55 protein-coding genes and 1 pseudogene (2 of these 56 running past the window's edge) are annotated in these 56,089 nt (G+C 55.5%); 27 read left to right on the top strand and 29 right to left on the bottom strand.

Going from position 1 to position 56,089, the window contains the following annotated elements:
• From ABDX87_RS28690 to ABDX87_RS28740, 11 genes and pseudogenes are all read right to left on the bottom strand, one after another.
• Nucleotides 1–814, bottom strand: partial view of a GIY-YIG nuclease family protein gene (locus tag ABDX87_RS28690; protein ID WP_346830917.1) — the 5' portion only. The gene continues 8 nt to the left of window position 1, outside the view; only the first 814 of its 822 coding nucleotides appear in the window; it begins with the start codon at nt 812–814; the stop codon falls past the left edge of the window.
• A 202-nt stretch (nt 815–1,016) separates the two neighbouring features.
• Nucleotides 1,017–1,382, bottom strand: a complete 366-nt coding sequence (locus tag ABDX87_RS28695) for a histone-like nucleoid-structuring protein, MvaT/MvaU family (protein WP_322438560.1) — start codon at nt 1,380–1,382, stop codon at nt 1,017–1,019.
• Nucleotides 1,383–1,575: 193 nt separating this feature from the next.
• Nucleotides 1,576–1,712 (bottom strand): annotated as a pseudogene (locus ABDX87_RS28700) (DUF4113 domain-containing protein); the annotation flags it as partial.
• A 44-nt stretch (nt 1,713–1,756) separates the two neighbouring features.
• A complete protein-coding gene (locus tag ABDX87_RS28705; RefSeq protein ID WP_346830918.1) occupies nt 1,757–4,555 on the bottom strand; it encodes an SEC-C metal-binding domain-containing protein in 2,799 nt (932 codons plus the stop codon).
• 199 nt (nt 4,556–4,754) lie between these two features.
• Entirely contained in the window at nt 4,755–6,740 is a 1,986-nt protein-coding gene (locus ABDX87_RS28710; RefSeq protein WP_346830919.1) for a UvrD-helicase domain-containing protein, read from the bottom strand.
• Nucleotides 6,737–8,905 carry an ATP-dependent nuclease gene (locus ABDX87_RS28715; protein ID WP_346830920.1) on the bottom strand — a complete coding sequence of 723 codons (2,169 nt, stop codon included), beginning with the start codon at nt 8,903–8,905 and terminating at the stop codon, nt 6,737–6,739. The genes ABDX87_RS28710 and ABDX87_RS28715 overlap by 4 nt, the downstream gene beginning before the upstream one ends.
• Before the next feature lie 126 nt (nt 8,906–9,031).
• A complete protein-coding gene (locus ABDX87_RS28720) occupies nt 9,032–10,165 on the bottom strand; it encodes a hypothetical protein (protein ID WP_346830921.1) in 1,134 nt (377 codons plus the stop codon).
• A gap of 548 nt (nt 10,166–10,713) precedes the next feature.
• Complete coding sequence (locus ABDX87_RS28725) at nt 10,714–11,070, bottom strand: hypothetical protein (protein WP_322438565.1); 357 nt, start codon at nt 11,068–11,070, stop codon at nt 10,714–10,716.
• Nucleotides 11,071–11,119: 49 nt separating this feature from the next.
• On the bottom strand, nt 11,120–11,524 hold the full coding sequence (locus tag ABDX87_RS28730) for a DUF6957 family protein (protein WP_322438566.1): 405 nt from the start codon (nt 11,522–11,524) through the stop codon (nt 11,120–11,122).
• Nucleotides 11,525–11,634: 110 nt separating this feature from the next.
• The gene (locus ABDX87_RS28735) at nt 11,635–12,363 is read right to left on the bottom strand and encodes a metallophosphoesterase family protein (protein WP_346830922.1); all 729 of its coding nucleotides are present in this window, start codon (nt 12,361–12,363) and stop codon (nt 11,635–11,637) included.
• Nucleotides 12,360–12,839, bottom strand: coding sequence for a hypothetical protein (locus ABDX87_RS28740; protein WP_346830923.1), 480 nt, complete (start codon nt 12,837–12,839; stop codon nt 12,360–12,362). Before ABDX87_RS28740 ends, ABDX87_RS28735 begins: the two co-directional genes overlap by 4 nt.
• 303 nt (nt 12,840–13,142) lie before the next feature.
• Here ABDX87_RS28740 and ABDX87_RS28745 point away from each other — a divergent pair, with 303 nt between their 5' ends.
• The gene (locus ABDX87_RS28745; RefSeq protein ID WP_346830924.1) at nt 13,143–13,610 is read left to right on the top strand and encodes a helix-turn-helix domain-containing protein; all 468 of its coding nucleotides are present in this window, start codon (nt 13,143–13,145) and stop codon (nt 13,608–13,610) included.
• A 382-nt stretch (nt 13,611–13,992) separates the two neighbouring features.
• Here ABDX87_RS28745 and ABDX87_RS28750 read toward each other — a convergent pair whose 3' ends face one another.
• The 6 genes from ABDX87_RS28750 to ABDX87_RS28775 all read right to left on the bottom strand — a co-directional run bounded on the left by ABDX87_RS28750 (nt 13,993) and on the right by ABDX87_RS28775 (nt 19,754).
• Nucleotides 13,993–14,262: a hypothetical protein gene (locus ABDX87_RS28750; RefSeq protein WP_346830925.1), complete on the bottom strand. Its 270-nt coding sequence runs from the start codon at nt 14,260–14,262 to the stop codon at nt 13,993–13,995.
• A 39-nt stretch (nt 14,263–14,301) separates the two neighbouring features.
• On the bottom strand, nt 14,302–14,892 hold the full coding sequence (locus tag ABDX87_RS28755; protein WP_346830927.1) for a hypothetical protein: 591 nt from the start codon (nt 14,890–14,892) through the stop codon (nt 14,302–14,304).
• A complete protein-coding gene (locus ABDX87_RS28760) occupies nt 14,886–15,953 on the bottom strand; it encodes a hypothetical protein (RefSeq protein ID WP_346830928.1) in 1,068 nt (355 codons plus the stop codon). The genes ABDX87_RS28755 and ABDX87_RS28760 overlap by 7 nt, the downstream gene beginning before the upstream one ends.
• Complete coding sequence (locus ABDX87_RS28765; protein ID WP_346830929.1) at nt 15,925–16,743, bottom strand: AAA family ATPase; 819 nt, start codon at nt 16,741–16,743, stop codon at nt 15,925–15,927. Before ABDX87_RS28765 ends, ABDX87_RS28760 begins: the two co-directional genes overlap by 29 nt.
• Complete coding sequence (locus tag ABDX87_RS28770; RefSeq protein WP_346830930.1) at nt 16,734–17,690, bottom strand: TniB family NTP-binding protein; 957 nt, start codon at nt 17,688–17,690, stop codon at nt 16,734–16,736. The genes ABDX87_RS28765 and ABDX87_RS28770 overlap by 10 nt, the downstream gene beginning before the upstream one ends.
• A gap of 201 nt (nt 17,691–17,891) precedes the next feature.
• Nucleotides 17,892–19,754 (bottom strand): Mu transposase C-terminal domain-containing protein, encoded by a 1,863-nt coding sequence (locus ABDX87_RS28775; protein WP_346830931.1) that lies wholly within the window; start codon nt 19,752–19,754, stop codon nt 17,892–17,894.
• Between the two features lie 621 nt (nt 19,755–20,375).
• Between ABDX87_RS28775 and ABDX87_RS28780 the strand changes: the two genes are divergently transcribed.
• A complete protein-coding gene (locus ABDX87_RS28780; RefSeq protein WP_346830932.1) occupies nt 20,376–20,780 on the top strand; it encodes a DUF6632 domain-containing protein in 405 nt (134 codons plus the stop codon).
• 221 nt (nt 20,781–21,001) lie between these two features.
• Here ABDX87_RS28780 and ABDX87_RS28785 read toward each other — a convergent pair whose 3' ends face one another.
• Nucleotides 21,002–21,745, bottom strand: a complete 744-nt coding sequence (locus tag ABDX87_RS28785; RefSeq protein ID WP_346830933.1) for an SDR family NAD(P)-dependent oxidoreductase — start codon at nt 21,743–21,745, stop codon at nt 21,002–21,004.
• Nucleotides 21,746–23,903: 2,158 nt separating this feature from the next.
• Between ABDX87_RS28785 and ABDX87_RS28795 the strand changes: the two genes are divergently transcribed.
• The 3 genes from ABDX87_RS28795 (at nt 23,904) to ABDX87_RS28805 (ending at nt 26,474) form a co-directional block, all read left to right on the top strand.
• The gene (locus ABDX87_RS28795; protein WP_346830934.1) at nt 23,904–24,662 is read left to right on the top strand and encodes an alpha/beta fold hydrolase; all 759 of its coding nucleotides are present in this window, start codon (nt 23,904–23,906) and stop codon (nt 24,660–24,662) included.
• Between the two features lie 80 nt (nt 24,663–24,742).
• Nucleotides 24,743–25,540, top strand: coding sequence for an SDR family oxidoreductase (locus ABDX87_RS28800; protein WP_346830935.1), 798 nt, complete (start codon nt 24,743–24,745; stop codon nt 25,538–25,540).
• A 127-nt stretch (nt 25,541–25,667) separates the two neighbouring features.
• On the top strand, nt 25,668–26,474 hold the full coding sequence (locus tag ABDX87_RS28805) for a DUF1206 domain-containing protein (protein ID WP_346830936.1): 807 nt from the start codon (nt 25,668–25,670) through the stop codon (nt 26,472–26,474).
• A 61-nt stretch (nt 26,475–26,535) separates the two neighbouring features.
• Here ABDX87_RS28805 and ABDX87_RS28810 read toward each other — a convergent pair whose 3' ends face one another.
• On the bottom strand, nt 26,536–26,784 hold the full coding sequence (locus tag ABDX87_RS28810) for a hypothetical protein (RefSeq protein WP_346833650.1): 249 nt from the start codon (nt 26,782–26,784) through the stop codon (nt 26,536–26,538).
• A gap of 597 nt (nt 26,785–27,381) precedes the next feature.
• Here ABDX87_RS28810 and ABDX87_RS28815 point away from each other — a divergent pair.
• The 4 genes from ABDX87_RS28815 (at nt 27,382) to ABDX87_RS28830 (ending at nt 29,777) form a co-directional block, all read left to right on the top strand.
• Nucleotides 27,382–27,846 (top strand): thiol-disulfide oxidoreductase DCC family protein, encoded by a 465-nt coding sequence (locus tag ABDX87_RS28815; RefSeq protein ID WP_346830937.1) that lies wholly within the window; start codon nt 27,382–27,384, stop codon nt 27,844–27,846.
• Between the two features lie 143 nt (nt 27,847–27,989).
• Nucleotides 27,990–28,550: a GTP cyclohydrolase I FolE gene (folE, locus tag ABDX87_RS28820; RefSeq protein WP_074750987.1), complete on the top strand. Its 561-nt coding sequence runs from the start codon at nt 27,990–27,992 to the stop codon at nt 28,548–28,550.
• Nucleotides 28,551–28,586: 36 nt separating this feature from the next.
• On the top strand, nt 28,587–29,297 hold the full coding sequence (locus tag ABDX87_RS28825; RefSeq protein WP_346830938.1) for an SDR family NAD(P)-dependent oxidoreductase: 711 nt from the start codon (nt 28,587–28,589) through the stop codon (nt 29,295–29,297).
• A gap of 33 nt (nt 29,298–29,330) precedes the next feature.
• Nucleotides 29,331–29,777 (top strand): PAS domain-containing protein, encoded by a 447-nt coding sequence (locus ABDX87_RS28830; RefSeq protein ID WP_346830939.1) that lies wholly within the window; start codon nt 29,331–29,333, stop codon nt 29,775–29,777.
• A 72-nt stretch (nt 29,778–29,849) separates the two neighbouring features.
• Here the strand turns inward: ABDX87_RS28830 and ABDX87_RS28835 are convergent, their stop codons facing one another.
• On the bottom strand, nt 29,850–30,410 hold the full coding sequence (locus ABDX87_RS28835) for a carboxymuconolactone decarboxylase family protein (RefSeq protein WP_346830940.1): 561 nt from the start codon (nt 30,408–30,410) through the stop codon (nt 29,850–29,852).
• Nucleotides 30,411–30,611: 201 nt separating this feature from the next.
• Here ABDX87_RS28835 and ABDX87_RS28840 point away from each other — a divergent pair, with 201 nt between their 5' ends.
• The 3 genes from ABDX87_RS28840 (at nt 30,612) to ABDX87_RS28850 (ending at nt 33,205) form a co-directional block, all read left to right on the top strand.
• Nucleotides 30,612–31,037: an Rrf2 family transcriptional regulator gene (locus tag ABDX87_RS28840; protein WP_346830941.1), complete on the top strand. Its 426-nt coding sequence runs from the start codon at nt 30,612–30,614 to the stop codon at nt 31,035–31,037.
• Between the two features lie 139 nt (nt 31,038–31,176).
• Nucleotides 31,177–32,391: an MFS transporter gene (locus ABDX87_RS28845; RefSeq protein ID WP_346830942.1), complete on the top strand. Its 1,215-nt coding sequence runs from the start codon at nt 31,177–31,179 to the stop codon at nt 32,389–32,391.
• Between the two features lie 67 nt (nt 32,392–32,458).
• Nucleotides 32,459–33,205, top strand: coding sequence for an SDR family NAD(P)-dependent oxidoreductase (locus ABDX87_RS28850; protein WP_346830943.1), 747 nt, complete (start codon nt 32,459–32,461; stop codon nt 33,203–33,205).
• Nucleotides 33,206–33,329: 124 nt separating this feature from the next.
• Here the strand turns inward: ABDX87_RS28850 and ABDX87_RS28855 are convergent, their stop codons facing one another.
• Genes ABDX87_RS28855 through ABDX87_RS28870 form a run of 4 tightly spaced genes read right to left on the bottom strand, consistent with a single transcriptional unit; the run spans nt 33,330 to nt 36,996 of the window.
• On the bottom strand, nt 33,330–34,091 hold the full coding sequence (locus tag ABDX87_RS28855; protein ID WP_346830944.1) for a 1,6-dihydroxycyclohexa-2,4-diene-1-carboxylate dehydrogenase: 762 nt from the start codon (nt 34,089–34,091) through the stop codon (nt 33,330–33,332).
• Between the two features lie 10 nt (nt 34,092–34,101).
• Nucleotides 34,102–35,124 carry a benzoate 1,2-dioxygenase electron transfer component BenC gene (benC, locus tag ABDX87_RS28860; protein ID WP_346830945.1) on the bottom strand — a complete coding sequence of 341 codons (1,023 nt, stop codon included), beginning with the start codon at nt 35,122–35,124 and terminating at the stop codon, nt 34,102–34,104.
• Between the two features lie 10 nt (nt 35,125–35,134).
• Complete coding sequence (gene benB, locus ABDX87_RS28865) at nt 35,135–35,623, bottom strand: benzoate 1,2-dioxygenase small subunit (RefSeq protein WP_346830946.1); 489 nt, start codon at nt 35,621–35,623, stop codon at nt 35,135–35,137.
• Complete coding sequence (locus tag ABDX87_RS28870; protein ID WP_346830947.1) at nt 35,620–36,996, bottom strand: Rieske 2Fe-2S domain-containing protein; 1,377 nt, start codon at nt 36,994–36,996, stop codon at nt 35,620–35,622. The genes benB and ABDX87_RS28870 overlap by 4 nt, the downstream gene beginning before the upstream one ends.
• Before the next feature lie 283 nt (nt 36,997–37,279).
• Here ABDX87_RS28870 and ABDX87_RS28875 point away from each other — a divergent pair, with 283 nt between their 5' ends.
• Both ABDX87_RS28875 and ABDX87_RS28880 read left to right on the top strand, forming a co-directional pair.
• Nucleotides 37,280–38,590: an MFS transporter gene (locus tag ABDX87_RS28875; protein WP_346830948.1), complete on the top strand. Its 1,311-nt coding sequence runs from the start codon at nt 37,280–37,282 to the stop codon at nt 38,588–38,590.
• A 72-nt stretch (nt 38,591–38,662) separates the two neighbouring features.
• The gene (locus ABDX87_RS28880) at nt 38,663–39,934 is read left to right on the top strand and encodes a gallate dioxygenase (RefSeq protein ID WP_346830949.1); all 1,272 of its coding nucleotides are present in this window, start codon (nt 38,663–38,665) and stop codon (nt 39,932–39,934) included.
• On the opposite strand, the gene ABDX87_RS28885 is transcribed toward ABDX87_RS28880, so the two are convergent.
• Nucleotides 39,895–41,133 carry a LysR family transcriptional regulator gene (locus ABDX87_RS28885; RefSeq protein WP_346830950.1) on the bottom strand — a complete coding sequence of 413 codons (1,239 nt, stop codon included), beginning with the start codon at nt 41,131–41,133 and terminating at the stop codon, nt 39,895–39,897. The two genes, ABDX87_RS28880 and ABDX87_RS28885, sit on opposite strands and share 40 nt — an antisense overlap.
• A 116-nt stretch (nt 41,134–41,249) precedes the next feature.
• On the opposite strand from ABDX87_RS28885, the gene galB reads away from it, so the two are divergent.
• From galB to ABDX87_RS28900, 3 genes are read left to right on the top strand one after another with little or no spacing between them, the layout of a single operon-like run.
• Nucleotides 41,250–41,990 carry a 4-oxalmesaconate hydratase gene (gene galB, locus ABDX87_RS28890; protein WP_346830951.1) on the top strand — a complete coding sequence of 247 codons (741 nt, stop codon included), beginning with the start codon at nt 41,250–41,252 and terminating at the stop codon, nt 41,988–41,990.
• Nucleotides 41,987–42,703, top strand: coding sequence for a 4-carboxy-4-hydroxy-2-oxoadipate aldolase/oxaloacetate decarboxylase (locus tag ABDX87_RS28895; protein ID WP_346830952.1), 717 nt, complete (start codon nt 41,987–41,989; stop codon nt 42,701–42,703). The genes galB and ABDX87_RS28895 overlap by 4 nt, the downstream gene beginning before the upstream one ends.
• A 3-nt stretch (nt 42,704–42,706) precedes the next feature.
• On the top strand, nt 42,707–43,783 hold the full coding sequence (locus tag ABDX87_RS28900) for a 4-oxalomesaconate tautomerase (RefSeq protein WP_346830953.1): 1,077 nt from the start codon (nt 42,707–42,709) through the stop codon (nt 43,781–43,783).
• A gap of 91 nt (nt 43,784–43,874) precedes the next feature.
• Here the strand turns inward: ABDX87_RS28900 and ABDX87_RS28905 are convergent, their stop codons facing one another.
• The gene (locus ABDX87_RS28905) at nt 43,875–44,411 is read right to left on the bottom strand and encodes a cytochrome b (RefSeq protein WP_346830954.1); all 537 of its coding nucleotides are present in this window, start codon (nt 44,409–44,411) and stop codon (nt 43,875–43,877) included.
• A gap of 174 nt (nt 44,412–44,585) precedes the next feature.
• Between ABDX87_RS28905 and ABDX87_RS28910 the strand changes: the two genes are divergently transcribed.
• The 7 genes from ABDX87_RS28910 to ABDX87_RS28940 are packed head-to-tail and all read left to right on the top strand — an operon-like array spanning nt 44,586 to nt 50,927.
• A complete protein-coding gene (locus ABDX87_RS28910; protein WP_346830955.1) occupies nt 44,586–45,263 on the top strand; it encodes a thermostable hemolysin in 678 nt (225 codons plus the stop codon).
• Nucleotides 45,253–46,734, top strand: coding sequence for an AMP-binding protein (locus tag ABDX87_RS28915; protein WP_346830956.1), 1,482 nt, complete (start codon nt 45,253–45,255; stop codon nt 46,732–46,734). The genes ABDX87_RS28910 and ABDX87_RS28915 overlap by 11 nt, the downstream gene beginning before the upstream one ends.
• A complete protein-coding gene (locus ABDX87_RS28920; RefSeq protein WP_346830957.1) occupies nt 46,731–47,420 on the top strand; it encodes a TenA family transcriptional regulator in 690 nt (229 codons plus the stop codon). The genes ABDX87_RS28915 and ABDX87_RS28920 overlap by 4 nt, the downstream gene beginning before the upstream one ends.
• Nucleotides 47,407–48,216 (top strand): SDR family oxidoreductase, encoded by an 810-nt coding sequence (locus ABDX87_RS28925; RefSeq protein WP_346830958.1) that lies wholly within the window; start codon nt 47,407–47,409, stop codon nt 48,214–48,216. Before ABDX87_RS28920 ends, ABDX87_RS28925 begins: the two co-directional genes overlap by 14 nt.
• Entirely contained in the window at nt 48,213–48,854 is a 642-nt protein-coding gene (locus tag ABDX87_RS28930) for a tetratricopeptide repeat protein (RefSeq protein WP_346830959.1), read from the top strand. Before ABDX87_RS28925 ends, ABDX87_RS28930 begins: the two co-directional genes overlap by 4 nt.
• Before the next feature lie 10 nt (nt 48,855–48,864).
• Nucleotides 48,865–49,527 carry a response regulator gene (locus ABDX87_RS28935; protein ID WP_346830960.1) on the top strand — a complete coding sequence of 221 codons (663 nt, stop codon included), beginning with the start codon at nt 48,865–48,867 and terminating at the stop codon, nt 49,525–49,527.
• On the top strand, nt 49,524–50,927 hold the full coding sequence (locus ABDX87_RS28940) for an ATP-binding protein (RefSeq protein WP_346830961.1): 1,404 nt from the start codon (nt 49,524–49,526) through the stop codon (nt 50,925–50,927). Before ABDX87_RS28935 ends, ABDX87_RS28940 begins: the two co-directional genes overlap by 4 nt.
• An 86-nt stretch (nt 50,928–51,013) precedes the next feature.
• On the opposite strand, the gene ABDX87_RS28945 is transcribed toward ABDX87_RS28940, so the two are convergent.
• Nucleotides 51,014–52,057, bottom strand: a complete 1,044-nt coding sequence (locus tag ABDX87_RS28945) for a zinc-dependent alcohol dehydrogenase (RefSeq protein WP_346830962.1) — start codon at nt 52,055–52,057, stop codon at nt 51,014–51,016.
• A gap of 150 nt (nt 52,058–52,207) precedes the next feature.
• Between ABDX87_RS28945 and ABDX87_RS28950 the strand changes: the two genes are divergently transcribed.
• The gene (locus tag ABDX87_RS28950) at nt 52,208–52,777 is read left to right on the top strand and encodes a GNAT family N-acetyltransferase (protein WP_346830963.1); all 570 of its coding nucleotides are present in this window, start codon (nt 52,208–52,210) and stop codon (nt 52,775–52,777) included.
• Nucleotides 52,778–52,822: 45 nt separating this feature from the next.
• On the opposite strand, the gene ABDX87_RS28955 is transcribed toward ABDX87_RS28950, so the two are convergent.
• Nucleotides 52,823–53,734 carry a universal stress protein gene (locus ABDX87_RS28955; protein ID WP_346830964.1) on the bottom strand — a complete coding sequence of 304 codons (912 nt, stop codon included), beginning with the start codon at nt 53,732–53,734 and terminating at the stop codon, nt 52,823–52,825.
• Between the two features lie 444 nt (nt 53,735–54,178).
• On the opposite strand from ABDX87_RS28955, the gene fnr reads away from it, so the two are divergent.
• The gene (gene fnr / locus ABDX87_RS28960; RefSeq protein ID WP_346830965.1) at nt 54,179–54,931 is read left to right on the top strand and encodes a fumarate/nitrate reduction transcriptional regulator Fnr; all 753 of its coding nucleotides are present in this window, start codon (nt 54,179–54,181) and stop codon (nt 54,929–54,931) included.
• Nucleotide 54,932: 1 nt separating this feature from the next.
• Here the strand turns inward: fnr and ABDX87_RS28965 are convergent, their stop codons facing one another.
• Nucleotides 54,933–55,859, bottom strand: coding sequence for a universal stress protein (locus ABDX87_RS28965; RefSeq protein WP_346830966.1), 927 nt, complete (start codon nt 55,857–55,859; stop codon nt 54,933–54,935).
• Between the two features lie 207 nt (nt 55,860–56,066).
• Between ABDX87_RS28965 and ABDX87_RS28970 the strand changes: the two genes are divergently transcribed.
• Nucleotides 56,067–56,089, top strand: partial view of a potassium channel family protein gene (locus ABDX87_RS28970; RefSeq protein WP_346830967.1) — the 5' end (the start) only. 451 nt of this gene lie beyond the right edge of the window; only the first 23 of its 474 coding nucleotides appear in the window; its start codon is at nt 56,067–56,069; the stop codon falls past the right edge of the window.

Below are 56,089 nucleotides of genomic sequence, written 5' to 3' on the forward strand. Positions count from 1 at the left end.
CGTTGAGACCACTGTCTCTAGTAAGAAGTCGACGCTTCCAGTCATTTTCACGTTCCAGCATTTGCTCCTTGCCCGTGTGCTTATCTGCAATTTCCAGAATGGAGAAGTGGAAACCGTCTGTGAATATCGTCCCCTTCTCATCTCTCAATGCCTTGAGCCTCTTGTTGCCGCCATGCCCACCCTTTGCGTACTCGCACCACCGGCCCCAGAGCCCTGATTCGCCCGTAGCGCTGCCTACGTACAGCATCTGATGCTCACGGTCGGATATCAGATAAACGCCAGCCACGCTTGACAGAGCAGCCTCCCATGACTGGATGTTCTCCCTGGCGATGATCTTGAGTTCACGAAAACTAATCTCGACAGATTTGAATCCTGGGAATGGGCCTATGGTCAGCGGTGACGGCAGAATCTGCGAAATAGACATTCTGTCGATGCAATTATGTAGAAGACGATATGAAGGGCGGTCGGTACGATGGAAGTTGATTATCAGGCGCCCCTCAAGCTCCTTGAATTCTTCTAGGCGATTGAACGTGTAGCGAAATTTGCATTTGGTGCTTGGATCACTGATTGGCGTGGCCTTAAATGAGTCATACGCTCCCACGAACAGCCAGTGCTTTGGGTTGGGCATCTGAATAACAGAAATCAGATACTTGCGCTGAAAATTTCGCTGCATCTGCCAAGACTGCCAGTAATCGAATTTCCCATCCAGGTAGACATCCAAAGGATCAACCTTGCCGTTAAAACATGCCAAGTGGATCTTGGTATGTTTGGGGTCAAACTGGGGAAAAACTGACCCGAGTAACTTCTCGAGCATGCGGTGGGCTCCTGGCGGGCGATAACGTCATGTTGTTCATCACGGGCAATATGGTGTCATCCAAGACGAAAATCAATGAGCTTGGTTCGATTGTTTCTGGCGGTTAAGTAGAGCGGTATTCAGCGATAAGCACTTCACCAGCAGTTGCTACTGCCCGATGAAAATAAAGGGCCCTAAGGGGCCCTTTGTACTCAAACCAAGATCACTTGGTCAGCCAGGACTCAACGGTCGCAGCGCCGTGCTGTGCTTTCCACTCCTTCAAAGTCTTGTGATTGCCGCCTTTCGTTTCGACTACTTCGCCAGTGTGTGGGTTTTTATAAACCTTTACCTGGCGCGGCTTGCGGCTGCCGGCTTTGGACTCAACGGCTGGAGCGCGACGGCCCGCCTGCGGATCCAGCAAATTGATCACATCCTTCAAGCTGTAGCCGTACTCAGCCAGCAACGCGCGCAGCTTGGACTCAAATTCAATTTCTTTTTTTAGGCCAGCATCGTCTTTCAAAGCTTCGAGAGCTTGAAGCTGCTCGGCCAGGTGTTTTTCGAGTTGGCGGAATTCTGCAAGTTTGGACATGGCGAGTCTCTTTTAGATAGTTTCCTAACAGTATATTGCAAATCGATCATCGCAATAGGCGCTGCTTGCGATAACTGAGACTGAAACGAAGAATCAGTAATTATGGCTCAGCAATAATTATTGCTGAGCCATAATTCGGAATAATTCAGTTTTGCCGGTGCCTCGAACGACTTTATCGCTGGCGCAGCTCGTATCACTTGCAGTGCACCGTCCATAGCTGATCAACCCGCGTCGTGAAGCTCTGGCTCATCATCTCCCGGCGCATCCCCAAACGGGATTGGTTGGCACACTTGCCGAGCGCAGTGTTCCCCTACCCCTCAAGTTTATCTCGACACTAACGTCCTTACTCTCAAACTCATTGCATGGTGCTCATCTTAAGCGCCATGGCACTTCTTGTATTTCAACCCAGAACCGCAGGGACAGCGCTCATTTCGGCCCACACTCCCTATTGAAACCCTGACTGCCGCACGCCTGGACTCATCAATAATATGAGCAATGTAGTCAGTCTGACGCTCAACCTCCTTCCTTTGATTTTCGCTCACCCCCTCGAGATATGGCCTCAACCGCTGGATCTCAGTAATGGCACCCATATGGTCACCAGCGAGCGCGAGCACCACGGCGTACTGACTTCTGCACTGAACCATTCTCGTGACAAGCTTGGCCTTCGAGACCATAGGCAGCACATGCTGCTCCATAACCTCTCGTGCCCCCTCGTAGTCTTTCAAGCCGACAAACTCATCGGCGAGGTCTTGGCCTACTCGCACGATTGAGTCATATGCACCAATCATTCCATAGAACTTCATGGCGTGAATTCGAGCGAAAGGAGTCGGCAGTCCTTGGGCCTCTCTCGTTATGGCGTACAATTCCAAGGCATCAGCGATATGCTTCAGATCCTCATGAACATCTGGAGGCCGTTTGATGACCCTCCAAAGGACATCGGGATTTTTGCCAATTACGTCCTTTGGACTGAGTCCAAGCAACTCGTAATATTCATCAATTACTTTTCGGCACAGATTTTCGGCTTGCTTATTACGCTTCAGCTTCCAAAGTCCGATCGCATGATTGTACTCAAAGACCCTTTTATTCTTGGCATCGGGTATTTTTGGAGTTGCATACTCGATTGCTTGCCTTACCTCTTCCTCATTCCCCTGCTCCGAGGCAAAAAGAACCTTTTTCATTGCCCAAGCGATCTGCTCGCGGTACTCAAATTCATGCTCGGCAAGTAGTGCCTCCATTTCGGATAGACGATCTGCTACCTCCTCAAAGCGACCTGATCGCATGTGAGAGAAGACGATTCCGTCAATAGCCCAGAAAGCCTGATGAGGGCTCAAGCTTCCCGAATCGACCGCCTGCTCAAGCCTAGAGAGAATATCTACTGCTATGCCCATCTCATAGAACACCTCCTCACCAGAGAGTCCAATGAGGGTCATAACGTCATCGAGTTCGATGAACACTTGTGTCAGGAGTGAAAATCTCGACGTATCCCGATCTTTCTCCAGCCCCGCGACCAAAATTTCTTTCAAGGTCAGTAGAGCTGTATTGACCAGGGATGCCCCCATGAGCTCTAGGTGCCGAAGGCCTATCGCCCGGACGGCATCATGGACTTTGAGACTTTTGGCGCCAAAGACCTCAACCGTACCCGTGGCCTGGATCTTTTTGATCGCAACGGCTGCACCAATCTTCGTTAGGTCAAGCGTGGCTGTCAGCAGGCGAATAACCTCCTCCTGCGTAAGCCCCACGTCGGCAAGACTGATGACAGCCAATGCATTTCGAGTGACCTCGTCATACCCTTCAAAGACACGCGTGAGGATGACCTCTTGGGCTGTCTCCACAACGTTGAGTTGCTGTTCGAGATCAGCACAGAGCGCATCAATACTCCCTCCGTATTCGGAGACAGCAATTTTTACTGCGCTATCTACATACAGAGGTAGCCCACCCGAGTATGCCCGCAGCCGATCAAGTGCTTGTGGAGTACCCGAGCCCCTCGCATCACTGACCGCACGAGCCACGGTATCGAGATCCCAACCGAGCAGATTCTCTCGACTCAGCCCCATGACAGCTTCGAGCTCACGGACATTTTCATGAGGCTGACACAAGAGAACGAAGCGAATTTGCCGAGTCGCATTCAACAAGTCACGCATATTGGCGACAGGGACACGATGGGCATTGTCTACGACAACGATCAGGTTGCCCCCTTTCTGTTCGAGGAAACGGTCGAAGACTCGCATTGCCTCGTAGCCGCTAGCCCCTGGCATGAGTATCTGTCGTGCCTTGTCCGGATCATCCTTGGCATATTTCGAGACCAGTTCACGCACAATGGAGCTAGCGATGGAGGGGCCAGGAAGGTCACCGACATCGTAATAGGCGCACTGCTCAACACTATGCATGGCCGCATGGGAGGCCCAGGTTGTCTTACCCGCACCGGATAATCCGCAGATTATCCGAACCCGCTCCTGGGAAATGAAAGAAGGCTCGTTCTGTTGAGGTCTGTAAGACTGAGGAGGCGAAGGAAAATCCTGGAGCTGAACGATCAGCTGCTCAAAGAGATCAGACAGCTCTGAGGTACGGAACGTATGCCTCGAGTTCCCGTTTCCGCCAGCCGAGGCAAGCATCACCAACCCCGCCATTTTCCACGTCAACGAGGCTGGTGATAGCAGCGAAAAGTGAAGATTCTCGGCCTGAGCTATACACCACTGCGCAGCCTCCGAAACGTCTTTCCAAGCGGGAGGAAGCCACTCTGGCCGGTTGAGCTTAGCGTCCGGGTAGAGGTACAGCAGGTCAGCAGGCGCACTCCCCTCATCCACCTCTGACTGAAGAGTCTCCCCAAGCGCCTGATTCACGACGACGACAAATTGAGCCGCTCCACTGCGTCGGTTCGAAGTATGTTCCTGCCTGATGAGGTCGAATCGCTCCAGAGCGCCTGAGACGTCGCCAGGCATGATCCCGCGCGAGCGCGTTTTCACCTGCACATACACTCGCCCGGATTCTAAGCTGAGCTCGACATCTTCATCCAACTCGACCAGCACCTCACGCACCCCGGAAGCCTGCGCCAGAAACAGGCAACCCACGGCGTACAAGTGTTGGTAAAGAAATCCTCTATGGACGGCTTCAATCCGCTTCAACTGAGCAGGGTCGAGGACGACGTCTGGATGTGTTTGGTCATTGGACTGCATTTAACGATCTCACCTCTGATGCGGCAGAGCATGCCAAAAAATGCCCAATACCTCTGGGTTTGCACGATGGTAGCAGGTGGCCAAAGCGCATTACTGCCTTGCCACAGCTTTATGCCATCAAGACCACGTCCTTCCAGCCCGTGGGGTAAGGCGCGCATTAGGCAGTCAGCAGGCGCGGTCGTCATGTCGCCAATGATCGTCAGAGATGCTGGATACTCCACCCATGTTCAAGGAGTGTCTGGCAATTGTTGTGAAATTGTTCTTCCCCTCCCAGCGATCGTTTGCTGATTGCCAGGCAAAGTAAATGTGTCGGTCGAGTCATTGCCACGTACATCGCGAGGAGCCGCTGCGTATCTCTCACCCCTAGCTTTTTATGGCCATGCCGACGCTGCCTCAACACCCAAGGCATTAAGCTGTCGAGAAACGGCTCATGGCTGAAGGTTTCAAGTACAAGCGTCGCGGTGTGGGTTTGCCCCTTCACCGAATGAATGGAGCCAAGCCTGATATCGACCGTGCCACTTTCATGGGTACTTCGATGTGTGTTTACAGACAAGCCGACCACTCGCTCCTGCAGTCCTTCCTGGTTCTCTACGACCCATCCTAGGTAATCCTGGACTGCTTCGGTTTGATCATTCGTGCAAGCTAGAATTTTCGCGAGATACCAAAAGCGTTGAGAAAGAACCAACCAGCGTTCGCGACTAAGCACATCACCCCTAAAGAGAACTTCAACAACAAGCTGCTGGTAGCGCTCAAGGTCTTTCGCATCGGTGAATAACTGCTGAACCTGTACGTGTTGCCGAGCACCGACCTTGAGCTTGGTGGACAGATTTGAAAGATTCACAAGATGGAGTAATGCCCGAGCGATTTCTTCCACTCCGTGATGCGCTGTCTCGCCTTTCGAAATATGTTGCCTAGCAAGACGCACTCGCTCCACGAGGGTCGACGGCCTGTATCCGGAACGGCCAGCGTTGCGGTCGTAGGGTTCCCAGTAGTGCCCTACTGTCTTCGGATAATGTTCAGGATCTCCATCGGGATCAATTTCCTTATGCGTGTAGCCTAGCGCGGCGACTTTAGCCTTTGGAAGCAATGCTGCTGGCAGGTGATCAAGGACAAGCCGGGCATATGCATCAAGCACACCACTGCAGTCACCATCCGGGAAAACAAATATGGTGTGCGGGAGCGGATCGTGATCTCGCTCTCGCAACCCGCAAAGGCTGTCAGCAACTGGAAAGAAGGCAAAAGTATCGGCGAGAGACGCGATCGAAGGGTCGAAACGGAAGCTACTGGCGATATCAATCGAGCGTGCGGAATCCGGAAAATCACTGCCTTTGGAATGAACGTCAGAATCGAAGATCGCTTGGTTAGTATCACCCACTCGTGTCACACAGATAGCTGGGTTGTGGCGAGGAAAAATCGTGCTCAGGTATTCGTTCTGCATCGCCGACGTGTCCTGCATTTCATCGATGATCACGCAGGGAAAACGATGCCGGAGTCCTTCCGCTACGCTTGGTCTTTCTGTTAGTTGAGCTTTTCCTAATACAAAGATCTCGTCGTAGCAAAAGTACCCTCGCTTGGCAGCTTCTCCCATGGCAGATGACATGATTTTGTACATACGAGTCGTTGGCCCGCTTGGAAACTTGCCATCGATTACGGGGTTATTGAAATCTGCGCTTTTTAGGCGAAGCTTCTTGGTATCAAACGTCCGGTAACTAAGAAAATCGCGAAACGCCCGTCTATCAACACTGTCCATGCAATTGAATCGCATCCGGTGTGTCAGCTCATCATCAATGGCGGTAAACCGGTATTGTGCGGAAAGAAGCCACGGCGTAGCTAGAAAACGGCTCACGAAACCATGGATCGTATCGATGTAATGGGGGTAACTAAGTAGGCGTCTACCCACCTCAGTACCGCCTAATCGATGCTCAATCTCTTGGCGTGCGACGTTGGTATGTGACAGCACGCAAATGCCCCGGGTTCGGCTCGTCCATTTGCGCGCAAGGATTGCGAGTTTAGCGACCACCAGAGTAGTTTTTCCGCTGCCAGGGCAGGCAGAGATGTCCAATGTCGCTCGTGATCGCAGAAACGCCAACCGTCGCTCATCAAGCTCCTTGAGGCACAGCAGATCGACAACCCAGGAGATATCCTCGTCGGTGATCTGGGGCACCAGATCCTTAAACCCGATCATCGAGCATGTCTCGCTGGCTGGATCGCTTCCAGGCCGGTGGTCACATAAGTGATGGCCTCGGTTAGGTAGGCCGGCAAGGCTTGCACGAGTTGCTCTTGGGGCGGCGCGTTGAAACCTAGTCGCCCCTCAAGCAAGTCCACCAGATACTGTGCCGTGATCGCCTTGGATGCTTTCTTCCGGTGGAACAATGCATAAATGTGAGAGCACATGTGTGCCAGGGATTCAGTCGAATCTTTCAGGGTGTGAAACTCTGCCTCAGCCCTCTGGATTATTTCTTCAGGCGCTTTCTTCTCCTCGTTAAGCGCGTCATCGTTTTCTGCCAGCCTGGCAGCAATGAGAACCTCCTGAGCTAGACCCGCGAACGCGAGGTCATACTCAAGCGTCCATTCACCGGCGACGAAAGTCTTAACGTTTTGCCCGTCGTTGGACTTGAGTTGTTGCCGCCGTTTTTCCAACCCGTCCTGCTGAGTATTTTCATCAGCGCCGAAGTCCCTGATGGCCTTCCAGCGCCGCGACGTAGAATCCCACACAGCATCATCATCATCCTTCACCCGTCCCAAGATGACCGGCGCACAATCTGGCATGACATCCATATCAGCCAGACAGGCAACCGGTAAAGCCAATGTCCCGTGCTCTGGATTCGCTCTTTGAAGGATTCGCGAGTAACGCCCCAAGCCGGTGCTTCCCACGTTTACCACCGAGACACCATATCGCGTGAAGTCCCTGCCCAAAAGTTTCGCCAACGCCGGCAGCAAGATGGTCTCACCATCACCTTCCACGATAAGCACCCCACGCGCGAAGAACAGGTTGGCCTTAGTCACGTCCAGAAAGCGCGCCAGAAATCTGTAGTCGCTGGTGTCCAACCTCGTGTGCAGCTTACTGAGTGAGTACGCTTTGTGGCGGTGCATGAGCACAAGATTGTCCAGCGGAATCTTTGAGCTAAGGTTGGGACTGTGTGTCGTCAAGATGACCTGAACGGGTCGAGATTGGTTTTTGCTCTCTGAGTGGTTTGTGGGTTGTTCAGCCGTATCATGAGGGAGCACTGCTGTAGCAACCTCGGCATCCGCCCAGCTATAGGATCGCTGTCGAGTACCAGCAACGTCCTGACTGTCGCGCTCGTTCAAGATTTCAGCTGTTTTCTTGGATAGATTCTCAACCCCTGCAGCAGAGCTCAAAAACTCCATCAGACGCAACTGTCGCTGTGGGTGAAGGTGAGCCTCAGGCTCTTCGATCAAGAGTAAAGGCAGCCCATCAGGCTCTCGCCCAAGCAGTAACAGTTCACAGGCCATGAACAGCAAATTATTGGAACCAAGCCCATACTTACCCCGGGGATCCCCCGACTCTTGGTCGAGCAAGCTCAACTCCAGGCGCTCAAGAATCTGCCTCAAGCGTGCCGGCTCTGAGCCTCCCTCGACAAAATTGATTTGGCCTTGCAGTTCGTCGCCCTCAAGGGCCAGATGAGATAGGTAGTCGTTGTTGACCGAGTCCTGAGCTGCCTTGATTCCCTGGTGAAGGTTAACCAAATGGCGAAGATATTCGGCCAAACCCGCGAGGCTTAATGAAGCAGGATCCAGATCCGCAACGGGCTTCGTGCTATCGAAATCGCTACCGTTCTTGATATCTGGAAAGTTTTTCAAGACTTGTGACAAGCGCGAGCTGCGGCCTGGGGACATTTCGCGCGCAGCATCGCGGAGCGGTCGCAGATAGGCTGCGGCCAATAACTGACGAACATTATTGTCGAGACTCGGCCCACCCCCGTTGTGGCCGCTTCGTACAGCAATATCTACCCAGCGCCGTGCCAGCGCATCATCACTGAGTCGACGTGCGGCCCAATGGACATACACGACGGCCTTTCCGTCTTTGAACGTCACATATTCTGAGAAAGCCCCTTGATCAGCCGTGGTCAGGTCTGAAAACTTCGCAATGATGTTGATCTGATGGGCCGGATTTCCGTCACGAGCGATGTAGAAATCCTCCGGTTGCAAGCGAACGTATTCGCCGTCTCGGGTCTGGAGAACGAGTCGCAGCGCATCGATAACCGAAGACTTACCTGCATCGTTCTCTCCCACGAGCGCAGTAACGCCCCTGTTGAACTCAATAAACAAACTCTCTTGGTCTGCGCCAAACTGCCGGAAATTCTGAATTTTGAGTGCTGACAAATACATCCGTGTCTTCCTGTCAAAGTACTGCTACGCAGTGGGCAAGGCTTTAACTGCGCACGAGGTTTACGTGTTGCTAGCCGACAGATATCAGCCCAGATTGGTGAGCCACTATTTTTAGTTTTACGAGCTTCAGAACGTCTGGCCATTCCGAAGGGCAGTAGCTGTTTCTTCGATCCATTCCTTCATGCCATGCGACAGGTCATAGGGCGTAATTTCACTGACCGGTATTTCCTGGATCACCTTGAGCGCCGACCAAGCCTCATAGTCATGAAACGGGTTGAGACCCATGACATTACCTAGGCTTTGGTCGACATACCCCTTATAACCGGCAATCCGAGCAAAAAGCACAGCAGCCTGGTTCAGATTCCAGTTGCTGAGAAAGAGCAGCAACGCGGTAAACGCCATCAAGGGCTTACTCCCCTTCATTGCACTATACGACGCCCTGCCTATCGCTCTGCGCACTGGCTCGTAGTGATGGGATATGAAGTGTGCCAGCGCAAGCGTGGCGTCGTACTCCGTCTTCAATGAGGTTGGGTCGAAGGCAGACCGTCCCTGGTGATCACTCGCGAGCTTTGCAATTCGAGAAACCAGCGGCCTGATCATGCCCGCCCGCTCGAGAAGATACGTGAGCAGCGATGCGTGACGTCGGGCTAGCATCACTTCCGTTGCCGTCCTGAGATCAAAGCCTGGAATACCCAGCAGTTCTTGGTTCACAGTCAACCACTGAGGCTGGTACTTTACCGACCATGCCCCGGACTGAACCGCAGCGACCCACTGCAGAACCTGCTGATCCAGGCTCACGTGGAACTGGGAGCTGAGCTTTCTGTGATGGAACCACTCACGCATGCCCCTGATCTTGACCTGATCCATCACGCCTATCTGAATTCCTTTGCAAACCAAATCCCGTATCGCCCGAGATATCCCATCACGTGCAGTGGAGATGAATTGCACCAGCCCCTCTGGTGCTTCACCAGTCGGCAAAATGGCAAAGTCGCAGAATGGGTGATGCCCACCAGGAAAACGGAAGTACGCCTGCTTTACGGCCTCCCCGGTCACTTTTGAGCTCGAAGCTCTGACCACCTCGGCGCCCCTCACAAAGCAGGCCGGGCATTCGAGATCACTATGAATAGTCTGCTTCCAAATATCTGGAATTGGTTCCTTTGGCTTCAATTTACCCCGCTGATGGATGTCGGCGAGGTACTGCAGGAGCTGATCAACGTCCAACTCCATTTGGCGAGAGGCTGAGAAGGCGGTCAGCGGCATATCAAGGCTCCATTTGAATGCAGTAGCCACTAATTCGAGCGGAGCCTGAGCAATAGCAGGACGACATTAGATGGCAGTCGAACGCTAAACTAGCGGTTTCTGAGACCGGCTACCAGCTCAGTGTGTCAGGCGGTATGTTTGGCATGCGCATGCGGGATGTCGGGAGAAGTTGGCGTGTTCGACCAAGAAGGGTGAGAAAAATCGAGTCGAAAAATGCGTTGGTGGCGGGCTGGCTTCATCGCTCACCGAAGCGCTCCGCATGGCTAACTCGGAGCGCTGCTGATTTAAACCATAAGAGGCCATGACACACGATTTTCAGAGGTCTGACGGAGCTCGAGAAATGAGCTTGCCCTGAATTGACTCAAACTCTTCCATCGAAACGAGCACCGCAGTCCTTCGTTCCCCCTCGATGAAACCCGGTTTTCGAGTCATGATCACCTGGACGAGTAACTCGTCAAAGTGGATTGTTGCTCGAGCAACTGACCATCGTTCTTCCGCCATGTGCCTGGCCCTATCTCGAGAGGAAAAAGTAGACATCTCACCATCATTTAGAAATGGTCGGCGGATTCGAGAAGCTTCAGAAAACTCGCTCTGCCGAGGCCTCGCTTGAAGCTAGCGATGACGTAATTACCATCTTGGGTTTCGAGCAGCCAAAACCGCCCTTCTTTCCTAGCCGATCGAATTTTACCTGTGCGGAGGATAGAACCATCCGCTCTGTGGTACGCATCGTCTTGCTCGGAGTGATCGAAAGACACCCCCAAACATGTGTCCTCAGCGATCGTCGCATCACTGATAAAAGCTGTGATGGGCACGCTGTATTTTCGAAGACTTGCTCGCACCAAGCGACTCATCTGAAAGTCGCTCACATCCTTACTATGAAACTGCAATTCGATTACTTCAGGCATCCGGCCAAAGCTCCAAAATGACTCGATATGTATTTGCGGCGGTTATTGCTTAACCGGCCTTCATGGAAAAAGCGGCTCCCACACTGGCCTCTTTTCTCAAGCCCGATCCGCAGAGGAGGTAGACCGTACTTTTGGTTTCAAACATGCAGCCTTCGGTATATGAGATCCCAAAATTACTGCGCACCCACATGCTGGGCTGAAATCGATTTCGACTATCGAAAACGACTTCGTGTGCATACAACGTTGCGGGAAGTAGACCGAGCCCGGTGAGCTTATCTTTTTCATCTGAGTTGACCGTGAGGTCGATCAAAATCCATTGCCGTACTACGCAAAATGCTTTCCCTGGGAACGCTTTTGCGGCCAATGCAATTAGCTCGTCTTGGGTGCCTTGCCAGCCAGGCATCTCCTCCCCTGCGCCGTAAAGGAGTTGGGAGATCTCTTCTAACGTAACCATGTAAATTTCTCGAATTCGATTTAGGTTCAGGTCACACCGATAGCGGCCCCCCGAAGCTTGTACACAGCGAAAACTCAGTTCGCTGAGGATTATTGCTGAACGGCTGCTAATTAAATCTCGATCAAAAATTCCAGATCGAAACCAGTACTTTGACCCGGGTAGCCGCGTGGATTGGAAACCACTCGGCATCCATTCTTGAAGAAATCCGCTGCGACGTGGGTGTGTCCGCAGACCCAAAGATCAGCCTTGCCCACAAGCTCTGGCCAGTCATTCGCATAGGCTGCGATCAGGTGTGCGGGAAGATCATTACCCACGTGATCCAACGCCGGCGCATGGTGCGTAACTACAACGGTTTTGCCGTCGAAGGACTTGGCCAGTTCTTCAGAAAGCCAGCTATAGGCTGCCTTTGATTTAGCGATCAAGTCATCGGGACGAAGGCGTCGGTAACTCACATCTGTTCTGATGACGGTGAAGTCGTTCATCCATTCCCAAGCGATGCGTTTCGCCGCTGCGACATCTCCAGTCGACGAGTAATCTGTCCACGCTGTAGTGACCAAAAACCTAGTTTGGTTGAGGATCAAGGCCTCGTTTTCGAGGACGTGAACATGTGGCGCTGCGGCTTCCCTCATTTTTTGAAGCGTGCGATCAATGTGGCCGCCGTAGTACTCATGGTTTCCGCAGACGTAGATCACCGGGCACCGGAACACCTCGTTCGCCCATTTCACGCCGCGCGTTTTGATATCAATGTCGCCAGCGAGGATAACTACGTCCGCGCCGCTTGAGGCGGGCTCGAACCGATCGAACTCTATGTGCAGGTCTGAGTACACTTGAAGCTTCATGGGAATGGCCGTGCTGTGCCGTGCTCCGAGCATTCCTGAACAGGTTGCTCCATTTCCTCATAGATCGTTCGTATATTGGTAAGTGAGTCAGCTACGAGACCCTCTTGAGCACTGCTGTAAACAGCTCCACCTGCCACCTTATGCAGCATCACGCACTCGCCTTTTTGGTCGTATCCGACGACCAGACTGAGCAGCTTCTCCATACGCTCTGAAGATCCCCCGTTCAACCAAGGGGCAGTCACGACCTGGATCTCTTCAACCGAGCAGGTTGGACTCTGCTGAGCCAGTAGGTCGGACAGCAAGGAGGCGTCTGTTGGCATAAATTTTTTTGTGCGGCGCCTGGTTCCTTCGCAGACCCGGAGGATGACGTGATACCAAGGATCCATTGATTCCCGCTCGACCATTCGCCATGCGGCTCGCCCTTCCCCCAAAAGCCCTGGAAAACGTACTGAGCAAGATTCATCGGAGATAAACATGTTTTAGATACTCACCTGTGGTGCATGCATGTGCGGTAACCCTATTGAATTTGTGCTTCCTTGCTCTTGTAGCGAGGGGGAATTGCTTCGCCCCATTGGATTCCATCGCGTCAATACATCGAATACGTTTACGATTCTTGCGAGCTCGATTATCTCGATATAGAGCTCCCTAGGACGCTTGAAAGCAGATGACGCGGTCAGCTCCCAAAGCCTAACAACCGACGCCGTCCAAGATAATAACACCAATCGACGTTTATCTAAACACTCTGAGTGTGGCCCTATCCTCGCTTTTTAGGGACAATCATGTCGCTCAAGAAAGAGATTGCCGCAACGATCCGGGTTACCCGGTCGGTGCGCGGGCTGACTTACGAAGACTTGGCGTCTGTCACCGCGCGCACGAACATCAGTGCGCTCGAACGTGGGAAGATCAACATCACCGTTGATAAATTGATCGAGCTATCCACGCCTCTGAAGCTTGACCCTGTGGCCCTTCTAGCCATTAGCATTTCCCTGAGCAATGGCGAGACGCCCGAAGCGGCTTTGGAACGAGCCCGTGTCGAGCTAGACAGGTTCCGATCAGAAGGAGGATTGGATCTTCTTGCAACACAGATCGTTGACGACACGCTTGTGCAGCGCTCTCGAGGAAAGCCGGAAGGCTCCAGAAATGCTCAGGCTATTAGGGAGCTCAAGGAGGCAGGGTTTAGCCGAAAAGACGTTATGGAAAAGCTCGGCCTTTCCAGGTCTACGGTGTATGGGCATTGGAACGCTTAGAAAGGAACCTACCCGCATACCTCTTTTCCAGGGGTATGCCATAGGACGCAGGATGTCAGTCATATCAAGCCTAGGTTTTGCACGAAAAGCGATGTCGCAAATAGCGCATGACACCAGCCAATGAAACTATCGCGACAAAGCGTTTCGCGAGCTTGTCGAAGCGGGTGACGATTCGACAGTTCTTCTTGAATCACCCAAACGACTCGATCGCAACTCGCAATGACGCCCCCCGAGGCGCACTTGGATCGCTCGCGAGATTAGTTCGCTGAGTTGCATATCGAGGATGGATTGGTAATGCGCAGCCAAATTCCTGATGCGGGCCAATTTTAGAGATCGCGACGCAAACCTGGAGTATTTCAATTAGTTGTCGCAATCATTGAGCTCAAGGATTTAAGTCCTCGTACAATGTAGTTACCACTCGCTCGTTAATGGTTGCTGGTTCGCATGCCCCCCCTTCTCGTATGCCTTCACCATCGACATCAGCATTTTGCAGTTCGCGGTGAGCGTGGTTGTAATTGACGAATCCGGATATTCTAGCTGCAATGTTCAATGCTTCGCCATGAGTAACGTTTTGCTCTCGCTTTATCGCTTTTGCTTTCCTCTTGATGCCATTGATGGAAAAAGCAGGACTAGAGATAGAATAATTAGCCATATGGTAGATTCTCTAAAAAATGAATGTCACTGGATAGGATTACAGTGCACGGGTACCAAAAACATCCGGATTTCTATCCAGCAGTGCATTGAAGCGCTGCACTGCCAAATCGACTATGTCGTTCACGACATCTGGCGCGATTACAGTCGGCTTGAAGATTCGACAGATTACGTTTTGTGGCCAGTCATAAATACAATGAATCACAAATGACTCAAGCATCTTAAAATTTAGTAGATTCAAGCGCGGCACTCTACTTCTAACAATCAATTTAGATGAAGGTAAAAACGCTACGTTTGCATCCTTGTCATTTATGTTCTTATTAAGCTCTGGCATGAAACACTTGCTTGCCTTGAGGTTGTTAGATCGAAGGAGCTTTATTGTCTCCAAGGGGGGCAAATGTTTATCGGGAACACACCAAATCCCGTGCTTAACAAAATTAAGATCATCTATGGTTTCTGTTGCTGTCGCATCGTAACCGAGCGCATAGTGGAGAATACGACCAGTTACACTGTCAATAGCAAAAAATACAAAGCAGCTTTTCCGCCTTCCTGTCTGGATGTCGAGAACCTGGAATTTTGGTGTAAAACAACACGGTGATATATAGCGAAGTTTACGATCTATTTTTAACACTCTAGCCCACCTTTAAGCATGCTCACAGATAGATCTTTCGTACTAAATAGTTTCAGCATGGACTTTGCTTGAGATGCTCCGACGTTCCTATTAAGGTTTACCCAAATCAGCTCAGGAGATGTAGGTAGAAAATTGCAGTGGGCAATACGCGCTCGCTCGGCTTCCGCATCGTTGATCCAATCTAACATGAGACCAATGAGATAAAACGACCGCCCCCGCGCGGCGGATGTCGAGCGACGAACGGTATGATAAAAATCCATTATATTGTTAAATCTATTTATACGCCCCTCATCAAACCCCTGAACAGTAATATCCTTCGTGTCGTCGAAACAAAACCTCAAGCTTGGCAAAAATGTTATGCGCATTAAGGTTGTTACGAATGACATCATATCATGGCGCACATCAGAGTCCTTACATTCCTTTAATAGCTTCTGCAGACGCTTTTGCACACGCAAGCCTAGAGCCAGCACATGTCGATTCTCCTCGTCGATGCGCTCTTGTCGAAGCTGCTCTCTATGCTGCTCCCAGTGTTGCTGAAACAATTTGCGGCCGAAATCTATTCGCTCAAACAAAAGGTCGTTTCCATCTCGAAGTAAACTGCAATGGCGTATGCAATATGGTTGCAACAGAAATCTCCAGCACTTTAGATATATAGGAAATCCTGTAGTAGCTATCGCCTCTTCCATGCACCTGTAACAATAGCCACGTCTGTAAGCAACTGGGATTATCGGGACATCAGGAGCTGCGAACACACGCTTTAACCAACTTTTTGATAAAGCATATGCGTTAACGAAAGCCTGGATTTCCTCACCATCAAAGCATAAATCTAAATCGTCACACGGTTTATGGGTGAAAGAACTGGAAGGTAGATAAGGCGTCTTTAACGCGTTAAGTTTCTCATCTCGCTCGTGCTGCCCGTGAATAGTCAGCTTATCGTAGAATTTTGAGTTGCTCAGTGCATGTAATGCTGGTTGGGGTACCAGCTCTCGTACACGAAACATCCATGAAGACAGCGCCTCACCTGGGTATGGTTTAGGAATAACAGATTTGGAGTAGCTCAAGCTCATAGTCTTTCAACGTCCATTTTTCGCGCTCAGGTACAATAACCCCGGCGCTGCGGAGAAGGTTTTCTACATAGCAAATACGCAATATTGTCTGGGCTAGATGAAGTCGCATTCCGCAATCGACTGCCGTCTGCTCCCAGTTTGACGGAGCCGGAGTTTTCATGTTCACTCGTTGATTACAGAACTCCCATACACGACTAGCTACGCTATTGAAATCACTAAAATTTAGGTGATCCGCAAGATCGTAGGATTGCCAGCTGGCTAGGCGATGCTTATGGAAGTTACGAATAAGTCTAGTATTACGTGTGGAAAAAATTACAGAAAGAGCATGCGCTCCTTTCCCTATCGCCTGAAAAAACTTGAATACCTCCGTTAAATCACGCTCCCGCTCGATATAAATATCCAAATCGTCAATGACTAAAGTTTGCCGCCCCGTAGCTGAAGCAAAGATTGGAAGGTAAGCAGGCATGGCGCCTGCTTTTTTAGTTCCTTCTAAGTGAAAATCTTCGCAGATATGATCGACAATGTTAGTTTCGCCCACGAAAACATTACCACTGAGCAGCAAAACTTGAGCGGAATGACACTTCACGACGTGCGATAGCAAAGTCGATATCCCGCATCCTGGCTCTCCCGTAATCATTGTAATCGCGCCCTTTACCCTAGATTGAACAATGGACTGAAGCTGGTTGTATATCGCGCGATAAGAGGACGTCATATATTGGAAGCCACTTTCGGCTTCCAATACCAATCGCCCCATCTGAAGTGCGCGGCGTTTGTTTATGCCCACAGTTTCTGCACGTCCACTTCCACTTCGTCCAATCCTTGGAGGCCGTAGCCAAGATCGCTCATGATTTCCTCAATATTCATGATGTGGTCGAGTGTGATGCGCTCTGTACCGTCAGCGATTGCAGCCCAAGCGGCTGCCTGCAACATCTTTACGATGTTGTCAGTGATTCCCAGCGCCTTCTCCATGATAGTTAGCAAAAGCCTTTGATCGCGATAGTCTGTAGGTTTTTTCAGCGGCAGGCGGTGAATATAGCTGAATACAAAATTTCGAAAAGAGTCTCCATTTTTCCATGATTCCAACTGATGTACTGAATAGCGGCGCGCTAATTGCGGATCTTCTCGCAAATGACGTGCGGCATCAGGGACGCCAAACGCGAATACAGACAAACCATAAGTCTCTCCCGATAAATTTTTCATCAGAGACAGGTTTACGCGTCTTTGAAATGGTGACAGCGTGAAAGCGTCATGCACCTCATCGATCACAATAGCCTTAATGTTCTGTGATTTGATAATGTACTGAAGTTCTGGTGTGATCTTCTTGCTTTGGCGCGCACGACGAGACACGTCAAGTCCCATTTTGTCGAAAATCAGCTCTTTGAGATTGTAGCTGTCAGCGTTCTGGTGCATGGTGACGAAGATTATCTTCTGTGAAGACATGGCATTGCGACGCTGTAATGCGGCGATTGCACTCGTTTTCCCAAGACCTCCAGCTCCTAAACAAAGCAAACATGGAGCAACAGTCTTACCATTCATTGACATCATTAGATCAATTTTTTTAAAAAGGCGTTCTGCCGAAGGATGAGGCACCCAAAAATCAAACTGGCACGCTTCTGCCCTTTCAAGATCAGAAAGACCGAATAAATGATGACGGCTTGAATGCACGTGTTGGTACTGACCTGCTTTTTTCTGTTCAGCTTGATCTACAGTTATTTGTTCGTACTGACTCACAGTTACTCATCCTATTTACATTTTTATTGATCTAACTCTACTCGGCTACGCTCTGATAAGGTTGTTGAAATCCGAGCGAGACCGCGAAATCCAGTAAGATTTCGGAAAAATAGTTAGCGTTCATAAACATCAGCAATAACTCTAAAAACCAAAGTGATAGCCTATGCCAGAATAATTATTTTTTACCAACCCCAAATGCGATTAATAAATCAAAGGAGCTTGATCATAGTTAATCTCGTTCGTTGCATGCCAATCCTCCCGCATAACAAACGAATCAGAATTTTGTGCGCGAGTGGTTTTGCTCGTGGTATGTTTATTACTTTTACTGTGGCGTGTAGTTTTAACAGCATGTTCTGCTGTGCGTTTTGGGGCTGGTCGAGCACTGAGGTGTACTGCCTGGTCAATCAACTCGTTTGCATCTGACTCTTCAGGTTTAACAGCAGTGGCCTTAGAGTGTTTTTTGTAATCTTTTACTGCTGCTTCCTGCGCTTTGCCTTTTTTACTTTTGGCAGTTAGTCTAGTCTCCTCCTTCTCAATAATTTGGCCTAACGCAACTGAAGCCGTTCCGTCCTTAGTTAGCGTGCCATCCCTCTCCCCCTTCTGCTGACGCTGCGCACGATAAATTTCATAATTAGAACTCCGATTGAACGGGTTTCGATAACACGGAATCTTCACATACTTTCCGTCACCATCAAGGTCGGCCATGATGAAACTTACGTCATAGGGGTCATATTTTATGAGTACTGAATGTCGAATTTTCTGCTGTAAAATGGGGGCATAATAAAACCGGTTGTGCATTTCTATTCCACCATTTCGAATCACCTTAATTTTTTCTGGATAGAGTACGTACCTAAAATTTTCATGTCTCGCCTCCTCAATTTGCTTTGGTGGTGCGTGTTGTGCATAGTATTTTTTCCACTTGTCAGCCGGACTCATCCTAATACCGCTGTGCTTGCGCTCATGATAAGAGTGAATCGCACATACCATGTACTTTCGGAGACCTGGCAGGGTAAATACGGCTTTATCCTCGCTATTTTCATCTCCCCGTTGCAGAGTATTGGAATAGGTCGTCCCCCTTAAAAAATGCACTTTTGAATTCATCATCGTTCCGATCAGGCGCTCGATGTGACCACCTTGGTGCTTCTTGCCCACATCACGATGCTCCATGGTTACCCCAAACGTTTTTAGATTCGCCTTAACTAAATCTGAGCGAAACTCTGATGCATTGTCGGCGTGGATCACACTTGGAACGCCATGCATCGGCCAGAGTCTTGGATCCAGCGCTAACGAAGCAAGGAAGTTGGATTTCGGGAGCACGCAATTTTCGATGAGCATCGCTACTGATATTGCACTCGGTGGTAGCAAGGTAAGATAAAACCCCAAGACCACTCTAGTATGAATACAGATTGCTAAGCTAATCCAAGGGCGTCCTAGAATAATGGTACGATCATCCTCATCGACCACTATGAGATCCATACGTGTATGGTCGATCTGCACCCACTCGAGCGGACGAGTCGTATCTTTGTAGCCAGGGCGGGCCTCGTAGATATCATCTGCGGTAGCTTTGCCAAGCTTCATCTTGGCCAAAACCGATTTCCCTAACGCTTGAAGTCTTTTGCGCACCAAGTGATAACTAGGCCGTGGAAGCAGTTGTCCATCTGCAAGAGTGCAGACCTGCTCCCAAACTTTTTCGATTGTTGCTGCTTTACCCTCATAGTGCAGGAGGCTCTCGATGATGATTGCCTCCATATTGGGTTCAAACTCTGGCAAACTCGCTTTACGCCCTGGTTTCTTCGATACAACGACTCCAAGATCACCCTTGCTCGCTTGTACTCGCCTCACAATCTTATAAAAACCAGACAGCGTAACTCCAAGTGCTTCTGCCGCAGTGAGAGCATTCATCTCTTTAGTTAAGTATGCTTCCACCGTCGGAATTCGTTCGTTTCCAATCAGCAGTCTCTCGATATCTTTTTGCGAGCTGTTTACATTAAGGAGCGTATTGTCATGCTCCAATCCAATTTTTTTGGATTTAGCGGTCTCGCTCCTTCTAAATTTTTTTGCCACTTACATACTGCCTCTTAACGAAAGCTTCTGGGTACGAAGCTTTGATCGTAGATGACTGGCTTTAACTATCACTTCATGTTTTTAAAGAGCGGTGTTACCAACAGCCCAGCTAGTCTTACTTCCTGAAACTGCAGGGTCAACAATATTAAAATGACATCATTTTTATTTTTCATTATCGAATATTGCACTTCAAAAAATGGAGTTAAACAATAGTGATAAATTGCAGGCATTGATTTATATCGATTTTTTTTGCTTTACCAGCTTGAACAATTAGTATAAATTGACAAACTACAAGCAAGCCAAATTGTGTAGCACTCCAATAAGTTTGCTACATGGTTTTTTTTATAAAATCAAAGTCTAAAAAAGCACTCTCATCCTCAGACTTTTCATGAGTTCAGAGGACGTTTTAGTAGTTCCAGATAGAGTTCAAAGCACTAACCAGCAGACAAGGTGTATGCGGTAAATGAGGACAAAAACCTGCTTGTTTTTTGAAATAACTCGGACAAAAACAGATTTTTTGTGTCCGCAATAGGGTTTGCTAACGAAAATACCTATTTAAAACAATGGTTTAGGATTTTGTCCGCAATTCGCAACGCTCACATCAACGGTGAGGAGTCCGCCATGACGGAATTCGATCGCCTCAGATATCTGCGCGTCGTTCTTATTCTGGCTGGCGTCGCGTGCCTTGCCCTCTATCCTCTCATGCTGTTCTGGCCGTCCGGTTGGGCCTGGCATAGCGGTTATTCGGACTACCCGATGATGATCGTTGGCATCTACGCCACGCTTGGTGTGTTTCTAATTCTGGCCGTACGTGATCCATTAGCCAATCTGAGCCTGATCTGGTTCGCCGTTTGGTCTAGCGCCGTCCACGGTGGAGTCATGGCCGTCCAGGCGCTCACCCAGTCAGGGCAGATGGGACACTTGGCGGGTGATGTGCCAGCGCTTTTGATCTTGGCGCTTGCCTTGGCCATTTTGACGCCCCGCTCGCGATTGGGCGTCAGGCCCCGGACAGGCCATCAGGCTTAAGTGCTGATCTGACTGCCCGCACGAGGTCCAGCGGGCCGCAAGCGACTGCTCAGATTCAGGCAGCCAACTTTAAAGATGGTGAAAAAAGTCGGATGGATCATCGATATGTGGCCCAGGTGGCTAAACACCGCATAGTACTGCTCCTGAACTCGCAGCGACTGGAAAGCACTATGCACCCGGGACACATATGTTCACGGCCTCTCTCTCTGGAGTTCTAACGATTACCGCAAGGTATACCCACCATCTACGACAATATCCTGGCCGTAAATGCTACGTCCTCGCTCGGATAGAAGGAACAGAATCACATCTGCCACCGCTTCCGGCTCCAGGAATTTACCCTCTAGCAAGCGCTGATTGACTGTCTCGGCGACAGAAGACAATGTCGCATTATCCAACCCTAATGATCGCCAGATCGGAGTAGCGGTTGGCCCTGGCGATACGACGTTTACTCTAATTCCTGCCTCAGCCAGTTCGACGGCCAAGGTTCGTGCATGCGCTGTCAGTGCTGTTTTTGACGCGATGTAGCCAGCCAAGCCTGGGAAGGCCAATGCGGAAAGGAAAGTGCCGACAAACACAACTGCCGCAGGTGTCGCCAATTGAGCACGCAACGCAGAAAGCGTGTTGAGCGCACCTGCTCCGTTGACAGCCCAGTTTCGCTCAAACCCCCTACCCTCCAAACTCTCTTCAAGTACGGCGACGCCTGCATTCGGTACGAGAAAATCTACAGGCCCGATTCTGGAGGCACAGTGTGCAAGCTGCTCGAGATCCGAACTTACCGTCACATCGCCCCTGACGACATGGAGGCGATCACCGTGAACCTCCTTGAGTGCAGCCAATCCGCCCCGGCTACGTGACATCGCCACTACTGTCGCTTCTTGGCTGAGTAACCGTTGAACAACTGCCAGACCGATACCTGAACTCGCACCGGTTACCACAGCCAAACGATCGTTGAACTCACTTCTCATGTTTCAGCTCCTTGGGCATTAAACGATGTACCCATCACTGACACATTTCATGCCAATCTAAAAACTCATCTAAATCAAGTAACTGAAGATTTATAGAGTCAATTTGACTACTGATATCTCTTGTCATAATGACTATTGATAGTTTTTTTGACCCTCATTAATAGATATTGTGAGCGCCTCAGAGGGCAGTAAAACGTGCCGCATCGAATCTCTTTGATAGGCACTGTCCTTTCCTCGATACAAGCCAGAGTTGATCAGCGAATTCCAGATTGGCCGCCCCATCGCCCTACTCCCTTGCGATCTGTTTCGGCGTTGTTGATCGGCGCCATCGTGCAGTCTTCGAAATTGACGCCGCCCCTGCCCTCCAATGCCCGACTGGGCGCGCGCCAACCCGTTGCCGCTCCCTGCTCCAGTTTTCAGACCGGCCTGCGTTTACCTCTCGCCGGACTCACGAACAATCGCCTGGGCAACATCGGCGAATGGCAAATCGCGAGTCAAAACCGAACTGGCGAAATACCTGACGCGTGGTCGGGTAGCCAGGATCTTCGACCCAGGCTCGCTCCCCTGCGTGGAGCAAAGTATGTGCGACCAGCGACAGGCTACTGCGCCAACCGCTGATGATAAACACCTGATGCGCGCCGCAATCGATGCCTCGTGACACTTGCAAATACGAGGCAATGACGCTGCGTAATGCAGGGAGGCTGTGTGGTGCTAGCGGAGGCGGACGGTAGCGGTTTTTGTAATTCGGGACTGACCCCGGTGCCTTTCTGACCGAAGGCCAAGAGGTAGCCCTCGCTCATAAGCAACGAATGGGCCAGCTCGAGGGGCCACGAGCCACACCCAGCTCTTTGGCGAGGGCAATCGGTCACCAGAGCAAAGCGTTCCAGCGGCGATGGCAGCGAGTACTCGGTCATATATCTGACGGTACAGAGGGAAACCCGGTAATCCATCCAATGCGGTGAAAGGGTGCGAACTGCATGTAATTCATGCCTGGATCTCCAACGCATCTAGCTCCGATAAAAACTGAACAACCTTAACCACTCGGGGCCTTCCAGAAGTAGAAGTAAAGATTCACACTTTTTAGTCATTTTATTCTTAACAAATAGAAGCTCTCGAACACGACCCATTAAATCGTCCTCGTTTCAACTAATAACGAAGACCCTGAGGCGAAAAACTCATTTGCTGTCCGATTAAGATAAAGGCTAGCCCTTATACCTAAAGTGAGTCAGGCGACGTTTTCAATCGAATTTATGTGAGTCGACTTTTGTGCTGAGTGCGTAGCAGAGGTATGTCGATTGCAAGCCTTATAGCGACCTGAGCATTTCTTGAGACATCCGGGTTGGGCGGGTTATATGAGAGCGCAGTGAGGTGCAGTGAGGTAAGGCTAAGTTGAGTTGTGGATTTAACCGACGGCTATTTAGCAGACTCGCCATCTGATTGAGCATGACTTGCGAGTGTTCCGCCAATCCCCCCACCTTCGGGAAATACTGTTCTGGCAGCTCGTTGCTGTTTTCATCCCGTCCTTGCAATGACGATAGGGATCGCACCGGTACAACTTTATGTCGGTCGGGACGGTAAACGCGCATGTTCAACCATTTCCTTGCCACGCCCCACATCCGCGACTGATGAGTTCTTGAAGCAACTCACGGGCGTTCGCGATCAGAGTACTGATGACCGTCTTGGTCTCCTTACCGGAAAATTTCAAATGGATTTAACGCTTTAGAACAGTAGCGCCCTGGCTGCTCCTGCTCCCGTACAGCTGGGTCGGCTCAACTCCAAGACTGTTTGGGAAATCCTCGCCAGAGCCTTCCGGGATGACACATTGCCAACCATCCTATGCCCTCGTTGTTCCACGCCCGGCACTTCTACGCTGCCACATTGCCCGAGGGACAGCAGGCAATGGAGAGTTCCGTGCGCTTCTTCGAGCTTGGCTTGGCCGACGCCAATCGTTAACTGAAAACCAGGCTGAGGGGGCTGTATCGCTTTCTCGGCCTGACACCTGTGGCAATCACAGTCGCAATGGCCCAATGATCACACGCTCAATACCCGCTGACTTCGTCTCAACCGAACAAGCATGCCTTCCTGCCGATGTCCGTAATCCGGTGGAACTTTGCTCAGGTCGAACCCCTCAACTGGCAAATCCTGACGAGTCATCATCATGCTTCCACACAGCGAACAAGGCCACGGGTCGCCGACCTTCGTGCTGATGCATTACCTGGGAGGCTCCCATCGCACCTGGTTCCCCACCCTTCCCTATCTGGACGGCGATCATCACTGTGTGGCGATTGACACCCCGGGGTTCGGAGACGCGGCGCAGGTAGGGGGCTACACCGTCGATGCGATGGCCGAGCACGTCGATCAGTGCATTCGTGAACTCGGCATAACGAACTGTGTGCTGGTCGGGCACTCAATGACGGGCAAGGTTGCCGTTGTTCTGGCGTCACGCCGGCCTGATTACCTGAGCGGTCTCGTACTCGTCGCCCCCTCACCTCCCGGCCCGCAGCCGATGACGGAGGCAGACCGGGACAAGCAGCGCGCTTACACCAAGACACGCGCCGAAGCGGAAGACTTCGTGGATGAGTCGAGTGCGATTCGCTTGCCCGATGACATCCGCGAAATCGCGATCGCCGACGCCCAGCGGGTCAACCTCGAGGCGTGGCACGCCTGGGTCGATCACGGCAGTCGTGAGGACTGGAGCCACCGATTGGGAACCATTGATTTGCCGGTTTTGTTGGTCTGTGGCGAGGTGGATGAGCAGGTGCCGGGGCCTGATGAACAGCGCCGCACGACGCTGGCGGCATTCACACGCACTCAGTTGGAAGTGATTCCAGGCGCGGGCCATCTGATGCCGATGCAAACGCCTCGGGCACTGGCAGCGCTGATGCTGACCTTCGCCAAAGCGCAGCTCGACGGATGACCCATCCGTTACCCACTCCCCTTACATAAGTAGGCACATGAACGCCGCCCTGTCGGCACCCATCATTGAGCGAGGTGAATATGGATCTGGGAATCAAAGGCCGCGTGGCACTTATTACCGGTGCCAGCGGCGGCATTGGCTTGGCGACTGCCAGACAGCTAAGTGAAGAAGGCGTGTGGCTGGTGCTGAGTGATATCGATCAGCAAAAGCTGGACGAAGCGTACACCTGGTTGAGCGCTGAAAAAGTTTTGCTGGCTGCCGATATGACTCGACAAGACGAGGTTGAGCGCGTTGTCGACGCCGGCCGGGCAACATTCGGTCAGATCGACATCGTGGTCCACACCGCAGGCGTGACGGGGGCAAAGGGCGATCCTTTGGAGCTGTCCGACGAGGATTATCTGGAAGCATGGAACACCGACTTCTTCTCCGCCGTGCGTGTGGCCCGGGCGACCATTCCGGATATGCGCACACGCAACTGGGGGCGGTTCGTCTGCATCACCTCTGAAAATGCGGTGCAACCCTACTGGGAAGAAGCGGTTTACAACACCGCCAAGGCGTCGCTTGCAGCGTTCATCAAGAACCTTTCCTACAAAGAAGCTGCTCAGGGTGTGCTTTGCAACACAGTCTCTCCGGCGTTCATCGAGACGCCCATGACCGACGGAATGATGAAGAAACGCGCTGAAGAACTGGGCGTGACCTTCGAGGAGGCCATCGAAAGCTTCCTTGATGAAGAACGTCCGGGCATTGTCCAGAAACGTCGGGGCAAGCCGCACGAGGTGGCAGCCGCCATCGCACTGCTGGTGTCCGAACGGGCTTCTTTCATCAACGGCAGCAATCTTCGCGTGGATGGCGGATCGGTACAGGCGCTGCAGAACTGATCATGGAAGGTGCGTCGGTGCTGAAAGACGGCATCGACGCCCCGGTGCTTCAATCGTTCTGAAGTCAATGACAGAACCCCTTCCCACCGAAGGGGTCTGCTCCTGTATTACTTTCGGAATACAGCCAATGTCCACGCAAAAAAACCTTGTGATACTTGCCCGCGGCGGGTACGCCGCCCGAGGAATGCTTTACCTGATCATCGGGATTTTTGCACTGCTGGCTGCTCAGGATTCAACCAAGCCAAAAGACAGCCACAAAAGCCTGGAGGCCCTGCTGGCTCAGCCGTTTGGCTACTTTTTAGTGGGGCTCGTGGTGGCGGGCTTGCTCGCTTTTGCGGCGTGGCGTGTGCTGCAAGCTACGCGTGACGTCGACCACCACGGCAAAAACCTCAAGGGATTAGTGATTCGCGCGGGCTTGTTCACGGGAGGTCTAGTGAATGGCGCGCTGGCTTTTTTTGCCTTAGGTCTGCTGTTGAGCGGAATAAAAAGCGCGGGCAGTTCCGATGGAAAAACCAAGGATTGGCTGGCGCATCTTTTGTCTTGGGAACACTCCAACTTACTCGTGTACGTCATTGCTCTCGTTCCGCTCAGTGTTGGAGTGGCGCACATCATCAAAGGCTGGAAGGCATCGTTCGAGAAGTATTTTGAGGCCGACGAAGACGTCATGCGATACGTGCGGCCGGTCTCTCGGTTTGGTCTGATCGCCCGTGGGGTCGTGTTTATCGAAATAGGCTTACTGCTGGCAGTCAGCGGCTCTGCCTACAAAGCGATGGATCCGCCGGGTATGAAGGAGGCCCTGGACGCACTCCAGAATCTTCCGGCTGGGTGGCTGGCGCTGATCGTGATGGCCTTTGGGTTGATCGCTTTCTCGGTTTACAGCTTCTCTGAAGCTTTTTGGCGGAAGATAAACATGAAAGTACCGGGCGTGTGTTGACGGTAATCCTTCGCTTCATCCAGTGGATAGCTAGGGCCTGAGCCCTAGCAAACAGCAGGTGTTACTTCTTCTTTTTCGCAGGTTTGTCTGCTTTATCGTCCGACTTCTTAGCCTTTTCTGGCTTGCTGTCAGCTTTCTTTGCAGACTTCTTCGGCTCGGCGTCCTTTCTCTTTTCTTTCTTTTCCGAAGATTTCGAAAGCGCTGACGCGGCAGCTGACTTCTTCGCCGGTGACGCTTTCTTGTCTTTCAGATCTTTGCTGGCTTTGGAAGGACTGTCTTTGGATTTCTTTTCGTCTTTAGCCACGTTCATTACCCCTCGGGTATGCCGGTATCGGCACATTGCCAGTGGATTATCCACAAGCTGATCATTAGGCGAGCACACGAAGAAGCGGTTCAAAGTTTTTGACGCCTCGCCCTCGTCTCAGGTGCGTACATCGGTTTCGGCGCCATGTGCAAGCCTGCTTAATTGTCCTCCGCTTCTGCCTCGTCACCCTCCTCCATGGGTTCCTCGCGTTCAGACGAATGCTCAGGGGGGTTGGGCATCACATCAGGTCGTCCTGGCTCCAGCGGCGCTATTGAAGCACCGTTACCCGAACCACCTTCCAGCTCTGACTTACTTTTCATTATTTGCCTCCCATGGTCGCAAAAAGGGTTGCGACGTATGGGTTCGAAGCTGGAAACGTGGCGTCGTTCGGTCAATCTTTCCCGGTGCCGACAAATGAGCGTCGAGTTCTGGAGCGAAGGAGAAGACCACGGCTTCCTATCTGCGCTCAAGGAGCAGAACCCAGCAGCCCTCTCCATCTATGCGCGTCAGATCGATCTGACGGTTACTTAAAAAGAATGCAGCCCATTGTCAGCCTGTTTCTTTCGGCCTATCTTGTACAAAACCTATACAGGTCCATTGGTGATGTACAACAAAGTGAAGTGGCCGCTCACGCTGTACTTTGACGGCGATTGCCCGTTGTGCGCGCGCGAAATCAAGCTTCTTCGCCAACATGCCGCGGAGGATCGACTGTTTTTCGTGGACATCAGTCGCGATGAATTCGACGCGACGGCACTAGGATTCACCTTCGAGCAGATGCAGTCGCTGTTGCACGGCCGTTTCGCCGATGGGCAATGGGTGACCGGCCTGGATGCGACGCTATGGAGCTGGCGAGCCGCGGGTTTGGGTTTTTGGGCGACGCCGCTGACATGGCGCGCACTGCGTCCGCTGCTGGAACTCGGGTATCGCCTTTTCTGCCGCTTGCGTCCCGCTTTGGCATGGTTGCCTCATCCGGATGGAGGCCGTCGCTGTGTCGATAACCAGTGCGTGGTGCCGGAATCCAAACCTTCACACAAGGAGGCGCCCGGTCCGAAAACAAAGCAGAACTAGACCGCTTCGCTTCGTCACTGACGCGAGAAGAACCTGAACCACAGGTCATCCGGCGAACCTCGCGTCATCGGGTGCAAAGCACGCACTCCCTACCCTCAACGATCAACGCCACACTTAGCGCAGCATGGCTGCGAGGTATCAAAATGAACCTACCATTAGCCGAGCACTACCGTGAAATTTTAGTCGGCGTAGGCGAGAACCCGGACCGTGAAGGCCTTCTGGACACGCCCAAGCGCGCAGCCAAAGCGATGCAGTACCTGTGCAATGGCTACTCGTTGAATCTGGAGGAAATCATCAACGGCGCACTGTTCGAATCGCAAAGCGATGAAATGGTGATCGTGCGCGACATCGAGCTGTATTCCTTATGCGAGCATCACATGCTGCCCTTCATCGGCAAGGCCCATGTCGCGTATATCCCGACCGGCAGGGTGCTAGGCCTGTCCAAGGTCGCCCGAGTGGTCGATATGTTCGCCCGGCGCTTACAGATTCAGGAGAACCTGACCAGGCAGATTGCGGACGCCATTCAGCGCATTACCGATGCCGCCGGCGTGGCGGTGGTCATTGAGGCAAAGCATATGTGCATGATGATGCGCGGCGTGGAGAAACAGAATTCGGTGATGACCTCGTCGGTGATGCTGGGCGCATTTCGCGAGTCCTCTGCGACGCGTCACGAGTTTCTCCAGTTGATCGGACGCCTCAGCTAAGGCAAACGAATCGAGGGTATCGACGGGAGAGGCCAGATGAACAGTTCCTTTACGATGAGCTCCCTTGGCGACGGTTACCGTGCGTTGGTGATTGGCGCCAGCGGAGCGCTAGGCTCGGCTTTTTGTGAGTGGCTCAATGACGATCCGCGATGTGCCGGTGTCCGCCAATTGGGGCGCAGCACCCTTCCAGCCCTGGATCTGGAACACCCCGACAGCATCGCCAAAGCGGCTGCCGAATTGGTTCAAGAAGCGCCCTATCAGTTGATTGTGCATGCCGCAGGGCTCCTGCATCGCGATGGCATCAAGCCTGAAAAAAGCTACGCCGCGATTGAAGCGGAGGCCATGCAGGCGGTATTCCAGATCAACACCCTGGGCCCTGCTTTGGTTTTGCGTCACTTTCTGCCACTGCTTGATCGCAGCGGCGCCATGGCGATGCTCTCCGCCAAGGTGGGCAGTATCGGTGATAACCGTCTGGGCGGCTGGTATGCCTATCGCGCCTCCAAGGCAGCGTTGAACATGCTGATTAAAACGGCTGCCATAGAACTGGCACGGACGCGACCTGAGACCCGTTTGTTGAGTCTTCATCCAGGCACCGTTATTTCAGGCCTGTCGCAACCCTTCCGAGGCGCGTCTGCGGCCCGGCCAGCCGACATTGCTGCCCGTGAGTTGCTATCACTGATTGACGGTTTGACTCCTGCCGACAGCGGCAATTTCTTTGCCTATAACGGTGAGCGCCTACCCTGGTAGGCACTCACGTAACATTTTTCAGGAACGCTGAACATGATAAGTGCAGAACTTCTGCAGCTGGTGGTGGAAGCATCCAGCGATGGCATCGTGGTTGCGGAGCAGGAAGGTGATGAGAACATACTGATCTATGCCAACCCTGCCTTCGAGCAGCTGACGGGCTATAGCAATGACGAGATCCTTTATCAGGACTGTCGTTTTCTGCAACGTAATGACCGAGACCAAAGCGGTTTGGCAATCATCCGCGAGGCCATAAAAAACCGTCAACCCTGCAGGCAGATCATCCGCAATTATCGCAAGGATGGAAGTGCTTTCTGGAATGAGCTCTCGATTACCCCGGTGTTCAACGATAGAGATCAACTGACCTACTACATCGGGATCCAGAGGGACGTCAGCGTCGAGGTAGAGGTTCGCGAGCGAGTGCGCGAACTTGAGGCTGAACTCGTGGCGCTAAAGAAGCAACTGGCTCAATCGAAGCGTTGAGCCTTTCTGTGTCAGCCGCTAATAGGCCGGTCGCGATGGGCGCCTGCAAACAGGAGCATCACTCACAGTCCCCTACTCATCGAATGGCAATGGAGTCTCAGGATCGCGCCGGACTTCAAAGACATTGAGCGTCATCGCCACGAGCGAGTAATACCCATAGACGCCGATCAGCTCGACCATGGCAGGCTCGCCAAAGAGCGCGACGCCCTGATCGTAAAGCGCGGTATCGACACGGCGGGTTTGATACAGCGACTGGCCGATTTCGTACACGCACTGCTCATCCGTGCGTGTAAACGTCGGCGTCAGGTGTTGCCTGAGCGCTTCGATCACACTGTCGCAAACGCCCGCGCCTCTGGCGATGGGCTCATGAATCTGCCACTCCGCCTGCGAGCGCCACCAAGCGGCGGTCGTCAGGATGGCGAGTTCAGTCAGCCGTAACTCCAGCGCGGTTCCGTACCGGCAGAACGCTCCCAGACGCTGCGTGTGATCTGCCAGCGCCGGGCTATGAATCCATGCGAGGAAAGGCCCGTCCAGATTGCCGCGAGGGCCCTTCAGAATTTCAGCCAACACGCGCTGTTGGTCTTCGCTCATCTGATCAGGCTGCAAGGGTGTAAGACGCGATTGAATGTCCATGATTTCCTCTGTCCAGGCGGTCGTCAGCGCCATTGATGACGTTGGCTACGCACTCACTATGAATCGCGCAGGGTAATCGGGAACAAGACACCCTGACCAGAGCGCGAGCCTGCCCAACGCTTGGGGCAGCTTACGTAGGCTCGCGAACTCGAAATCAAAGCGTCGGTTGACAGCCCTAATTATGCTGATTACAGTCACAAAATGTCACAAACCAATGTTCAGTTCTCCGTCGCGTCACACATCATGGCCTCGCTGGCTGCCAACCCCGGGCAGCCCGTGCGTTCAAGCGACCTTGCGAGCAGCGTAAACGCAGACCCGAGCTTCGTGCGCCGGGTGATTTCCAAGCTTGCCAAGGCAGGTCTGGTCAGCACCACCCGAGGCAAGATGGGCGCGTGCATGCTGTCCCGGCCCGCCTCGGAGATCACCCTGCTCGATATCTATCAGGCCAGTGAAGCGCCGAGAACGTTCGTCGTGCATCAATACGCGGTCACGGAATGTTGCCATGTGAGTCGGAACATCAAGGGATGTCTGGAAAACGTCCTTCAACGGGCACAAGCGTCATTCGAGCAAAGCCTGGCCCAACATACCCTTGCAGACATCAGTCATGCACTTGAAGGCGATCACTGATTTTTTTTGCCTTTAATTGTTGTCTTTAAACGCACAATTATTTTTCTCACGCAATCCTTGGGACCCCTATGACAAATGCCACCGTAAACAGGATGACCGTCATCACCCACTGCAGATTCTTCGCGAAGGAGATGGCACCGTGACCGACAGCTCCCTTGTAAGCTCGAACAAGCAACTGCAGCCGGAATTGAGTTCGGCCGGTTCGACACCCGCTTGGCTCGCCGTCGCTGCGCTGGCGCTCAGCACCTTTACCTCCGTCACTACCGAGTTCATACCGGTCGGTCTTCTGACCAATATCGCCAGCAGCCTCAATGTGAGTGAAGGCGCTGCCGGGCTGATGATCACGATGCCAGGAGTGGTCGCCGCTGCGACTGGCCCGCTGTTGATCATTCTGGCGGGACGACTGGACAGGCGCATCGTGCTGTTGCTGCTGTCGGCGCTGCTGGTGCTCTCAAACGCTTTCGCAGCAATGGCTCCGAACCTCGCTACCATGTTGGCGGCCAGGGTACTGCTCGGGCTATGCGTTGGTGGGTTCTGGACCTTTGCGCCCAGCGCCACGGGACATCTGGTCCCGGCCGCGCTGCAACCCCGCGCAATGTCATACATCCTGGCGGGCATTTCGGTTGCCACCATCGCGGGCGTTCCGGCCGGCGCATTGCTGGGCGAAATTGCCGGGTGGCGGATGACGTTCTTCGCCATCGCCGCCATGGCCCTGGTCGTGCTCATCCTGCAACTGTTCACCCTGCCCTCAATGCCCGCCGAACGGGCGATCAAGCTGCGAGAGTTGACGGTGCCGTTTACCCAACCGCTGGCACGGATGGGCCTGATCGTCACGCTGCTGTTGGTGGCGGGACATTTCGGGACCTACACCTATCTCAAACCCATCCTTCAGCAGATTTACGGTGTGAGCTCCGAAAGCGTCACCACCCTGCTCCTTGTTTATGGCGTCGCAGGCTTTGTCGGCACGTTCGTCGGCGGCCGCCTGGTCAGCCACAGCGTCCGTGCCACTGCGCTCATGGCCGTCGTGATGATCGGCGCCGTGCTGATGCTTTCTGCACTTGGCGCAACCGGCGTGACCGAAGGCGCCGTCGCCGCGTTGGTCTGGGGCGCAGCCTTTGGCCTGGTCCCCGTTGCCCTGACCACCTGGATGCTCAAGGCACTTCCAGACTCGCCCGAAGCCGGCCAGGCGGTATTGGTCAGCGTGTTCCAGATCGGCATCTCGCTGGGCGCGTTCGTCGGCGGTTTCGTGCTCGACGCCTACAGCATCGTCAGCGTGTTGTTGCTGGGCGGCACCCTGCTCATTCTTGCGGCGCTGGTGATCGCGGCCACCCGCTCAAGGTCAACGCAACCCTGATCCTGCAAACCCGTAATCCCGTAATCCCGTAACCCCCGAAATGCTCCATTCCCTACGTGAGGTCAACATGGCTAAGTTAGAAGGTAAAGTGGCACTCGTTACCGGTGCGTCCAAAGGCATCGGCGCTGCAATCGCCAAGGCGCTGGCCGCCGAAGGTGCGGCAGTGGTCGTCACGTACGCGAACGCGAAGGCCGGCGCCGAATCCGTCGCCGCCAGCATCGTGGAAGCTGGCGGGCGCGCCACCGTGGTCGGCGGCGATGTCACCAAGGCTCAGGATGCAGAGACGTTCGTGCAAACCGCAATTGATGCGTATGGCCGTCTCGACATTCTCGTCAACAACTCCGGCGTCTATGCCTTCGCACCGCTGGAAGGCATCACCGAGGAAGAATTTCACCGCCAGTTCAACACTAACGTCCTTGGCCTGCTGCTGGTGACGCGTGCCGCCGCCAAGCATCTGGGCGAAGGGGCCAGCGTGATCAACATCAGTTCCGCCATCACCTCGTTGCTGCCAGCGGGCACCGCAATCTACAGCGCGACCAAAGGCGCGGTGGACGCCCTCACTGGCGTGCTGGCCAACGAGCTGGCTCCACGCAAGATCCGGGTTAACGCCATCAACCCTGGCTACGTCGAAACCGAAGGCACCCACAGCGGCGGTATTACCGGCTCGGAAATGGAAAAAGGCTTCATCGCGATGACCCCACTGGGCCGTGCCGGACAGCCGGAAGACATCGCTGACGTCGCCACCTTCCTGGCCTCCGATGCGTCTCGCTGGATGACGGGCGAGCACCTCGTCGCGTCCGGTGGTCTGAACTGATAACGGGATGAATAGCGCTCGCACTGCGGGCGCTTTCATCACTGGCACGCTCTGAATGATCTGACCGACATCATCACGCTCATGATCCCGATCCTGCGGGAGGTCCGCAGGTAGAGCCGCCGAGTCAGCCCAGGTCACCACCTCCCACCGGCAATGTCACACCCGTGATGTAGGACGCTTCGTCGGAGGCCAGGAAGAGAATCGCACCCGCTTGTTCGTCGACCGTCCCGTAACGCTTCATCAAGGTGCTATCGATCGTCTGATCAACGATTTGCTGGTACCACACTTGCTCCTGCTCACTTTGAGGCTGGGTATTGCGCGGAATCCGGCGCGGCGGTGCCTCCGTGCCGCCGGGTGCGGTGGCGTTGACGCGAATTCCGCTGCCCGCGGTTTCCAGTGCCAGACACGCCGTCAGGGCATTCACGCCGCCTTTCGCAGCGCCGTACGGCACGCGGTTGATACTGCGTGTGGCGATGGAGGAGACGTTGACGATCGCACCGCTTCCCTGTTTGAGCATGTAGGGCAATACGCTGTGGCAGCACCACAGCGTCGGAAACAAGGAGCGACGGATTTCGGCCTCGATCTCGTTTTCCGCGTAATGCTCGAAGGGTTTGGCCCAGATTGTCCCGCCAACGTTGTTGATCAGGATGTCGATGCGACCGAAGCGCTGGTCTGCCGTGGCCATCACACGCGCACATTCGGCGTAGCGTTCAAGATCCGCGGTCAGTGTCAGGCAACGCTCATGCTGCAGTTCATGGACGAGATCGGAGCGGTCGATGGCGACCAGTAAGGCGCCCTCTTCCAGCAAGCGCTCGGCCACTCTCCGCCCGATCCCCTGCGCCGCGCCGGTCACCAGCGCAACCTTCTCGTTGAAACGTGGGTTCATTTCAATGTCCTCAGGCGGCGTCGCCGGTCACGATGGCGTTGGGCGTGAACTTCTCGTAATGGAAACTCACCGGCGTCACACCCTGATCTTTGAAGTGCTGGCGCACGGCATCGACCATGGGCGGCGGGCCACACAGATACACGTCGACGTCCCCCTCGTTGAGGACCTCGGCCGCCATGTGCTGCGTGACATAGCCTTTTTGAGGATGAGCGCTCGCAGGGTCGGCAACACAGGTCACGAAGCTGAAGTTGGGCAGCCGCGCGGCGAAGGTTTGCAGTGTGTTGACCATCACCAGATCCTGGTCACGGGTAACGCCGTAGATCAGCGAGACCCGCTGCGATTCACCGCGTTCGGCAAGCACCTCCAGCATCGCCAGAAAAGGTGCCAGCCCGGTGCCGCCGGCCAGGAACAACAGCGGTCGCTTCACTTCGCGCAGGTAGAAACTGCCCAGAGGCCCGGTCATGGTCACCTGATCGGCGGGTAGCGCGCGCTCCAGCCATTTGCTAATCAGCCCGCCAGGCACCTGCTTGATCAAGAAGCTCGCGTGCTTTTGGCCCGGCAAGCTGCTGAAGGAATAGGAACGCGTCTGCCCGCTGCCCGGCACCTCGATGTTGACGTATTGACCGGGCAGAAAGACCGGCGCCTGATCCAGCTCGAAGCTGACCTCCAGGGCGGCGTCGGCATGCCGGGTGATTGCATGAACGGTGGCCGCAAACTGGCTTGTCCCGGTCTTGCACGCGCTGGAGGGCACGGGGACGGAGATGACGCAGTTCGATTGCGGCACCATCTGGCAGGTCAGCACCTGTCTTTCCTGGGCCTCGTCTTCACTCAACGCGTCTTCGATGTAGTCGTCCCCAAGGTCGTAGGCACCGGTTTCGCAGTGGCATTTGCAGGTACCGCAGACGCCGTCCGAGCAGTCCATGGGCAGGTTGATACGCTGGCGAAAGGCAGCATCCAGAACCTTCTCGCCTGCTTTGCAATCGATGAAACGCGTCACGCCGTCTTCAAAATTGAGCGCGATGGAGTACGTCATGGGTGTGCCCTCAGATGTGATAGATGTCGATGACCTGATGGATGTAATCGTTCTTGAGCACCACCTTCTTGCGTGTGATCAGCGGTTGTTCGCCGCTCACGTCAAGCCGGTAGAAAGAGGTGCCGAAGTACGTGTCCGTGGTCTTGTACCGATGGCTGAGGGTTTGCCAGTTGAAACGCAGGTCCAGATGCGTTGCGTCTTCACCCAGTACTTCCAGGTTGGCGATGAAGTGCGCAGTACGCGGCTCGGGCGTACTGGCGCTCGAGCGTTCAGTCTTGATCCGGAATACGCGGTCTTCGAGACCGTCGCGACTTGGGTAATAAATCAGTGAGATTTCACTGTGCGGATCTTCCGTCAGCGTGTCGTGGTCATCCCAGGCAGGCATCCAGAACTCGACGTCCGGCGAGTAGCATTCAAGCCACTCATCCCACTGCCGATCATCCAGCAACCGGGCTTCGCGGTAGAGAAAAGCAAGCAGACCTTCACGGGCGAGGCTCATGGGCGGGCCTCCTTGTCAGTGGCGATCAGGCCTTGTTGTTCAACCTCGATCGCTTTTTTCAGGCTGGCTGCCCAATGCGCATGCTGGCGCACGAACAGGCCTTCATCCTCGGTCTTCACACCGCTGAGCTGCGGATTCATGCCCATGGCACGGGCATTGTCATCCGCGCCCTCTATCCATTGCTTAGCCCCGCGGCTGAGGTCATTCCACAGGTTCGTCGCACCTTGATAGCCGGTCTGGCAGGCGCGGAATTCCTCCAGGTCATCCGGGGTGCCCATGCCACTGACGTTGAAAAAATCCTCGTACTGACGAATGCGCGTCGTACGCTCCTGAGCGCTCTCGCCCTTGGGGGCCATGCAGTAGATCGTGACTTCGGTCTGATTGACCGAGAGAGGTCTTACGACCCTAATCTGGGTTGAGAACTGATCCATCAGGTAGACGTTGGGATACAGGCAGAGGTTACGGGTCTGATCGACGATGAAGTCGGCGCGCTCCTGGCCAAGACGCTCTGCAAGGGCTGCACGATGCGCGTGCACCGGGCGCACTTCAGGGTTCAGCAGGCGCGTCCAGAGCAGAATGTGGCCATGCTCAAACGCATAGACCCCGCCCAGACTTTTCGACCAGCCGTTGGCATCGACGGTACGCGTACCTTCGGCTTCATAATTGCGCCGGCCCATGGTTGCCGAGTAATTCCAGTGCACGGAACTGACGTGATAACCGTCGGCGCCATTCTCGATCTGCAGCTTCCAGTTGCCGTCATAGATATACGACGAACTGCCACGAAGCACTTCGAGCCCCTCGGGTGCCTGGTCCACCATCTGATCGATGATGACGCGGGTTTCTCCCAGGTAATCACTGAGTTCCGGCACCGCGTCGCTGAGGCTACCGAAGAGAAAGCCACGATAGTTTTCAAAACGGTTCAGGCGCTTGAGGTCGTGTGAACCGTCGCAATCGAAACTGTCGGGGTAAGCGCCGGTCTTGGCATCTTTCACCTTGAGCAACTTGCCGGCGTTGCTGAACGTCCAGCCGTGAAACGGACAGGTAAAGGAACCTTTGTTGCCCTGCTTGCGGCGGCACAGCATGGCGCCACGGTGCGCGCAGGCGTTGACCAGACCGTGCAGGTCACCCTGTTTGTCTCGGGTGATGACGACGGGCTGGCGACCGATGTAGGTGGTGAAGTAGTCGTTGATGTCAGGCACCTGGCTTTCGTGCGCCAGGTAAACCCAACCACCTTCGAAAATGTGCTTCATTTCCAGCGCGAAGAGTTCGGCGTCGGTGAAAATGTCGCGGCGGCAGCGGAACACGCCGGTGGCGGGATCTTCCTGAACGGATTCGCTGAGTTGACGGGCAAGGCGGTCTAAAGTGCTGATCATGGGGGTAGGCCCTCGGTTGTTCTTGTATCAGGCCCCCTCACCCTATGTGTTTAGCCCGCGGCTCAATATCCGCCTGCTGCAAATCGCTATCCGCCCAGCGCAAACGGATCACATTGCCGCGGCCAGGGATTAAGCCCACTGCGTTGAGTTTCCAAAACCGCGCGCTCGATTAACAGACGGCCCTATAAATAATTTGGGGGGCTGGATAAACATTTCGCGCAAGCCCCGCGGGGCAACCTCAGTATCCTCACCGCTCCGGGCTATAAAAATAAAGGTAAAAGGTATGCGACTGGGATGGTATTCGGATCTCTCATCTACCGAAAAGCGTACGTACTGGGCGTGCTTCGGCGGATTCACACTGGACTCGATGGACGCGACGATCTTTGCGCTGATGATGCCGGTCCTCATGACGGTGCTTAGTTTGAGCAAATCCGACGCGGGGCTGTTGGGTTCCGTCTCGTTGATAGGCAGTGCTCTGGGTGGTTGGGGCGCCGGCATGCTCGCCGACCGATACGGTCGCATCCGCGTCATGCAAGGCACGGTGCTGTGGGTCGCGGTGTTCACCTGCATGGGCGCTTTCTGCACAGGCTTCTGGACGTTCCTGCCTGTTCGGTTCCTGCAAGGGATAGGCTACGGCGGTGAGGCCGTCGTTGGGGCGGTCCTGATCAGTGAAGCGATCAAACCCGCGTTGCGTGGCCGGGTCGCAGCCTCCGTGCAGAGCGGTTATGCGGTGGGCTACGCGATCTCACTGGCGACGATGCCCGTGTTGTTCAACTTCCTGCCGGAAGACATTGCCTGGAGAGCGTTCTTCGCCATCGGTTTGCTTCCCGCACTTCTGATCTGGTTCATCCGACGCCTGGTGCCGGAATCGGCAGCGTTCACCCAGACACAATCTCGCCGAAGAGGCATCGACGTTCGGGCGATATTCTCTGCCGAGCATCGTCGAGTCACGATCATCAGCACGATACTGGCCAGCGGTATATTCGGCGGCGCATACATCATGATCACCTGGCTGCCGACCTACATGCGTACGGTGCTGTACTTGCCGATTGCCTCCACCTCAGGCTATCTGGCGGTCAACATCGCGGGGTCGCTGCTGGGACCCTTTATCTACGGCTTGATCAGTGACCGTATCGGCCGCGGCAGAACGTTCATGCTGTTTCTGGTCTGTCAGGCAGTGGTGGTATCGGTCTACATGTTTGCCGACGTCAGCATGAACCTGATTCTTGCGCTGGGTTTGTTGCTCGGCGCCTTTCAGGGCGGTCTGGCATCCGGGCTTCCTCTGACGTTTTCCGAGCTTTATCCCACGCGTATGCGGGCCAATGGAGCCGGTTTCTGCACAAGCTTCGGCCGTGGGTTCGGTTCGATCATGCCGGCGGCGGTCGGGTTTGCATCGGTGCACATGAGCCTGTCCGTGGCGATGGGTTCGTTTGCCATCGGGTCATACCTGATCGGGTTCATTGCCGCGTTGTCCCTGCCTGACGCAACTGGGGTAGACCTCACCGCAGTGGACTCGAATCATGCGGATGCGGACCGGCACGCAGCGGGTTCTGCTGCAGAACACCGGTCCGTGAGCACCCAGCCCCACGCCTGATCTGCACGCACAGGCCAGCGTGCGGGGACAACAGGCGCAACTCGATTACACGTTCTTTGAGGAGACATGAACATGGCGCGAATTATCGGCGGACTGGCCGTCTCGCACACACCCACCATTGGCTTTGCCGTTGACCATGAAAAGCAAGAGGAAGCTGCCTGGGCGCCGATCTTCCAAAGTTTCAAGCCGATCAAAACGTGGCTGGAGCAAAAGCAGCCAGACGTGTTGTTCTACATCTTCAACGATCACATCACCTCATTCTTCTTCGATCACTATTCCGCGTTTGCGCTGGGCGTGGACGATCGTTATGAGGTGGCCGACGAAGGGGGTGGCAAACGGGACCTGCCTGCCATCGGTGGACACGCGGCGCTGTCTCGGCACATCGGCAACAGCCTCATGGCGGATGAGTTCGACATGTCGTTTTTCCGCGACAAGCCGATCGATCATGGATTGTTCTCCCCAATGTCAGCGCTCATGCCTTTCAAGGACGGCTGGCCGGTTGAGGTGGTTCCTCTTCAGGTCGGTGTGTTGCAGTTCCCGATGCCCAGCGCCAAACGCTGTTACAACCTTGGGAAAGCATTGCGCCGTGCGATCGAGAGCTATCCCGACGAACTCGACGTTGCGATCGTCGCCACCGGGGGCGTATCCCATCAGGTCCACGGCGAGCGATGCGGGTTCAACAACCCTGAATGGGACGCGCGATTTCTTGACCTCTTCGTCAATGCCCCCCAGCGCCTCACTGAAATCACGCTCGCCGAGTATGCGGAGCTCGGCGGCATGGAAGGCGCCGAGGTCATCACCTGGCTGATCATGCGAGGCGCGCTGTCGGCCAATGTCACGACGCTGCATAAGGATTACTATCTGCCCTCAATGACAGGCATTGCCACCCTGCTGCTCGAGAATCGGGCAGGCACAGCGCCGATGAACGTGCATGAGCGCCACCGCGACCACATCAACCACCAGTTGGCGGGCATTGAGCGACTTGAAGGCACTTACCCTTTTACCCTCGAACGCAGCCATAAGGCTTATCGTCTCAACCGTTTTCTACACCGCCTGATCGACCCGGCCTGGCGCGAACGCTTTCTGGCTCAGCCACAGGCCCTGTTTGAGGAGCACGCGCTGTCTGAGCAGGAAGCGCGGCTTGTGCAGTCGCGGGACTGGCGAGGGCTGATCCACTACGGTGCGATCTTTTTTCTGCTGGAGAAGTTGGGCGCTGTGGTGGGTGTGTCCAACCTGCACATCTATTCCGCCATGAAGGGGCTGACCCTGGAGGCGTTCCAGAAGACGCGGAACCAGCAGGTCACCTATTCGGTGGCTGGCAAGCCACCTGGCACGTCTTCATGACGGCCGCTGGCAATGTCCTGTGCGACCTGCCGTATTTTCTCGATGAGCACCTGCGCTGCCGGTGAATGCAAGCCATGGGTTCGGTAGATCAAGCCAATGGCCCGATGGGTCTGCTCCAGCTGCAGATTCAGACGCTGCAGCTCACCCGAGGCCAGTTCGTACTCCAGCTGATGCTCTGACACGATCGCCAACATGTCCGAACGCATCAGCAGTCCTCTGATGATCGCCATGTCGCCTGTTTCAACAACCGGTTCGGGTGGAGCGCGGTGCAGCGATGCGAAATGGGCATCAAGGAGCAGGCGAGCAGGCGTGTCCGCGCGCGGCATGACCCATCGGGCGGTATCCAGGTCATCCATCGTGACGCGGCGCTCCAGCCACGGATGACCTCTTCTGCCGAGGATCACCATCTCTTCGGTCAACAGTTTTTCTCCGTGCAGGTCGGTGGCATAGTCCTGAGCCCTGAGGGCGCCAAAAACGAAATCCACATCGCCCGCGCGCAACTCCAGTGCCAGTAAATTGAAAGGACTTTCATTGGTGGCCACCTGCACATGAGGGTGGTCGGCGAGGAGGCGCACGATCGCCTCCGGCAGGATTCGCGTGCGTCCCAACGGCAGCGCGCCCACCGTTACCACTCCCTGCAACGAACCTTTGATGGCTGCGACATCGGCCCGGATATGGCGTAAGTCATTCAGGGCGCGGCGCACAGGATAGAGGATCTCCTGGCTGGCACGTGTAGGCTGCAAACCCCGTGCGGTTCGCTCGAACAAGGTCTTGCCTGCGCCGTCCTCCAGGACTTTGAGCGCGGCGCTGATAGCGGGCTGGGTGAGGTCGAACGAGCGCGCCACCGTTTGCATGTGCTGGGTTTCGCAAAGCTTGACGAATATCTGCAACCGACGGGTGTGCAGCAGGTAGAGTGGTTCGTGGGGCGCATGACCGAGCATGGCGGGAATCGATTCCAGCTCGCTCATAACCCTCCTCGCCCTCGGCAGGATGGCCTTGCCATAAGGCGTCAGCAGCATGCCACTGGCGTGTCGTTCGAATAGGGGGACATCGAGACTGGCTTCAAGGTCACGGATGGAGCGCGTGACCACCGACTGCGCCCGCAGCAATGCGTCTGAGGCTCGTGACACGCTGCCGTGCTCCGCAATCCGGATGAACGCGCGAACCTGCATCAAGTGCAATAACGGTGATGTTGCCATGAGCGCTTCAAAGCCTTCTTATAAATAAAAGGTATGCGTGCCCAAGCCTTACGCATTACTCCTGCCAAGGCAAGCCTGTCAGGATTCATGGAAATCAATAAGGGAGTCGTCCCACCATGAATCACCCCATCAAAAAAAGCGGTCTGGTCGTCAGCGCACATTCGGCAGATTTCGTATGGCGCGCAGGCGGCGCCATCGCACTGCATGCGGCCCAGGGTTACGACATGCATATCGTCTGCCTTTCGTTCGGTGAACGCGGTGAGTCGGCCAAGCTATGGCGAAAAGGCCCACACATGGATGAGGACACGGTCAAGGCGGCGCGTCGTCAAGAAGCCCAGGCAGCGGCGGATATCCTCGGCGCAAGCGTTGAGTTCTTCGACATCGGCGATTACCCGATGCGCGCAGACAAGCAAACCCTGTTCCGTCTTGCAGATGTCTTCCGCCGCGTGCAACCCGAGTTCGTCCTTAGCCACTCCCTCAAGGACCCTTACAACTACGACCATCCACTGGCTGTCCATCTGGCCCAGGAAGCACGCATCATCGCTCAGGCCGAAGGCTACAAGCCGGGCCAGAAGATCGTGGGCGCCCCACCCGTCTACAGTTTCGAGCCGCACCAACCCGAACAGTGCGAATGGCGGCCGGACGTGCTGCTGGACATCACGTCCGTGTGGGACAAAAAGTACGCAGCGATCCAGTGCATGGCCGGTCAGGAACACTTGTGGGAGTACTACACAAGGGTGGCCCTGCAACGTGGTGTTCAGGCCAAGCGCAACATTGGCATTACCGCCACTCGGGACATCCTCTACGGCGAGGGTTATCAGAGCATCTTTCCGCGCGTGACGGAGAATCTGGGATGAGCCACCTGGTAGGCAAAACCGGAATCGTCGTGCGCAACATCAAGCGCGCCGACAGCCGACTGATCGACGAGCTTCCGCGCTACGGGGTGGCGACGGTTCATGAAGCGCAGGGCCGCAAGGGGTTGCTCGCTTCCGGCATTCGCCCGATCCAGCAAGGTGTCGTCATGAGCGGTTCGGCGGTGACTGTCATGGTGGCGCCAGGTGATAACTGGATGTTCCATGTGGCCGTCGAACAGGCTCGACCGGGCGATGTCCTGGTGGTTGCACCCACCTCACCCTGCACCGATGGTTATTTCGGGGACCTCCTCGCCACATCCCTCCAGGCTCGCGGGGTCCGCGGGTTGATCCTCAACGCCGGCGTTCGGGACACCGCCACGCTACGAGAAATGGGGTTCCCTGTCTGGTCCCGCGCTGTGTACGCGCAGGGTACGATCAAAGAAACGTTAGGTTCGGTGAATGTTCCGGTGCTGTGTGCCGGCCAACTGGTCAATCCCGGCGATATCGTGCTAGCCGATGATGACGGCGTCGTCGTGGTACGGCACGATGAGCTGCAGCGCGTGATCGAGGCCAGTCGCAAGCGCGCCGACCTTGAGGAACAGAAACGCCTTCGCCTGGCCGCAGGCGAACTGGGTCTTGATATCTATGCCATGCGCGCGCGTTTGCAGGAGAAGGGGCTGCGGTATTTCGACAGACTTGAAGACGTGGAGGATTGACCCGTGGTGCCGTCTCGTATTCCTTGCCTCTTGATGCGCGGTGGCACATCGAAGGCCGCGTATTTTCTGGCAGACGACTTACCTGCCGAGGGCGAACTCCGCGATCGGGTCCTGCTCGCCGCGATGGGTTCGCCGGACCCACGGCAAATCGACGGCTTGGGTGGTGCAGACTCATTGACCAGCAAAGTCGGCATCATCAGAAAATCCAGTCGCCCCGGCGTTGATGTCGACTACCTGTTCGCTCAGGTTGTCGTCAACGAGCCTCGTGTGGATTACGGCCAGAACTGCGGGAACATTCTGGCCGGTGTCGGCCCATTTGCTGTGGAGCGAGGGCTCGTCACCGCCCAGGAGGATAGAACCTCGATCAGAATCCACATGGAGAACACAGGCCAGACGGCGACGGCCATCGTCGAAACCCCCGGGGGCAACGTGCGCTACTCAGGGGATGTCAGCATCGACGGTGTGCCGGGCACTTCCGCAGCCGTCGTCGTCGAATTCGAGGACATCGCCGGCTCCACTTGCGGAGCACTGTTGCCTACGGGAAGTGCGTCTGACCGCATTGACGGTGTTGAAGTGACGTGTATCGACAACGGCATGCCCGTGGTGATTATTCGCGCGAGCGACCTGGGTTGCACAGGCTATGAACGTTGCATTGACCTGGATGCCAATACCGACATCAAGCACAGAATGGAGTCGATCCGGTTGCAGGCTGGCGTGCTGATGAATCTCGGCGACGTCAGCCAGCGCACCATCCCGAAAATCGTTCTCGTTGCGCCGGCCGTCAACGGCGGTGCCATTTGCAGCCGTAGCTTCATTCCCCACAAATGCCACACGTCTATTGGTGTATTCGGCGCCGTCAGTGTCGCCTCGGCCTGCCTGATCGAGGGGACTGTGACGGATGGCCTGGCGAACGTCACCTCGGCGGATACGCAGCAGTTATCGGTCGAACACCCGACTGGTGAGTTCAGCGTGCGGCTACGTCTGCATCTCGGGCGGGTTATCGGTTGCGGGCTGGTACGCACCACCCGGCTGATTTTCGACGGTGTCGTGCATATTTCTGAAACGGCGTGGCGCCTGTAGAGATGAAGCCAAGCTCGAAGTCTTGGGTCCTTCAGCTTTCCCCGCAGACAACCGCACACGTCTTTCCAAACGGAAGTACGCCTGACCAAGCCTAGCGCGGCAGCATACGTCTGAGGGTGTTGTCCCGTACGTAATAGTGATGGAACAACCCGGCGGCAGCATGCAGGCCGATCAGCCAGTAACCGAGATTGCCCAGCCACTCGTGCCATCCCTTGATCTGCTTCGCAAGTGCCGGATCCAGGGTGATAGGCGCAGGCATGAAGAACTCGAAATAAGGCATCGGTTTGCCCCCCGCCGCCAACATCAACCACGCGAGGACGGGCGTGACGATCATCAGCGCATAAAGCGCTGCGTGCATCGCATGCGACAACCCGGTCTGCCAGGCGGGCGGCGTCGGGCTGATGGCGGGGGCTTTATTCATCAGTCTGCCCAGCAGGCGAATCCACACCAGTGCAAAGATGGAAAGACCGAACAGGCCGTGAAAGCCAAGCGCAGCTGAACGCAACGTGCTGCCGCGCTGCGCAAGTCCTTTGAGTTGGATGCAGGCGTACACGCCCACAAACAGCGCGAGCATTAGCCAATGCATATAAATCGAGAGCTTCGCGTAACGGGGGGATGATGGATTCATGCCGAATACTCGTCAGTTGGATCACAGGTAGGCCTTGAAGGCGTGAGGAATGTGCAGCAGTTGCCTTAAGGAAATCTGAAGGTGCCCGGTCCATTCATTTTTCTCACCTTCAGACTTCATTAAGAATCGGCCCTGATACTTCTCACCATTCGCCACTGGGGAGGAGCCTCGCCCATGCAGGGTCTGGACTGGAATATCTGTTTACCGTTTAGCTTCGGCAACGCCGCGGCCCCCACACTGTCGCTTAGCCGCGCGTTGGTTCAGGAGCCGCTGCGCGCAGAGTTCGAAGCCTTTATCCATCAGCGCTTTCACAAAGCCCACAACGCCGAAATCAACCACTTCATGCCGGAACTGTTCGGGCTCAACGATGAAGCGGGCACGCTGTGTGCCGTTGCAGGTGTGCGCAAAGCGATGTCGGGCCCTCTGTTTCTGGAGCACTACCTGGATGAGCCAATTGAACGGGCCATAGAAGCTCACGCGGCCAGACCCGTTGACCGCCAGGGCATTGTCGAGGTGGGCAACCTGGCCGCTAGCACACTGGGGAGCGCGCGATTGAGCATCATCACGGTCACCTGGTTACTGGCGATGGGCGGTCTGGAATGGGTGGCGTTTACGGGCAATGCCGGGCTGGTCAACAGCTTCAACCGTCTTGGCCTGCGCCCCGTCACCTTGTGCCCGGCAGACCCGATGCGCCTGGGCGAGGAGCGACACGCATGGGGCAACTACTACGACACCCAGCCCCACGTCCACGTCGGGGATATACGCTCCGGCTTCCTGCATTTGAGTCATAGCGGCGTGTTCGAGCGATTTGGCCTTCCCCTGACCCTGGAGCAGAACTGCCATGTCGCCTGAACTGACCGCGTTTCGCCTGCGGATCTCCGATCTCGCCCTTGAGCAGCCTCATGCCTACGCCCTGTGGGGCGATGATCTCAAACTTGACTATGCCGAGCTGGATGCCGAAATCCGGTTGCGCCAGCAGGTGCTGAAAGACCTCGACGCCAAGGTGGTCGCGCTAGCCCTCGACAATGGTCCCGACCTGCTGATCTGGGACCTGGCGATTCTTTTCGAAGGGCTCGCCTGCGTTGCCCTGCCCCCGTTTTTCAGCGTCGCTCAGCGGCTCCACTGCCTTGATCAAAGCCAGGCCGATCTGGTGATTGCCGAATCGCACTATGAGGAAGAGCTGGAACACGCGGGGTTCAGGAGCCATGAAGGATTTTGGGTTCGCCAGGTGCCCCAGCCCTCTCCGCTCCCGGTGGGCACGGCGAAACTCACGTTCACGTCGGGCACCACCGGCACGCCCAAAGGCGTCTGTCTGAGCGCACAAAGCGTATTGTCGGTCGCCCGCGAACTGTATCGCGCCAGTCAATCGCAACAGCCTCGTCATCACCTTTCGTTGCTGCCTCTGGCCATCCTGCTGGAAAACATCGGCTGCTATGCCGCGCTGTATGCAGGCGCCATGCTGAGTGTGCCCAGTCAGCGCGCAGTGGGCATTCAGGGCGCCAGCGGCGTGGACTTGCCTCGCCTGCTTTCCACGCTGAAAACGCGAAATCCGCAGAGCATGATTCTGGTGCCGCAACTGCTGTTGCTGTTGGTCAGCGCTTGCGAAATCGGCGCGTTCAATGCCAGTGAGTTGCGGTTCATCGCTGTGGGCGGCGCCAAGGTCACCCATGAATTGCTACTGCGGGCCGAGTCCGTGGGCATTCCTGTTTACGAAGGCTACGGGCTTTCCGAATGTGCATCGGTCGTGGCGCTGAACCGGCCCGGGGCGCATCACCCCGGCAGCGTCGGCCAGCCGCTCCCGCATGTGCAGATCCGCCTGGCAGAGGACGGCGAAGTCCTGATTGCAGGCGCTGGCATGCTCGGCTACCTGGGCGATACCGATGGCGTTCCCGAGTGGTGGCCGAGCGGCGACCTCGGTGAGTTCGACGCCAACGGCTATCTCTACCTGCACGGACGTAAAAAACACCAGTTCATCACCGCCTACGGGCGCAACGTCAACCCCGAATGGGTCGAGGCCGAACTGACCCAACGGGGTCGGATCGCTCAGGCGTTCGTCTACGGCGAGGCCATGGCCCACAACCACGCCCTGCTCTGGCCTGCCCGACCCGAGACCACCGACCTGCAGATCGCCGACGCCGTCGCCCTCGCGAATCAAGCCCTGCCCGACTACGCCCGTGTTCACAGCTGGACACGGCTTGAGCAGCCGTTCACCACGGGCAACGGCATGGCCACGGCGAACGGGCGACCGAAACGCGACGCCATCCTGGCGCATTACCGACATCACTTCATCGAGCCCACGCGAGCCGAGGACGTTCAATCATGAGTTTTTTCCAGACGCTGCAAGACGAAACACGTACCGAACGCGAGACGCTGTTCAACCTGCCCATCATTCAGCAGGCTCTGTCCGGAAACGTCACTTTGGACAGTTACCGTGCATTTTTGGCGCAGGCCTATTACCACGTTCGCCACACCGTGCCATTGATGATGGCGTGCGGCGCACGGCTGCCCACTCGCCTGGAGTGGCTGCGCGGTGCTGTCTGCGAATACATCGAAGACGAGTACGGGCATGAGCAGTGGGTTCTCAACGACCTGCGGGCCTGCGGTGCGGATGCCGAAGCGGTGCGCGACGGAGCGCCAGGCCTGCCTATCGAGCTGATGGTCGCCTACCTCTACGACCTGATTGCCCGGGGTAATCCGGTGGGCCTGTTTGGCATGGTCAACGTGCTCGAAGGCACCAGCATCGCACTGGCCACACACGCTGCGGGCAGCATTCAGCAGCGCCTCGGCCTTCCATCCACTGCGTTCAGTTACCTCAGCTCCCACGGCAGCCTCGACGTCGGCCACATGGAAACCTATCGCAAACTGATGGACCGCCTGGAAGACCCGGACGACCGGGCAGCGGTGATCAAGGCCTCAAAAGTAGTGTACGGGCTATACACCGAGATGTTCAGGCAATTGCCCGCCGCGACGACAGAACCTGAAAAGGAATCCACCCATGCGTCTCTCTGAAGCCAGGGTGGTCCTGACCGGTGCCAGCGGCGGTATCGGCATGGCCATTGCCGAAGCGCTGTGCAGCCATGGCGCAGAGGTGCTGGCTGTCTCTCGTCATCGCGAGCCGCTGATGCCCTTGCAGGCGCAATACCCCCACCTGCTGCACTGGGTGAAAGCCGACCTGACCACCCACGAAGGCCGGCAGCATGTGCTCATGACCGCGCAGGCGATGGAAGGCATCAACCTGCTGATCAATGCCGCCGGCGTTAATCATTTCGCCATGCTGGAACAACTGCCGGGCCGTGAAATCGACGCGATGCTCAACATCAACCTCCACGCGCCCATTTTGCTCACCGGGTTGATGTTACCGATGCTGCGCAACGCACAACGCGCCATGGTTGTGAATGTCGGCTCGACCTTTGGCTCCATCGGCTACGCCGGATATGCGACATACTGCGCCAGCAAATTCGCCTTGCGCGGGTTTTCCGAGGCGTTGCGCCGTGAGTTGGCGGACACGCGGGTCGGGGTGCTGTACGTCGCCCCGCGCGCGACCCGCACGACCATGAACAGCCCCGCAGCACGCGCCCTGAACTCCGCCCTCAAAAGCAACGAGGACGATCCGCAGATCGTCGCCGCTGCGGTCGTCAGCGCCATTGTCGGCAATCAGCGCGAACTGTATCTGGGCTGGCCGGAACGTTTCTTCGTGCGACTCAACGGTCTTCTGCCTGCGGTGGTGGATCGTTCCCTGCGCAAGCACCTCCCGCTGATTCGCAAGCTCAGCAATACGCCTTTTGAAGAGAAACCCAAACCATGAAAAAAACACTGCTTGCCCTGCTTGCACTCTTGAGCGTGCCTGCCTGGGCGCTGGATGCACCCGACCAACAGCGTCTGTCTGCCATTCAACAGGAATGGGCGCACATCCAGTACCAGTTGCCTGAAGACCAGCGCGTTGCGGCGTTCGAAAAGCTGGCGTCCGAATCATCGGCCTTCACTCAGCAACGCCCCAATGCCGCTGAAGCCTGGATCTGGTCAGGGATCGTCACCAGCAGTTGGGCAGGTGCTCAAGGCGGTCTGGGCGCGCTGAGCAAGGTCAAGCAGGCCAAGGCCGACCTGGAAAAAGCCATGACCCTGGACCCCAATGCCTTGCAGGGTTCGGCGTATGCAAGCCTGGCCGCTTTGTACGATCGGGTGCCGGGCTGGCCCATCGGCTTTGGCGATGCAGACAAAGCACAGACGCTGTTGGAACAGGCTTTAAAAATCAACCCGAACGGCATAGACCCGCTGTATTTCTGGGGCGACCATCTGTTTCGTCAGGGGCACTATGCTCAAGCCAAAGAGGCGTTGGAAAAGGCCTTGCAAGCAGCCCCACGCCCCGGCCGCGAAGTGGCCGACAGTGGACGACGCAAGGACATTCAGCTATTGCTGGTCGACGTGAACAAAAAACTGAAATAACGGAGCGGTCATGCGTTTGCTGTTGATCGAAGACGATGTCGCATTGGGCGAAGGCATTCACCAGGCATTGAGCCGTGAGGGTTACACCGTCGATTGGGTCAAGGACGGAGCCAGCGCGCTGCATGCGTTGCTGAGCGAAGGGTTTGATCTCGCGATTCTCGACCTCGGCTTGCCCAAGCTGGACGGCTTGACGGTACTGAAGCGACTGCGCGAAAGCGGATCGGCTCTGCCCGTGTTGATCCTGACCGCTCGCGATGCCACCGAAGATCGCATCGCCGGGCTGGACGCAGGCGCTGACGACTACCTGATCAAGCCGTTTGACTTGTCCGAACTCAAGGCGAGGTTGCGGGCATTGCTGCGGCGCAGTGCCGGTCGCGCCCGGGTGGTCATCGAACACGCGGGCATCAGCCTGGATCCGACCAGCCAACAGGTGACTTACCAGAACGAACCAGTGTCCTTGACGCCCAAGGAGTACCAGCTCCTGTATGAACTGCTGTCGCCACCGGGAAGGGTGATGACCCGCGAACGCCTGATCCAGCTGCTCTACGGCTGGAATGAAGAAGCCGAGAGCAATACGCTGGAGGTGCACATCCATCACCTGCGCAAGAAGTTCTCCACGGAGCTGATTCGCACCGTTCGCGGCGTGGGTTATCTGGTGGAGGATCGTCCTTGACCTCGATTCGCCAGCGTACGCTGACGCTGATACTTGGTTTGGTCATCGTCGGATTGCTGATCCTGACAATGGCCAATGTCCACGACAGCAATCACGAAATCGCAGAGGTCTACGACGCCCAACTCGCCACCAACGCCCGGTTGCTGCAGGGCGTGATGCGCATGCCGCTCGCTCGCCAGGAGCATGCTCAACTGTACCAAGCGTTCAATCAGGCATTGGGACAGGCGGTCCCGAGAGTCGACGGGCATCCGTACGAGAGCAAGATTGCGTTTCAGGTGTGGGACTTGCAGGGCAATCTGCTGGTCCACACGCCCAGCGCACCTACGCTCACCCATGCCCCGCAGTACACCGGGTTCAGTGATATCGATGACCTGGGCAAACATCAGTGGCGTACATTCGTCCTCAAGGACGAACAACACAATCTGCTGATCTGGGTCGGAGAACGTGACGATGTGCGTTCGGACCTGGTCAATCGCATCGTGCGGCACACCGTACTGCCCAACCTGATAGGAAGCCTGCTGCTGATGGCGGCCATCTGGCTGGCGATCGGCTGGGGCCTCAAACCGCTAGCGAACCTCGCCGCGATCTTGCGCGGCCGCCATCCTGGCTCTCTGGAGCCGCTTCAACTGGCGCCTTTGCCCAGTGAACTCGAACCCATGCAAGCCGCGCTTAACCGCTTATTGGGGCAAATTCAGGATGTCTTGAGCCGTGAACGTCGGTTCATCGCCGATGCCGCCCACGAAATGCGTACGCCACTGGCCGTGTTGCGCGTGCATGCGCAAAACGTGCTGGAAGCCCACAATGAAGCGCAGCGGCGTGAGTCTCTGAATTACCTGATTGTCGGCGTTGACCGCACGACACGACTGGTCAATCAGCTGTTGACCATCGCTCGGCTGGAACCCAATGCAGGGCTCCCGAATACGACGCGCACCGATTTGGTCAAAGTGGTTCGCGACAGCCTGGTGCAGCTGACGCCCTGGGTATTAAGCCGAGGCCTGGAACTCTCCTTTGAATGCAGCGAGCAGGCGTACGTCGTCAAGACAGACGTCTCCGCCATCGACATCGCCTTGCAAAACCTGGTGACCAACGCCGTGAATTTTTCGCCGTCGGGAGGCCAGATCACGGTCACCCTTCGGTTCTCCGGGAAGCGCTTCCAGTTGGCCGTCACCGATCAGGGTCCGGGTATCGACGAAGCAGAGCGTGAAAGGCTTTTCGAACGCTTTTACAGTCGCGCCAACGATCAGGGCGTTGGACTGGGCCTGACCATCGTGCAGGCCGTCGCCGTACGCCTGGAGGGTGAAATCCGGCTTGAGAATGTGTCGCCACACGGGCTGCATGCCGTGATGGACATTCCCCTCCATGCACACGCGGATGACCCGGGCACACCCGCGGGCGTGTGATCGTTGGCGATCTGAAGCTTTGTCGGGACAGCATCCAACACTGCCTCAGCGCCGAACCCTGCCCGCGAAGATAAAGCCATTGACCTTCAACGCCCTGTCGCGGCTGGAAACTCGATCACGATACGGCTTGCAACGCCGCCGTGCTCAAGCCGTTCCAAGACCTCATTGATGGCGGAAAGCGGCTGCAGTTCGACATCTGCCTTGACCTTCCCCGCCGCAGCGAACGCCAGTGCCTCGGCCATGTCCTGGCGGGAGCCTACGAACGAACCGCGAACGGTGATGCAGTTGGCCACGACGTCGAACAGCGGCATCGGAAACTCTCCCGGCGGCAATCCCACCAGCACACAAGTGCCGTGTTTGCGGGTCATTGCGACGCCTTGCCGGAACGCACTCAACGAAGGCGCAGTGATCAGCACGCCATGGGCACCTCCGCCCGTCGCAGCCTTTACGGCCTCGATGGCGCCATCATCCAGCGCGTTGACCATCGCGTCGGCCCCCAGGCGTTGCGCGTGGGCCAGTTTTTCGGCATCTACATCCACCGCACACACCTGTAGCCCCATGGCCTTGGCGTATTGAACAGCCAGATGCCCCAACCCTCCCACGCCGGATATCACCATCCACTGGCCCGGTCTGACCGACGCTTCCTTGATACCTTTATAGGAGGTCACGCCGGCGCAAATGATAGGAGCGGCTTCGCGTGCTTCCAGCCCGGCAGGAATATGCGCGACATAGTCCGGGTCCGCGAGGATGTACTCCGCAAATCCGCCATTCTGGGTATAGCCGCCAAATTCCGCTTCGGCGCACACGGGTTCTTGTGCGCTGAGACAGTATTCACAATGGCCACACGCCGAATAGAGCCACGGCATGCCGACGCGTTCTCCCATCTGGACGCTGGTGACCCCTGCCCCGATCGCAACCACTGTCCCGATGCCTTCGTGCCCGGGTACGAACGGTAGCGAGGGTTTGACCGGCCAATCCCCTCGCGCCGCATGCAGATCGGTGTGGCAGACCCCGCAGGCTTCCGTTCTCACCAATATCTGTCCTGCGCCAGGCTGCGGAATCTGCAGTTGTCGCAATACCAAGGGCCTATCAAACGATTCGACGACCGCTGCCTGCATCGTGGTGTTCATCAACTGCTCCTTTCGCAAGACTTATTAACCGATGGTCAGTCTCCCCCTGTGCGGACAGGCCATATTGATCTGGATCAGAAACAAAGGACATGGGTGGCGTAAACAGACGATGCCACCCCCATTTCTGGCGGGTAAATCGAGGACACCCACATGACGACCCTGCCCCACACCGCATCAAACCATGAGGCTCCATCGCCCAGCGTGAGGACCCGCCACTGGGTGGATCCGTTGACTGACGGCACGCACATCCTGATTCGTCCGCTGGAAGCCAAGGACCGTGAAAGGGAATTCGCCTTTATCAAAAATCTTTCGCCGCAATCAAGACACTTCCGTTTCCTCAGCACGATCAAGGAGCCCAGTGAGCCGCTGATGAATCAGTTGATGGATATCGATTACCGGCTGCGCATGGCGTATGTCGCACTCGCCATGGAAGGTGGCCAACTGATCGAAATCGGGGTTGCGCGCTATGCGGCCGCATCTGGCGACAGCCAATGTGAATCGGCTGTCGTGGTTGCCGACAGATGGCAGCGCAAGGGACTGGCTAAAAGATTGATGCAACACTTGATCGACGCTGCAAAAGCCAGCGGATTCGAGTACATGATGTCGATGGACAGCTCAGCGAACACGCACATGCACCAACTGGCGGAGGATCTTGGTTTCGAATGCCGAACCGATCCGCTCGACGCCACGCAGGTGGTGTACCGCCTGAAACTGACATAAGCCTCGAGACAGGCGCCGCCTGCCTGGCGGCGCCAGCCCGTTGCATTACTCGTCGGCGGTATGCGGCTTTACGGCCAACAGACTGCAGGGCGCGTGATACGCCACTTGCTCGGTGGTACTGCCCAGCAGCCTGAGGGTGTGTCGGCGATGCACCGTTCCCATGACAACTACATCGATCCCTTCTGATCGCACCAGGGCTTCGATCTGTCTGGCCGGGTTACCCATGACCAGATGCTGCCGGCTCTGAGGAACACCAAATCGGTCCACCAGCTTGCGAAAGGCCGTCGCATCGGTGTCATATAGCTGTTGCGCCAGGTCTGAAGAGAAGCCGTCATAGCCCCCTGAAGCAAAAACGTAGGACAGATCGTAGGCGTAGAGCAGGTGTAATTCAGCGCCACACTGGGCGGCCAGTTTTTCCGCGACGGTGATGATTTCCCCGTTGATATCATCGAACTGCTCGTCAGGGCGAAACGGGTCGACCGCCGCCAGCACCTTACGCGGTTTTGCGTGAGTCACATGGGACACCAGCTGCAAGGGCATTGGGCATTCATGCAGCAGGCGCAGGTCCAAAGAGGTGAACATGGCACGGGTTATCCATGACTCATGCTCCAGGTCCTTGATCACCATCGAGGGGTTGAGCTCACGGATGTGCACCATGATTTCCGTGAATGCACGCATGACCCACACCACCTCAGTGGTGACCTGCACGCCCGTTCGACGAATGCTCTGTGCCTGTTCCTCCAGCCACTGCCGATGACGCTCGACATACCCCTCGCGCATTTCCGCCAGCGCCTTTTCATTCACCAGGCCCGCCGTCGCCAGGCCGTCGACATAATCGAAGGCGACAATGTGCAGCGGAGCCTCCATGGCCTTCGCCAGCGCGCCTGCTCGATCAAACGCGTGTGTTCTGTGCATGATGGGCGAGGCAAGTAGCATCAGGCGTTCTGAGTCGACCATTTGACACCTCCAGAAGCAGCAACAGAGAGCGAGCCCCAACGGCAGGGCTCGGGATTCAGGTCTCTGCATGATTACCGCTGGGCCTTGTGGTGACTTGATTTATGTCAGGCGAATGCGTGCCTGCGAGTCTTTCGAAAGATGCAGGTGCTACCCGGCGCAAGCCGGCGATGGAAGGTCAGGACACGCTCGTGAAATGTTGACCTGGATCACTATTTTCCTGTGGGCGCACAGGACACTGGGTGGATGGCACTTTTTCCATCCCTATGAACACACGTCGAGTTCAGGGAGAGTGAGTCATTCCGAACGGATGGCTGGATATAACAGGTCTGTCGTTCCCTTATAACGTGCGCCGGAATCGGCGATGCCCCATTGATCCAGAATGCCTGCTGCACGGCTGCGCCTGTGTTAAACCCTTCTTAGCCCTGCTAATCAAGGAACACCGCGATGGAAGCACGACCGATTAACGCGCCGAAAATGCAGCGCAAGGCAGTGTGCTGCAATTGCACTGTTCGTGACCTTTGCCTGTCGGTAGGCATGAGCGCCGGCGATGTCACGCGCCTTTCTGAAATAATCCCGCAGCGAATCAAGATCAAAAAGGGTGCCGCGCTGTATCACGCGGGTGACCCGTTGCGTTCTCTGTATGCCGTGCGTTTCGGCTTTTTTAAAACGACGATCATCTCAGAGGACGGCCGAGAGCAACTGACCGGGTTTCAGATGGCCGGAGAGATGCTGGGGATCGATGCCATCAGCGACGACCGGCATGTGTGTGATGCCGTCGCTCTGGAAGACAGTGAGGTCTGCCCGATTCAGTTCAGCGAACTGGAGAAGCTGTCCCGTGAGCTGCCGTCTCTGCAACATAACCTCAACCGCATTCTCAGCCAGGAAATCGTCCGGGACCATGAGATGCTGCTGTTGATGGGCAATCTCAACGCAGAAGAACGAATGGCCGCGTTCCTCCTCAATCTGTCCAACCGCATGAGGCATCGAGGCTACTCACCGATTGCATTCGTGTTACGCATGACGCGGGAGGACATCGGTTCCTACCTGGGACTGCGCCTGGAAACCATCTGCCGGGCCATCGGCTACCTGCGCGACAATGCGATTGTCAGGATCTCGGGCCGTGCGGTGGAAATCCTCGATCTTGAACGCCTGAAGCTGCTCATCAACGGCTGTGCTCATGGCAGCCATCCGCTATGAATCAAACATCGTCCCCTGCGCTGCGCGCTTTCACGATCAACACGCTACATGGCGCATGACCCAGCAAGACCTCGGCGGTATTACCCATGATTCGGGTCAGGTTGTGCCGAGGCAGCGTTCCCACCACCAGCAGATCAACATCATTCTGACGGGCGAAACCGTTAATGGTCGAAATCGGCGTGCCTGTCAGAAAGTGACGATGCCTGTCGTCGATTCCGTGACTTTCGCATAACCGCACGAACGCCTCTTCGTGTGCGTCACTCAACGCTTCCTCGAATCCGCTTTCGATGGGCATTCCCAGGCGGGGCATCCCTGCAGCGTAAATCGCCGACCAGTCGTAAACATACAGCGCATGCACACGGGCCCCGGTCTGTCGGCCCAGCTCGGTGGCTTCCAGCAAAATCGCATCGTTCAAACGGAGATCGGCGTCTTCGGCCCGGTAAAGATTCACCGCCGCAACAATCTTGCGTGGCAACGCGTGATGGGATGGCGTCACGAGCTGCACCGGGCATTGACATCCTTGCAGCAGATGCCAGTCCAGGGGCGTGGAAAATACGCGCTTGAGCACCGATTCACGGTGTACATCCTTGATCAGCATTGCAGGCTGCATCGACGCCAGGCAGTTTCTGATTTCGTCGGCCACCTGATCGCTCCACAGCACATGAACGCTGCAATCCAGGCCGCGCTTGCGCTCGTAAGCTGCTTCATCTTCCAGCCACCGGCGATGAGTCGAAAGGTAACTGTCCCGCAACGTCGCCAGTATGTCCCGGTTGAAAAAGCCAAGCACTTCAAGGACCCGGATGTAATCCACCGCTACGATCCGCAATCCACAGTGGCAGGCTTCTGCCAGTGAGACCGCGCGCTCGAACGCCGGCGTGCGTTGCATTTTGGAGGATGCGATCAGGAGAAGTTGCGCAGCGTCGTCCATAGCCACCTCCAAGGGAGACAGGGTGATGTGAACGAGGCACAACGTCTTTCGTTCCACGCTCTGAAGCCAGTGTGACGAGCCTTGTACTGCCCTGTTTGATGTAGATCAGAAAAGCCGTGGGTGGCGACACACATTGACAGACGTGATCTTTATCAAGCCCATTCTGGATAAGCGATGCACACTCAGGGCTTGCCGGAGACCGTTCCCATGATTCTGATCACCCTGATCAA

It is taken from the genome of Pseudomonas abietaniphila (assembly GCF_039697315.1).
Taxonomy (GTDB): Bacteria; Pseudomonadota; Gammaproteobacteria; order Pseudomonadales; family Pseudomonadaceae; genus Aquipseudomonas; species Aquipseudomonas abietaniphila_B.

Bases quoted from the DNA above. Each gene is read 5' to 3' on its own strand.
- ABDX87_RS28965 (WP_346830966.1), bottom strand. From the start codon at position 55,859: ATGGACGACGCTGCGCAACTTCTCCTGATCGCATCCTCCAAAATGCAA.
- ABDX87_RS28780 (WP_346830932.1), top strand. From the start codon at position 20,376: ATGACGGAATTCGATCGCCTCAGATATCTGCGCGTCGTTCTTATTCTG.
- ABDX87_RS28850 (WP_346830943.1), top strand. From the start codon at position 32,459: ATGGCTAAGTTAGAAGGTAAAGTGGCACTCGTTACCGGTGCGTCCAAA.
- ABDX87_RS28870 (WP_346830947.1), bottom strand. From the start codon at position 36,996: ATGATCAGCACTTTAGACCGCCTTGCCCGTCAACTCAGCGAATCCGTT.
- ABDX87_RS28915 (WP_346830956.1), top strand. From the start codon at position 45,253: ATGTCGCCTGAACTGACCGCGTTTCGCCTGCGGATCTCCGATCTCGCC.
- ABDX87_RS28810 (WP_346833650.1), bottom strand. From the start codon at position 26,784: ATGAACGTGGCTAAAGACGAAAAGAAATCCAAAGACAGTCCTTCCAAA.
- ABDX87_RS28705 (WP_346830918.1), bottom strand. From the start codon at position 4,555: ATGCAGTCCAATGACCAAACACATCCAGACGTCGTCCTCGACCCTGCT.
- ABDX87_RS28715 (WP_346830920.1), bottom strand. From the start codon at position 8,905: ATGTATTTGTCAGCACTCAAAATTCAGAATTTCCGGCAGTTTGGCGCA.
- ABDX87_RS28950 (WP_346830963.1), top strand. From the start codon at position 52,208: ATGACGACCCTGCCCCACACCGCATCAAACCATGAGGCTCCATCGCCC.
- ABDX87_RS28695 (WP_322438560.1), bottom strand. From the start codon at position 1,382: ATGTCCAAACTTGCAGAATTCCGCCAACTCGAAAAACACCTGGCCGAG.
- ABDX87_RS28750 (WP_346830925.1), bottom strand. From the start codon at position 14,262: ATGGCTAATTATTCTATCTCTAGTCCTGCTTTTTCCATCAATGGCATC.
- ABDX87_RS28935 (WP_346830960.1), top strand. From the start codon at position 48,865: ATGCGTTTGCTGTTGATCGAAGACGATGTCGCATTGGGCGAAGGCATT.
- ABDX87_RS28930 (WP_346830959.1), top strand. From the start codon at position 48,213: ATGAAAAAAACACTGCTTGCCCTGCTTGCACTCTTGAGCGTGCCTGCC.
- ABDX87_RS28740 (WP_346830923.1), bottom strand. From the start codon at position 12,839: ATGTTTATCTCCGATGAATCTTGCTCAGTACGTTTTCCAGGGCTTTTG.
- galB (WP_346830951.1), top strand. From the start codon at position 41,250: ATGAATCACCCCATCAAAAAAAGCGGTCTGGTCGTCAGCGCACATTCG.
- benC (WP_346830945.1), bottom strand. From the start codon at position 35,124: ATGACGTACTCCATCGCGCTCAATTTTGAAGACGGCGTGACGCGTTTC.
- ABDX87_RS28800 (WP_346830935.1), top strand. From the start codon at position 24,743: ATGGATCTGGGAATCAAAGGCCGCGTGGCACTTATTACCGGTGCCAGC.
- ABDX87_RS28735 (WP_346830922.1), bottom strand. From the start codon at position 12,363: ATGAAGCTTCAAGTGTACTCAGACCTGCACATAGAGTTCGATCGGTTC.
- ABDX87_RS28895 (WP_346830952.1), top strand. From the start codon at position 41,987: ATGAGCCACCTGGTAGGCAAAACCGGAATCGTCGTGCGCAACATCAAG.
- ABDX87_RS28920 (WP_346830957.1), top strand. From the start codon at position 46,731: ATGAGTTTTTTCCAGACGCTGCAAGACGAAACACGTACCGAACGCGAG.
- ABDX87_RS28910 (WP_346830955.1), top strand. From the start codon at position 44,586: ATGCAGGGTCTGGACTGGAATATCTGTTTACCGTTTAGCTTCGGCAAC.
- fnr (WP_346830965.1), top strand. From the start codon at position 54,179: ATGGAAGCACGACCGATTAACGCGCCGAAAATGCAGCGCAAGGCAGTG.
- ABDX87_RS28745 (WP_346830924.1), top strand. From the start codon at position 13,143: ATGTCGCTCAAGAAAGAGATTGCCGCAACGATCCGGGTTACCCGGTCG.
- ABDX87_RS28710 (WP_346830919.1), bottom strand. From the start codon at position 6,740: ATGATCGGGTTTAAGGATCTGGTGCCCCAGATCACCGACGAGGATATC.
- ABDX87_RS28905 (WP_346830954.1), bottom strand. From the start codon at position 44,411: ATGAATCCATCATCCCCCCGTTACGCGAAGCTCTCGATTTATATGCAT.
- ABDX87_RS28945 (WP_346830962.1), bottom strand. From the start codon at position 52,057: ATGAACACCACGATGCAGGCAGCGGTCGTCGAATCGTTTGATAGGCCC.
- folE (WP_074750987.1), top strand. From the start codon at position 27,990: ATGAACCTACCATTAGCCGAGCACTACCGTGAAATTTTAGTCGGCGTA.
- benB (WP_346830946.1), bottom strand. From the start codon at position 35,623: ATGAGCCTCGCCCGTGAAGGTCTGCTTGCTTTTCTCTACCGCGAAGCC.
- ABDX87_RS28885 (WP_346830950.1), bottom strand. From the start codon at position 41,133: ATGGCAACATCACCGTTATTGCACTTGATGCAGGTTCGCGCGTTCATC.
- ABDX87_RS28725 (WP_322438565.1), bottom strand. From the start codon at position 11,070: ATGCCTGAAGTAATCGAATTGCAGTTTCATAGTAAGGATGTGAGCGAC.
- ABDX87_RS28955 (WP_346830964.1), bottom strand. From the start codon at position 53,734: ATGGTCGACTCAGAACGCCTGATGCTACTTGCCTCGCCCATCATGCAC.
- ABDX87_RS28835 (WP_346830940.1), bottom strand. From the start codon at position 30,410: ATGGACATTCAATCGCGTCTTACACCCTTGCAGCCTGATCAGATGAGC.
- ABDX87_RS28795 (WP_346830934.1), top strand. From the start codon at position 23,904: ATGCTTCCACACAGCGAACAAGGCCACGGGTCGCCGACCTTCGTGCTG.
- ABDX87_RS28830 (WP_346830939.1), top strand. From the start codon at position 29,331: ATGATAAGTGCAGAACTTCTGCAGCTGGTGGTGGAAGCATCCAGCGAT.
- ABDX87_RS28875 (WP_346830948.1), top strand. From the start codon at position 37,280: ATGCGACTGGGATGGTATTCGGATCTCTCATCTACCGAAAAGCGTACG.
- ABDX87_RS28825 (WP_346830938.1), top strand. From the start codon at position 28,587: ATGAACAGTTCCTTTACGATGAGCTCCCTTGGCGACGGTTACCGTGCG.
- ABDX87_RS28720 (WP_346830921.1), bottom strand. From the start codon at position 10,165: ATGCCGCTGACCGCCTTCTCAGCCTCTCGCCAAATGGAGTTGGACGTT.
- ABDX87_RS28730 (WP_322438566.1), bottom strand. From the start codon at position 11,524: ATGGTTACGTTAGAAGAGATCTCCCAACTCCTTTACGGCGCAGGGGAG.
- ABDX87_RS28880 (WP_346830949.1), top strand. From the start codon at position 38,663: ATGGCGCGAATTATCGGCGGACTGGCCGTCTCGCACACACCCACCATT.
- ABDX87_RS28840 (WP_346830941.1), top strand. From the start codon at position 30,612: ATGTCACAAACCAATGTTCAGTTCTCCGTCGCGTCACACATCATGGCC.
- ABDX87_RS28925 (WP_346830958.1), top strand. From the start codon at position 47,407: ATGCGTCTCTCTGAAGCCAGGGTGGTCCTGACCGGTGCCAGCGGCGGT.
- ABDX87_RS28805 (WP_346830936.1), top strand. From the start codon at position 25,668: ATGTCCACGCAAAAAAACCTTGTGATACTTGCCCGCGGCGGGTACGCC.
- ABDX87_RS28855 (WP_346830944.1), bottom strand. From the start codon at position 34,091: ATGAACCCACGTTTCAACGAGAAGGTTGCGCTGGTGACCGGCGCGGCG.
- ABDX87_RS28785 (WP_346830933.1), bottom strand. From the start codon at position 21,745: ATGAGAAGTGAGTTCAACGATCGTTTGGCTGTGGTAACCGGTGCGAGT.
- ABDX87_RS28815 (WP_346830937.1), top strand. From the start codon at position 27,382: ATGTACAACAAAGTGAAGTGGCCGCTCACGCTGTACTTTGACGGCGAT.